The following is a 57671-nucleotide window of genomic DNA, read 5'->3' as shown; positions in this document are numbered from 1 at the left end:
ATACCGCGCAATCCGTATCTGTCTGACGAGAGAAGAAGTATTTAAAACACAGCTCAGAGCACTGTTGCGGGCGAGCGCATATGGAAATATTTCCATCATGTTCCCGATGATTATTTCTGTTGATGAAGTAAGGAAGATTAGACAGATTCTGGAAGAAGTAAAAGAAGAACTTCGAGAGTCCGGAATTCCATTCAAAGATGTTGAAATCGGTGTCATGATCGAGACACCTGCGGCTGTCATGATCAGTGAACAGCTTGCCCAGGAGGTTGATTTCTTCAGTATTGGAACAAACGACCTGACCCAGTATACACTGGCAATCGACCGTCAGAATCCAAAACTGGATGAGTTCTATGATGCACATCATCCGGCAGTGCTTCGCATGATTCAGATGACAATCGAGAATGGACACAAAGGAGGCGCGTGGGTCGGCATCTGCGGCGAGCTTGGAGCAGATCTGGAACTGACAGAGACATTCCTCAGAATGGGAGTGGACGAGCTTTCCGTTTCCCCGACATTTGTACTTCCGGTAAGAAACAGAGTAAGAGAGCTGGATCTTTCAGCAGAATAAAAAACGTATAAAAGGCAGCAGCCATCCGGAAATGGAAGGCTGCTGTCTTTATTTGCTCATATGGCGTTTCTCTTTCAGATAAATCAGGGCTGCTTTCATCTGCTCCTCGCTGAGGGAAAGTTTTCCTTTTACCGTACTGACAAGATGTTCCTCTTTCAATTTCTGGATGGTACGGTTAAGTGTTTTGACGGAGATACCGATCTCCTCATAGAGCTGCTGCCGTGTCTTTGGAATCATGCCGGAAGATTTATGTTCTTCAGCAAGATATTTGACAAGATAATCAAGGAGAAGATACTGTGGAGGATAAAAGAGTTTGCTGCCCCGGTTATAAGAGGAGCGGTACAGTTTGTAGGCGACTTTTCTGGAAACAAGACGGAGAAAATGAATGTCATTTTCGATCCAGTCTTCAAAATCTTTTCTGGAAAAATAAAGGACGGTACATTCGGTCAATGTTTCAATCGTCACGGAAGTGCGTTCTTTTTCAGCAAGGATGGTGACTTCCCCTACAAAATCGATGGGATCGTTCCGCTCGATCATGTAGACGTTGCCGTTTTCAAATTCGTTAATTACACGGTGGGAGCCTTCACAGACAATTCCGAAGTATTCCAGTGGTTCATCTTTCTGATGGATAATTGTTCCCGGCGGATAGGTATGTATCCAATAACGCTCGTTTAGTTTGTCAGGCATGTATTTCAGATAATCATTCAGTTCCGGTACACGGACACGCAGTTCTTCCAGCGTCATGTTTCTACCTCTTTCAACTTTTTTTTACAGTATACTACAAAAAAATCTCCAAAACATCCCATTTGTCCTTTTTTTAGAAAAAAAGTCTGTGCTAATATGTCCGGGTAGAAAAAAAGAGGAGGAATGAGAGAGATGAAAAAAGAAGCTTTTCAATATCCGTCACTAAAAGCGAGAATGAAAAACGAGTATCGTATCATTCTTGCGGCATTTGTATTTATTTTAATTGCTGATTCAATCGGGCAGATTGAAATCCCGCTTGGACCGGGAAAACTGATTTTATTTCCGATTTTTTATGCCCTGATTCTGGGAGTCCTGTCAGGACCGGAAGTTCTGAAGTTCTTCAGGAAAAAAGAGGTCAAGGCGGCATCTAAGCTTGTGATCGTGGCGATCTGCCCGTTTATTGCAAAGCTTGGAATTAATGCGGGGGCAAGTATTGAAGTGGTGCTTTCCGCTGGACCGGCCCTGCTCTTACAGGAGATCGGAAACCTGGGAACCATTTTCCTTGCCCTTCCGTTTGCGTTGCTGCTTGGCCTGAAAAGAGAAGCGATCGGAGCAACACATTCTATCAACAGGGAATCAAACCTCGCACTGATTACCGATATTTTCGGACCGGACTCACCGGAGGCGAGAGGAAGTCTTTCCATCTATGTGGTAGGAGGTATGGTAGGTACGATCTATTTTGGATTTCTCACTACTATGACAGCGGCAGCAGGAATTTTCCATCCATACGCCCTTGGAATGGCATCCGGAGTCGGAGCCGGAATTCTGATGGCAAGTGCGACGGCGAGTATCACGGCTATTTATCCGGATATGGCGGCAGAACTTTCTGCTCTTGCAAGTACAAGTGAGACACTGTCCGGCCTGACGGGAATCTATGTTGCTATTTTTATCGGAATCCCGCTCTGCCAGAAACTGTATACCTGGCTGGAGCCGAAATTTGCAAAACTCAGGCACGAGCCGAGTGAAGCGTTGACACGAAAAGTGGAAGAAAAAGTGGAGGAAGCATAAATGAGATATATCGAATGGATTGTCATGTTTGTAGTCGCAGGCCTTGGAATCGGCCTTGCAAATTTTGTGGGATTTGATGTGAACTTTATGGATTCGCTGCCGGGAATTCTGATTCTTCTTGGAATCTCTCTCGTGGCTGTTCTGGTAAGCAAAATTGTGCCGTTAAAGCTTCCAATTATTGCCTACTGCTCGATTATCGGACTTCTGGTTGCGTGTCCGATCTGCCCGGTGAGAGAGGGAGTCATTGAGGCGGTCAACAAAATCAATTTCACGGCACCGCTTACTATGGTTGGAGCTTTTGCAGGGATCTCGATCAGCGATCAGATCAAATCGTTTCTGAAACAGGGATGGAAAATGATTATTGTTGGAATCCTTGTTATGACGGGAACATTTTTTGGTTCTGCGCTGATTGCTCAGGTCGTTCTGTCACTTACGAATGCAATCTGACAGGAGGAGAAAAATTATGAAAAAGGAAAAGATCGATCTTCTTCTTACGAATGTGGATTTTCTGGATGAGAACTGGGAGATGGTCTATGGAAAGGAGATCGCCGTCAAGGACGGTGTGATCACAGATATCCGGGAGCAGGGAACGTCCGGGGAACACTATGAGTCAGAAGAAACAGTAGACTGCCGTGGAAAGGTGTTTCTGCCGGGGCTGATTGATGCACATATGCATACCGGACAGCAGCTTTTGAGAGGACGTGTACTGGATGAAATGCCGATGATCTGGAAACGGATCATGCTGCCGTTTGAAAGTACACTGAATGAGGAAAAGATGCGGCTGAGCGCATCGCTTGCCGCGCTGGATATGATTAGAAGTGGGACATGCGGATTTATCGACGCGGGAAGCTACTATATGGAAGCGGCAGCGGAGGTCTATGAGAAGAGCGGGCTTCGCGGAGCGCTGTCAATGTCGACGATGGATGAAGACGGACTTCCGGAATCGATTGCCATGACGGCGGAAGAAGCGGTTCAAAGAACGGATGACCTTTATGAGCGTTTTCATGGAAAGGGCAATCTGAAAGTTTTCTATTCTCTCCGTTCTCTCATTTCCTGTTCGGAAGAGCTGATTGAGATGGCGGCTGAGCGGGCAAAAGAAAAGAAGACAACGATTCAGGCACATATGAACGAATATCCGGGGGAAATCAATCCGTACCTTTCCAGGTATCAGAAACGGCCTTATGAATTCCTGGAAGAGAAAGGCGTGCTGGGACCGTGGTTCCTGGGGGCGCACAGTCTGCTTCTGTCGGAAGAGGAAAAGGAACTGATTCGGGAGAGAGGTGTCAGAATCTGTCACTGCCCGTTCAGTAATTGTGGAAAAGCGGTTCCGGATACTCCGTCACTTTTGAAAAAGGGTATCCCGGTAGGACTTGGAACCGACGGGGCGGCTCATGGAGGTCTGAGCATCTGGAATGAAATGAAAATCTTCCGGTCTGTGATGAATGTGACGCACGGGGCGCCTCTTGCAGAACCTGCAGTCATGCCTGCAAAGAAGATTCTGGATATAGCGGTAAAAGGAGGCGCAGCCTGCCTTGGAGAAGAACCGGCTACAATTGCTGTTGGAAAACGGGCGGATCTGATCGGAATTGATATGGATGCACCGCACCTCTGGATTCATGGGAAAATCTCCAATACACTGCTGGAAAGTGTTGGGGCAGGAGATGTGAAAGACATGATTGTTGGCGGAAGATTTCTGATGAGAAACCGTGAGATTCTTACTTTGGATGAAGAAAAAATACGCAGCGAGGCACTTGCTTTTGAAAAAGGAGAATCAAGATGGAGTATCTGATTATTGTCATTGCGAACATTCTGATCGGAGGCATGATCGGGTTGACAGGGATTGCGGGATTCCTGCTTCCGATGCTGTATTCCGGATTTCTGGGAATGTCGACCATGCAGGGACTTGCGCTTAGCTTTTTTGCCTTTCTGATTTCGGGAGTGCTGGGGGCGTACAATTACTACCGGGCGAAAAATCTGGATCTGAAACTGGCGGTCTGGATCAGTATTGGAAGCTTCATCGGCGCCATCGGGGGAGTAAGACTCAACCTTCTGATTGAAGAAGGGATGGTAAAGAAAATTCTGTATCTTGTGGTACTGCTATCCGGACTTTCCATTCTGCTCAGGAAAGAGCCGGGGGAGGAGAAAGAAAAAGACCAGACAGAACAGAAGATTCCTCCTGTGTTCTGGCTGATCTTTGGAGCGGTGACCGGCCTGATCTGTGCCCTTTCCGGGGCAGGGGGACCGATCCTTGTCATGCCGCTTCTTGTTGTGTTGAAAGTTCCGGTCAGAACAGCGGTCGGCATTGCGCTGTTTGACTCGATTTTTATTGCGATTCCGTCCAGCATCGGCTATGCGATGGGATGCCGTATGCAGGATTTGATCCTGCTGCTTCCATTGAGCCTGATCAGCCACGGAATCGGTGTATGGGCCGGCAGCAGAAATTCCGAGCTGATCCGGCCGGACATACTGAAAAAAGGGGTGGCAGTCTTTTCTGTACTGCTTGCTATTTTTAAACTGATCACCGGTTAGCGGGATTCACCCCGGTAACGGTTCAGGCAGGCATGGATTTCCTGAAGTCTTGGAATGGCATAGCCGCCTGGAATATAAGAATTTCTGAAGAACCCGGAATAGCCGTTCTGTTTTAATTCCTGATAAAGCAGATCTGCGATTTCCGGGATTGTCTTTTTCCCGTCTGAATAGTGATCTTTTGCATATCCAAGGAGCAGGGCAAGGGAAGCAGTCTGCTCGGAATCTTTGATCTGTTCTACATACCGTAGATCGACTTCCTCTTTCCCGATGGAAAATACATCTTTGGAACGCTGACGGATTTTTCCATCCCGCCGGTCTGCCTGCTTTTTGGAAGGCCGGGCGAAGATCCGCTTTGCCGAAGGCATCCGGAACGGAGCCGGTGAGGACGGAGAGAGCGGATAATCTTTGCAGAGTGTTTTGACTTTTTCGGTAATATCTACCGGGTGATAACAGTCCATCTGGATAACTGTATCGGCAATGTGGAAGAAGGCGCCGGAACTTCCGGCCACAAGGATGGTGGAGATACCGGCCTTTTCATAAAGATCCTGAGCACGTTCCAGAAATGGCGTGATCGGTTCTTTTTCCCGGCTGATCACCTGCTGCATAAACGTATCCCGTACCATGAAGTTGGTGGCGGATGTATCTTCATCAATCAGGAAAAGACGGCTTTCGGCCTCAATGCTTTCCACAGTCCCGGCCGCCTGGGAAGTACTGCCGCTTGCGTCCAAAGTAGAGAACGAAGTAGTGTCCCGGCCGTTTGGCAGGTCGTTGATAAACAGGGAAATATCTACGTTTTTGATGATCCGCCCGTCTTCGGAACGGAGTTTTACCGCACTTTCATCAGTGATGACATATTCCCGGCCATCCCCCGCGATATGCGGGTAGACTCCGGTTTCAAGCGCCTTTAAAAGCGTGGACTTTCCGTGATAGCCACCGCCCACAATGAGCGTGATCCCGCGTGGAATCCCCATGCCGGAGAGACTTCCCCTGTGAGGAAGATGTAAGGTAACCCGAAGGGATTCCGGGGAAGAAAAGGCAACCCCGTCTTTCATCGGAAGATCGGAAACGCCGCTCTGACGCGGCAGAATGGATCCATCTGCCACAAAAGCGGCAAGACCAAGACGATGAATTTCTTTTCGGATAAACGTCTGATCTTCCGCAAGCTCAAAGGTTTCGGTCAGCTTTTTCTTGTCGCAGGTCCGGTAAAGACATCCACGTTCTACACAGGACGGGAGAAAATCAAACAGGATCTTCTCAAGTTCGGTGGCATTGATGGTCCGGCCGTTTGCCGGAAAGCCGATATGGAAACGGAAAATCAGCGTACTGTCTTTGGAAGTGCAGATTTCACATGCGGTCCGGGAAATAATTTCCTGTCCACAGCTGCTCACGGAGAGCAGGCCGCTCTTTCCGGACCCTTTTGCCTGGAAACTGAACTTCCGGATCTGGGAAGCAAACCGTCTCAGGAGATGATCTTCAAAGGCGGCTTTGGTTTCCGGTGTCTTGTAAAGGTCCTTTGGAAACCGGTGGACGGAAAAAGGAATCCGGATGGTTACATGGGAAGGGGAAGCGAACGGATCCCCCTGCACATGATCGATGCTGAGAGTGTACTCGCCAAAATCGTAGACTCCTTTCAAGGATTTATAGGCCGGATAACTTTTCCGGTGTATGGATAAAAGCTGTTTTTTTAAATCAGATGCGTGGTTCATAAATTCAAACTCCTTTCCGTTTGATTATAGCAAAAAAAAGAGGAATGTGGCATAATAAATACAGGGTGCCTTTTGACAGAAAATGGAAGAGGCACCACCATGGAGAAAAAACAGGACAAAAGACGAGAAAGGAGTCTGTGGAATGTTGATCAGAAAGCATGTATATTTTTACGGTAGGGTACAGGGAGTTGGATTTCGCTGGCGGGCAATGCAGGCAGCAAAGGATCTGCATCTGACCGGCTGGGTGAGGAACATGTACAACGGCAATGTGGAAATGGAAGTGCAGGGAAACGGAGTCATGATTGAGCGTCTGTTTCAGGAACTGAATTCCGACAGATTTATCCGGATAGAAAAGACAGAGATTCTCCAGATCCCGACCGTGGAGGGAGAAAGTGAATTCTCTGTACGGGGATAAGATATGAGAAAGCGTTATACGACCAGCCGGATGATCATTCGGATGGCAGATCCCGCATTTGCCCGGATGACTGCGGAATTTTTTGCTGAGAACCGGGAGAGTTTCGAGAAATACGAGGAAAAACGGCCGGAGGAATTTTTTCTTCCGGAGTTTCAGGAGATCTGGCTGGACATTCAAAGGGAAAAAGCAAAAAAAGGAGAATGGTATTCCTTTTACCTTTTTGAAAAGGGAAAACCGCATAAGGTGATCGGGACATTGAGCCTCAGCCAGATTCAGTATGGAAGTCTCTGCTCCGGTGTAATCGGCTACCGGATTGACCGATTACGTCAGGGAGAAGGGCTTGGAACCGAGGCTGCCCGGGAAGGGACAAGAATCGGTTTTGAGGAGCTTCACCTCCACAGAATGGAGGCTGACGTGATGCCGGAAAACATTGCTTCCCTGCGTGTACTGGAAAAATGCGGCTATGAAAAAGAAGGGTATTTCCGGGAATATTTAAAGATTAATGGAAAGTGGGAAGACCATATTCACATGGCTGTCATACGTACGGAAGAAAGAACAAAAAAACAGGAAATTGCTGTTGTAAATCAAAGTAAGATTGCTATAATATAGAAGTAAATGTCAGAGCAGATAAGAGAGGAAAAACATATGGGGAAACAAGGAATTTTAAAAGAGGGGCTGCTGATTACAGTGGCAATGCTGATTGTTTCGGCTGCGGTATATTTTTTCATGGTGCCAAGCAAGATTGTTGTAGGAAGCGTATCCGGTCTGGCGATGGTACTCGCTGAGCTTCTGCATATGCAGATGTCTACAATTACCTTTATTTTGAATGTGGTACTGCTGATTGCAGGATTTATCTTTATCGGAAAAGAATTTGGAGCAAAGACGATCTATACCTCGCTTCTTCTTCCGGTATTTTTATGGGTATTTGAGCAGATTGTTCCGGTGACGGAATCCCTTACAGGCAACAGCGTATATGATCTGGTAGCATATATTCTGATTATCGCTCTCGGACAGGCAATTTTGTTCAATGCAAATGCCTCATCAGGCGGACTGGATGTCGTTGCCAAGATTATCAGCAAGTACACACATGCGGAGATTGGAAAGGCGGTGACGGTCAGCGGGCTGGTTACTGCATTTACATCCATTTTTGTGTATGATGTGGGAACACTGATTGTCAGCATACTGGGTACTTATGCCAACGGAATCGCGGTGGATTACTTTATTGATGGATTCAATAAGAGGAAGAAGATCTGTATTCTCTCTGATGAATATGAGGAAATACAAAGATACATCATGCAGGAATTGAAGCGCGGCGTAACCATTTATAAAGCGCGCGGCGGCTATGACGGGCAGGAGAAGACAGAACTTGTCACGATTATGACGCCAAATGAATATAAGCAGCTGTTAAATTATCTACACAAGTCGGAATTTCAGGCATTTATGACAGTATATAATGTCAGCCAGGTAATCGGCAAATGGAATATCAATGTGGATAAAAAGAAAAAAGCAGAATAAAGAGAAAGGAAGAGTGAAACATGCATTGTACTAGAAAAGTAACAGATGGAATTCATTGGGTAGGAGCAAATGACAGAAGGATTGCCAAGTTTGAAAATATGTTCCCGGTTCCAAGAGGAGTTTCCTACAATTCTTATGTGATTCTGGATGAGAAAACAGCACTGATGGATACGGCAGACAGCTCAGTTGCAGAGAGATTTATGGAAAATGTGGAAGCGGTTCTGGATGGACGGACACTCGATTATCTTGTTGTTCAGCACATGGAACCGGATCACTGTGCAAATATTGTGGCAATCATTGAGAAATATCCGGAAGTTACTGTTGTCGGAAATGCAAAAACCATGCAGATGATCGGACAGTTTTACTCCGGAACAAAGGCAGAAAACACCCTCCTCGTAAAAGAAGGAGACAAGCTGTCTTTAGGAGAGCATGAGCTGAATTTTGTGACTGCACCGATGGTACACTGGCCGGAAGTTATGGTTACATACGAATCAAAGGAGAAAATTCTGTTCTCTGCAGATGCGTTTGGAACATTCGGTGCATTAAATGGAACACTCTTTGATGATGAGATCTTCTTTGACGCCGTCTGGATGGAGGACGCAAGGAGATATTATACAAATATTGTCGGTAAATACGGCCCGCAGGTACAGGCACTCCTGAAAAAGGCAGCCGGACTTGATATCGCCATGATCTGTCCGCTTCACGGACCGGTATGGAGAAATGATCTGGAACTTCTCTTAGAGAAATACGACCAGTGGAGCAGATATGAAGCAGAAGAAGACGGCGTCCTCATTGTTTACGGATCCATGTATGGAAATACAGAAAACGCGGCAGAAGTTCTGGCAGCAGAGATTGCGGAGCAGGGAATGAAAAACATCAAGATGTACGATGCTTCCGTGACGGACTGCTCTTATCTGATCGCAGAAGCATTCCGGTACAACCGAATCGTTGTGGCAGCCCCGACTTACAATGCAGGTCTGTTCGCGCCGATAGAGCATTTTCTCAATGACATGAAAGCACTCAATGTACAGAATAAGAAAATTGCCCTTCTGGAAAACGGCACCTGGGCTCCAATGGCAGGCAAACACATGAGAGCTATCGTTGAGTCTATGAAAAACATGGAAATCGTAGAGCCTGTAATCAGCATCAAATCTGCACTTCAGCCGGTACAGATGGAGGAGGTCAGAACGTTCGTAGGAGAACTTCTGAAATAGAAACAGAGGCGAAGGTAAAATATAGATAAAAATAAGACTGAAATGTAAAAAAAGTGTTGACAAATACGAAAACATCGTGTAGAATTATTTTTGTTGCTGAGGACAACAGATAACCAAAGCAACAAAGACAATTCTACATTGTGTGGGTTTAGCTCAGCTGGATAGAGCGTTTGGCTACGGACCAAAAGGTCGGGGGTTCGAATCCTCTAACCCACGTATAAAAGAGTTCTGATTAATCAGAACTCTTTTTTTCATTGTAAAACATTGGGGACGTGTTCCGATGCACAGGTACACGACGTAAATGAGCAAAAAATGCTCGAAACCCGCGTAAAATAAGGCAAAAACGGGATTGTCAAATTTTTTTCATCGGGGACAGGTTCCGAAACGCCGGAACACGTCCCCAAAATATTATTTTTTGCACATTCGGATCATCTGCCAGCTGTGTTTTGGGAAGAGGGCGGTGAGTTTTCCGGAATCGAGTGCTGCGTTTTGGCCGGAGAATGGTGTAACTTCCAGAGGGTGATCTTCTGTGTTGACTGCTTTTAAATTTTCGTGTGTGAGAATCTTGTGGTCAACGATCCGGTATTCAGTAAACTGGCGCAGATCACAGGAAATTTCGAGATCTTCTTCCAGGCTTTTGTTCACTGCAAAGAGTGTAAGTTCGTCGTTTTCCTGATTCCATATGAGTACAGAATCCAGGTAAGAAGCATCGCCATATGTTCTGCTTTCATATACAGGGGCTTTCACAATGGTATTCATGACTGTACCACGGCCGTATCGGCTTGTGTAGAAAAATGGATAGAAAATGGTTTGTCTCCATGCACCGGTATCAGATGTCATGATTGGGGCGATGACATTAACCAACTGCGCCAGACAGGCAATTTTTACACGATCTGCGTGGCGGAGTAAAGTAATAAGCATGCTTCCAACGAGCAATGCGTCTTCAAAATTGTAAATATCCTCCAGCTGATGCGGGGCTTTGCTCCATTTTGGAAGTTTTGCGTCGGCGTCATTGGAGTGGTACCAGACATTCCACTCGTCAAAGGAAAGATTGATCTGTTTATTCGTTCGCTTTTTGGCTTTGACGCAGTCGCAAATTGAGATTACAGATGAAATAAATTGATCCATGCCTACGCTGCTGGCGAGGAAATCTGCAGTGTCACCATTTGCGTTCCCATAATATTGATGCAGGGACAGATAATCTACCTGATCATAGCACAGATCCAGCACGATTTCTTCCCAGGAGCCAAAGGTCGGCATTTCAAGATTGGAACTTCCGCAGGCAACGGTTTCAATAGAAGGATCTAGCATTTTCATCATTCGTCCGGTTTCTTCGGCGGTACGTCCATATTCCACAGCTGTCTTGTGACCGATCTGCCATGGCCCGTCCATTTCATTTCCCAGGCACCAGAGTTTGATATGATGAGGCTTTTCGTACCCATGCTTTTTTCGAAGATCGCTGTAATATGTGCCACTTTCAAAATTACAATATTCCAGAAGATTTTTGGCATCTTCAGGACCTCTTGTTCCCAGATTGACTGCCATCATAACTTCCGTATCCGCTTTCTGTGCCCAGGTCACGAATTCATTTAGTCCAAACGCATTTGTCTCGATGACCTGCCATGCCGGATCCGGCCGGGCTGGACGCAGATCCTTCGGACCTACACCGTCTTCCCAGTGATAACCGGATACAAAATTTCCGCCAGGATACCGCACGACAGGAACCTGAAGTTCACGAACCAGTTCCAACACATCGGTACGCATTCCGTCTGTATCTGCAAAAGGACTCCCGGGCTGATAGATTCCCTCATATACAGCACGTCCAAGATGCTCAATAAAAGATCCAAAGATCCGTTTGTCGACGTCCCCGATAAGAAAATGCCTGTCCACAATAATTTCTGCTTTTTTCATTTAAAATCCTCCTCGTCCTTTTTATGCAATAGTTACGATTTCTTTCAGTAATGTTTCTGTTGAATTTTTTAGAAAATTGGAAATATAGAGCATTATAAGAACAGTATAGCATAAAAACACATAGACTAATACGGATTTCAATTCAAAGGTACACGACGTAAAAGGCTAAAAAATCCCCAAAGCCCGCATAAAATAAGGGGAAAATTGAATTATCAGATTTTTTTCATCGGGGACGGGTTCCGGTGTATCGGAACACGTCCCCGATAATATATAATTATTCACTAAAACTTCCCACACCAATACGGTGTGTTGAACCTTGAAAATTCAATATTTCAGCCAATAAAAAAGGCATAAACCTGTTCCGTTTGGTATAATGGAATTGACTAGAAACCATTTTTACAAAGGAGATTTATGCCATGTCCAGTATACCACAAAACCATTGCGATGAGAACGAGTTAATTGATTGCGCTCAAAGATTTTTTTCCAGGCATCATGTCAGCAAGCTTCTTGCCAGATGTAATGGGATGAAAGAAAAAGGCGTTTCACCTGTTTCTCTCCTTCGTTACACAGAGACTGCTGTGACAATTTATAATGCCGTCCTTCCAAAGCAGAAGATCATACATACAGAATGGTTTTATGCGGACTGTCTTGCGGATTATTATCATGTGCCGGTCTTTTCGGAAGAACACTGGAAGATTATGGAAAACTATATCCGGGAGTATGTAAAACGCGGCGGCAATATGATTCTTACACCGCTTTTTACACCGGCGCTTGATACGGCTGTCGGGCATGAGCGGACGACAACACAGCTCCTCGATATTGAAATGAAATCAGGAGAGTATCACTTTGGGTTTGAAAAACTGAAACGCTGGGTCGATCTTTGCAGAAGCTGCGGCATTCAGTATTTTGAGATGAGCCATCTTTTCTCCCAGTGGGGAGCCGCATATGCGCCAAAAGTGGTTGCACTCAAAGATGGAAAAGAGGAGAAAATCTTTGGATGGCATACACCGGCATCAGGAAAGTATACAGACTTTCTGCATGTGCTGCTTCCGCAGCTTACGGGAAAGCTGAAAGAATGGGGGATCGCTGAGGTAACCTGGTTTCATCTGTCCGACGAACCACGAGAGGAAGATCTGGATAGTTACCGTGCGGCGAGAGAATCTATTGAAGACCTGCTGGACGGATTTCATACGATGGACGCACTTTCGGACTATAAATTTTATGAACACGGACTCGTTGAGCAGCCGGTTCCAGCAAATGATGCGATTCAAGAATTCCTGAACCACGGAGTAGAAAATCTGTGGACTTATTATTGTGTGTCGCAGTCTTATGAGGTGAGTAACCGATTTATGGCAATGCCGTCTCTCCGTAACCGGATTTACGGGTTGCAGCTTTATAAATACCGGATTGCCGGAATTCTGCACTGGGGTTATAATTTTTATAACAGTCAGTATTCTTTGGAAAAACTGAATCCGTATCAGGTGACAGACGCAGGGGGATGTTTTGCGGCGGGAGATCCGTTCCTTGTTTATCCGGGAACAGACGGGTATCCGGAGGAATCCATTCGCATGATGGTGCTGGAAGAGGCGCTTCAGGATCTGCGCGCATGTGAACTTCTTGAATCTCTGGCAGGACGTGAAACTGTCATGGAATGCATAGAGGAGAATCTGGCAGAGCCTCTGACATTTACATGTTTCCCGAAAACAGACTATTATCTGATTGCTCTGAGGAACCGGATTAACCGCGAAATCGCAAAACGGATTTAGTCCATAACTATAGATAAAGATGATAAACTGATAGACAAACCTTATTTTACACTCCGAAGTGTACCGACGTATAATAGACGTACTATGAAGTTTGTTTGGGAGGAGGCAGCGGAGCGTTTATGGAGAAAAAGCAGATTTTCTGTGGGATTTGTTCGACCGGGTGTCCGATGGATGTTTATGTGGAGGATGGAAAGGTTGTTTCCGTTGAGGGCCGTGTGGAGAATGGAAAGAGCCGGGGACTTTGTTCTAAGGGAGCGGCGTCAAAGCAGTACCTTTATAATGAGGAGCGGATCCTGTATCCGATGAAGCGCGTCGGGGAGAGGGGAAGCGGAGAGTTTGAGCGGATTTCCTGGGAAGAAGCGTATGATCTGATTGTGGAGAATCTGAACCGGGTGAAGGAGCAGTACGGGGCAAAATCTGTGGTATTTTATGCGGGTTACCCAAAGTGGTACAGGCCTGCGCTTCTGCGCTTCGCAAATGCGTTTGAAAGTCCGAATTTCTGTACGGAATCAAGTACCTGCTTTCAGGCTTCGGATCTGGCGTGGAAGTCGGTTTACGGAAACGGGATCTGTTTTCCGGATCTGGCCCATACGAAGACGCTTTTGCTTTGGACGAGCAATCTGTTCCATTCTAATACACCGATGGGAAAGATGTACCGGAGTTTAAAGGAGCGGGGTGTGAAGATCATTGCGGTGGATCCGCGTAATACAGTGACTGTGAAGGAGGCGGATATTCATCTGAAGATCACGCCGGGGACGGATGGAGCGCTTGCCCTTGCGATGGCCCATGTGATTATTGAGGAGAATCTTTACGACAAAGAGTTCGTGGAAAAGTATGTACATGGGTTTGAGGAATATAAGAATTATGTCCGGAAGTTTACGCCGGAAAAGGCGCAGGAGATTACCGGGGCGGACGCGGATCTGATCCGGGAGGCGGCAAGGATGTATGCTTGCAACAGGCCATCGTCTATCCGCTTTTCGGTTTCTACGATTGTCCATCATATCAATGGTTTTCAGAATTACCGTGCAGTATTCTGCCTGATTGCACTTACTGGTAATTATGATGTTGAGGGAGGCAACCGTTCCAGGCCGGGGCCTGCATCACCGTGCAACGAGTTTGGAAAAGTCATTCGTTATAACAAAGAAGAGGCCATCGGGGAGAAGGATTTTCCGGTGTGGTTCGATCTGCCTTGTCAGGAGGCCCAGTGCACAAGACTTGCGGACTATATCCTGGAGGAGGATCCGTATCCTTTGAAGGCAGTCTTTGCCATGGGACTGAATCACCGGATGTGGCCGCAGCCGGAGCATCTGCAGAAAGCACTTGGAACGCTGGATTTCTATGTCAACACAGAGCTGTTCTGGTCGGATTCTTCTAAAATGGCAGACCTGGTGCTGCCTGCCTGCACCACATTTGAGCGTGAGGAGGTCAAGTCGCTTCGGGGAGGAATGTTTGCGCTGAATCAGCGGGCAGTGGAGCCTGTCGGAGAGGCGAAAAATGATATTGAAATCATTATGGAACTGGCACGGAGAATGCAGTTGAAAGATAAAGTGCTGACCGGCGGATACGAATCCTACATGAATTATATTCTGGAACCGTCGGGGCTGACACTGGAGGATCTCCGAAGTCATCCGGACGGCATGAGAGGCAAAGTGATCTTTCCGCCGGGAGTACGTACTTATGAGGATGAGCCGTTTCATACACCGTCCGGAAAGGTGGAGTTTTCCTCACTCGTACTTGAAAAATATAAGGAAAGCAGAGGATATGATCCGCTGCCTGTCTACAAGGATTTTCGGGAACAGGATCAGGTGGACCGGAAGGAGTATCCGCTGATTTTAAATACCGGATCCAGAAAACCGCAGTTTTTCCATGCGAGAATGTACCGGCTTCCGTGGCTTTCCGGTCTGGAAACGAACCCGATGGTGGAGATTCATCCGGATGACGGAAAGACTTACGGAATCGCAGACGGAGATCCGGTGAAAGTGACGTCTCCGGCCGGGGAAATGCAGGGGACAGCCGTGTATTCCATCACTGGAAATCCTGGCGTGGTCTACATTTATCACGGAAATAAAAAAGGGGAAGCAAATAATCTGATTGACCGGAACTATCTGGATCCCTATACGGGTTTTCCGGGATATAAAAGCTATTTCTGTAAAATAGAAAAGCAGGCGGAGGTGACAGGAAATGCCGTATCGACTGAAATTTAATACCGCAGGATGCGTTGGATGTTATGCGTGCCATACGGCATGTCTGGATGCGCATCACGGTGCAGAAGAAATTCATGCAAGAAGTTTTCGGACGATCCGGAAGGTGACAGATGAGGAAAAGGGATTTTCCTATGAGATCTGTCCGGGCTGCACCCATTGTGGCGCATGTGCAGAGGTGTGTCCGTCCGGTGCGCTTTACCGGGATCAGGAATACGGATTGATTCTGGTTGACAAGGAGATGTGTATCGGCTGCGGAGCATGTGAAAAGGTCTGTCCGGATCATGTGATTTTTCTGGATGAAAATAAAAAAGCAGCGAAATGTGACGGCTGCATTGAGCGGCTGAAAGAAGGAAGGGAGCCGGCCTGTGTGTCCGTCTGCTGTCTGGATGTGATTACACTGGAGAAAGAATAGATGAGCAGACAGAGAACCGATCTGGCCGGATACATTCTGGCGGGAGGAAGAGGAAAAAGGATGGGCGGACGGCAGAAACTCTATCTGCAGTATCAAGGTAAGTATCTGTCCCTCTGGACAATGGAAATACTCCGGTCTCTGGAGAACTTTTATATTTCGGTGGCTGAGATTCCGGAAGATCCTGTGGGAAGTGCCGGATGGATTACGGATCTCTATAAGGAAGCAGGACCGCTTGGAGGGATCATGAGCGGTCTTTTGCTGTGCCCTCAGGATGCTCTGTTTGTTGTACCGTGCGATACCTTTGGCCTTGATGAGGAGATGGCAGAAACGCTGATCCGGGAATATGAGAGGAGTGGACGTCCGGTATTTTACCGGACAGAAAAAGGGCCGGAACCGTTCCCGGGTATCTATACAAAAGCAATGATTCCCGTTATGGAACGGCAGCGCACAGCGGGAAATTACAGAATGAAGAGCCTGTTTGAGACAGAAGAAGCGAAGGAATATACGTTTCTCGACGGGACAAAACAGCTGAAAAAGCTCGTCAATCTGAATACAGAGCAGGAATATCGAAGACTTCAAAGGAGGAACGATGGACGGGAAAACAGTGACAGTGAATGAAGCGCAGGAACTGATAAAAAAAGTGGCTGTAAGGGAAGAAAAAACAGAGGAAGTCAGCCTGATGGATGCGGGAGGGAGAATCCTTGCTGAAGAGATCCGGGCCTGGCAGGACAATCCTCCGTTTCCAAGATCTCCCTATGATGGGTATGCCCTCCGTGCGGAAGATATCCGGGATGCCGGAAAAGAGACGCCGGTCTGCCTGCGGGTTGTGGAAAAACTGTGGGCGGGAGAATATCCGAAGCGGGAAATCAGGCCGGGGGAAGCAGCGCGGATCATGACCGGGGCACCGATTCCAAATGGGGCGGATACTGTTGTCAAACAGGAAGAGACTGACGGTGGAGAACGGAAAGTACAAATAAGAAAAAGCCAGAATGCATACGACAATTACTGCCCGGCAGGAGAGGACTTCCGGGAGGGAGACCTTCTGCTTGAAAAAGGGATCAGGCTCGATGCCATCCGAATCGGAATCGCGTCTGCAGCGGGGTACCATACCGTCCGGGTGAGTAAGAAAGTGAAAATTGCGGTACTGACCACCGGGAATGAACTGTGCTTCCCGGGAAAAACGCTTCGTCCCGGACAGATTTACGACTCCAGTCTGTTTATGATTGCAGAGCGGATTCGGGAGCTTGGAGGAGAAGTTGTGCTGGCAGAAGAAATACCGGATGAGGAGGAAACTATTCGGACAAGCCTGAGAAAGGCGGCCGGATGCGCCGATCTGGTTGTGACGACGGGCGGGGTCTCTGTGGGAGAAAAAGATCTGGTAAAAGATGTTCTGCAGCAGGAAGGAGCAAAGTTTCTTTTTGAACATGTTCTCGCAAAACCGGGTTCTCCTACAGCGTGTTCTGTCTTACAGGGGACTTTGGTTGTAAGCCTTTCGGGGAATCCATTTGCAGCGGCCGTGCACATGGAGCTTCTTGTAAGATATGCGGCAGCATGTCTTTTGGGATGTGAGGACCTGCTTCCAAAAGAAGAACAGGGGATTTTGATGACGGCCTTTCATAAGACATGCAAAACAGACCGCTACATCAGAGGGAGAGAAGAGTCCGGCAGAATTACCATTCCTCAGGATAAAGAAAAATCAGGGATTTTAAGTTCTATGAATGGCTGCAACTGTCTGGTAAAAATCGAGAAAGGCAGAGAGCGGATTGAAAAGGGAGAACAGGTATGGTATATCAGAATATAGCAGGGCATCCGGTGCTCTTTGGAATAGCCGGGGAGAAAAATTCCGGGAAGACAACGCTGATGGAATCACTCATCCGGATTCTCACCGGAAGAGGCTTTCAGGTTGCGGCCATAAAGCATGACGGCCATGACTTTGAGGCGGACCGGGAAGGAACGGACAGCTGGAGGCACTATCAGGCAGGTGCCTATGCATCCGCAGTTTTTTCTTCCGGAAAATATCAGCTTGTGAAAAATCAAAGAGGTACGAAACTGGAAGAACTGACCGCATTTTTTCCTGAGGCGGATGTGATTTTGATTGAGGGAATGAAGGACGCGGATCATGAGAAATACTGGTGCTGTGATCCGAAGGAACTGCCGGATGCAGAAAAACTTGCGGATCGGATTGAAAAGAAGATACGAAAAGAGAGGAGTCAGATGATGGAGCTGGAAACATTGATGGAGAAGATTCAGCTTCCGGAGGAGGGAAGGAACTGTGCGGGATCCTTTCCGATGACGGAGACAGTTTATCAGAACTGGAAGAATTTATTTTACGAGGATACAAAGACATTTTTTGAGGAAGCAGATAAAAGGAAGGACAAAGAACAGTTCTATCTCTGTCTGTACCTGCGTCTGGCATGCGATCTGTACCCGGCATTTATAGAGAAAGGGATTTCCGACCGCGTTTATTTTGATACCTTTTATGATCTTACGATCTGGTACAGGCGGTGCATGAAAACGAAGGGAATTCCGGGTATTGTGGAAGAACGCTGGCTGTCGCTCCAGTTGCAGATGAAAATTTTCCGGCTTGGAAGACTTCAGTTTGAGCCGGATCCGGAGAATAAGGTTCTGCATGTGCACATTCCGGAGGGAGAGCCGCTTCTGGATGAGGAATGCGGAAAATCATTTGCGAAGGCAGACCGCTTTTTCGGACCGGAGTATACGATGTATGACTGTGAATCGTGGCTGCTCTCGCCGAAGCTTCAGAAACTCTTAAAACCGCAGAGCAACATTCTGAAATTCCAGAACCGGTTTGAGGTGGAAAAGATCATCTATCCTTTCCGCCAGGCGGAGGAAAGGGTATTTGGCGAAATCCGGGAAGATAAAGAAAACTATCCGGAACAGACAAGCCTGCAGAGAGCTGTGAAACAGCTTGTGATGACAGGGGAGGACGTCGGAATCGGTTATGGCGTGATTTATAGAAATAAACTATAAATGAACCAGTTTATTCGTAATTTCAATTTGCTACCATTATGGTGAAACAGTATAGTAATAGATGAAATATTACAGATACTAGGGAGGATTATTGATGAAACGAAAAATGGCAGCAGCGCTGGCTCTTCTGATGACAGCTTCGATGCTTGCAGGATGCGGATCAGACAGCAGCAGTGAGGGAGACAAAAACAGCGAAGGAAAAACAACTTTAACATTCTGGTGCCACCAGAATGAACCATGGGTAAAATCCTATGAGGAAATGGCGGAGAAGTTTGAAAAAGAAAATCCGGAATATACAGTAGATGTTCAGGATTATCCATATGATGTGTATAACGAAAAGATTCAGACCGCAATCACATCCAGCACAGCAGGTCCGGATATAATTGCAGTATGGGGAGGAATGGCACCGAACTTTATCGGTACAGACGCTCTCTCCGAAGTACCGGAAGATCTGGCAAAGGAGCTGGACGAGGACTACATGGAACCGACAGTAGGAAGCTACAAAAAGAACGGAAAATACTACGGTGTTCCGATGGAGTATAATCTGGAGTACGGCGGAATGGTTGTCAATAAAAAGCTGTTTGATGAGGCAGGACTTTCTTACCCGACAACATGGGAGGAACTTCGTAATGTTTCAGGAAGCGTTTCCGTACAGAACGGAGATCTTGTAGAGATGAAAGGATTTGAGATGTTCGATACAGACTCTCTGATCTGTAACTATCTTGCAATGATCCTTCAGCAGGGCGGACAGTATCTTGAAGAAGATGATTCTGTGAACTTTGCAACCACAGAAGGCGTGACAGCCATGAATGAAATTCTTGATATGATTAAAAACGGAGAGTGTGATCTGACACACCTGACAGACGGAGAGTACTGCTTCAACGATGTATATCAGGATAAAGGATACATGGCATCAGTAGGATCCTGGGCAATCGGAGAGGGAACCGATACATATGATCTGGAATACGGTACAGACTTTGAGTATGTGAGCGTACCGCAGTACGGAAGCCAGATGGCATTTGCATCCGAAACAGGATGGGGACTGATTGTTCCGGAAAACAGCAAGAACAAGGATGCAGCATGGGAATTCATTTCTTTCTTCAGCGAACCGGAAAATCTGGTAGAACATAACATCGCGTGCAGCCAGCTGCCGCCGAGAAAATCTCTGCTGACCAATGAGAAGTATATCGAAGAGATGCCTCAGGTAGAGTTCCTGCTTGACATTCTTCCAAACGGACAGTGGATGGGACCGTACAATACTTCTGACATGAGAGCAATCTTAAATCAGACATTTTTAAATCTCTGCCAGGAAGAAAATCCGGATGTGGAAAGCGCACTGAAAGAAGCTTCCGAACAGATTACAGCAGAATGTAAATACGATTACTCAGCAGAATAGAAAGCGGGACAGAGAATCCCTCACCTATGGGAGGGGTTCTCTGTCTTTCCTGCATCTGTCTGCTTTTCTGAGTAAAAAGAAAGGACTGGTTACAGGTGAAAAACAATAAATTTGTGGCAACGGTACTGGTTCCGGGTATGCTGTTTCTGGGAATATTTGCTGTCTTTCCGATCCTATATGGATTGGGAATCTCTTTGTACGATTACAATCCGGCAAATTCTCACAATCCATTTCTGGGGCTTGAGAATTACAGACGGCTGCTTCAGGATGAGGTGTTCTGGAAGGCAGTGGGCAATACAGTATTTTTCTGTGTTGTGGCAGTTAGTGCCAATATTGTGATCACATTGTTTCTTGCAAAAATTATTTCGGTTCTTCCGTCAAAGGGGATGAAAACCTTTTTCCGTACGATCTTTTTTATTCCTTGTATTGCACCGATGGTTGGAACAGCAATGATCTGGGAGTATGGAATTATCGGGACAGAGAACGGGATTGTCAATCAGATTGTCCAGTTTTTCGGAGGTTCGCCTAAAAACTGGTTTATGACAAGTATGCCGCTGATGCTGTTCATTATCGTTTACACACTTTGGGCAGATATCGGATACAATATCGTCTTATTTACGGCTGGTATCGAGGGTGTTCCAAAGGAATTTGATGAAGCAGCAGCGATTGATGGTGCGGGAGCGGTGAGAAGATTTCTGGCTATCAAACTTCCTCTTATGGGGAGGACATTTGCTTTTGTGGCAGTGATGACGATGGCAAACTATTTCCAGATGTTTGCACAGTTCCGGGTATTTGCACCGGACGGAGGAATGAACAATTCCGTAATGGTACTGACAAATTATATCTACAAGACGAGCTTCGTAAGTTTTGATATGGGTTATGCCTCGGCAGTGGCAGCAGCGCTCTTTGTCATTGTATTTGTGGTAGCAATGATCCAGAACAAAATGATGCGGGCAGACTGGAGTTATGAATAATGAAAAAGAGAAAGAGAATAACATACAAATCCTACCATTATGTGATCATTGCCTTTCTTGGAATTCTGTCTGTCATTATGATGTATCCGCTTGTCTGGATGTTGATGACTTCATTTAAGACCAATGCGGATATCCGGACAAACCGGACCAAATTTTTCCCGATGGAGTGGACACTGGAGGGATATAAGACTGCATTTCAGAAAGCGCCGATTGCAGAATGGTTTCTCAACAGTATTCTGATTACAGCAACGATTACTCTTGCGGTCATCGTGACAAGCACCCTGATGGGATATGTCTTTGCAAAATATGAGTTTCGGATGAAGAAGGTACTGTTTGTGGTTCTGCTGGCCACCATGATGGTGCCACCGCAGGTTACGATGATTCCAAGGTATCTGATGATTCAAAAGCTGAACCTGTTTGATACCAGAGGGGCATTGATTGTGCCTGCACTGGTCAGCGCGTTTTCCGTCTATCTGGCGAAACAGTTTATTACGGACATTCCGGACAGCCTGTGTGAAGCGGCCAAGATCGATGGAGCAGGTCCGTTTCAGATTTACTGGAAGGTTATCCTTCCGAATATCCGCCCGGCAATCGGGTCAATCGGAATTTTTACAGCAATGGCGAACTGGAATGATTATCTCAATCCATTGCTGATGCTCAATAATATCGATAAAATGACGCTGCCTTTGGGTCTCATTTACTTTAACAGTGATAGAACCTCCGACCTTTCGGCTACGATGGCAGCTGCAGCTATGATGATGATGCCGATGATCATTATTTTTATTCTGTTCCAGAAACAGTTTATTAAGGGAATGACCATGAGCGGAATCAAATAAAAATCAACCATGGAGGAAAAGTGATGACAAAGCAAGAGACAGTTTATGAGATGAGGCTTGTAAGCTCTCTGGAAAAAGTGTTCCCGGATGAGAGACCGGTTTACCGGTCGGAGTGCATGAAAATGACGGGGCTGAAAGGGGAAACAGTGTCCTTTCAGGCGGCCTGTACCTGCACCGGGTTTATGAAAAACCGTGTGAAAGTGCATATTGACTCAGAGCTGAAAGACCAGATTCATGTGCGTAAGGTGGAAACGGTTCCGGTGGGAAGAACCTGCGGACCGATCGTGGATGATAATTATCTGAGAACAGATTCCGGCGTATATCCGGATCTTCTGCGGGAACTGAAGGATGATGAGGTAGATATCTATCCGAGGAAATGGAGAAGTATCTGGATCGACATCGAGATCACAGAAGAGGTGAAAGCAGGAACGTATCCAATTACGGTAAGCCTGGAAAAAGATGGAGATACGCTTGTAAGCGCACAGACTGAAGTGACCATTTATGATGCCGTTCTTCCAAAACAGAAGATCATGCATACGGAATGGTTTTATCTGGACTGCCTTGCAGACTATTACCATGTGCCGGTATTTTCAGAAGAGCACTGGGAGATTATAGAGAATTACCTTCACGAGTATGTAAAACGGGGATGCAATATGATTCTTACCCCGCTCTTTACACCGGCCCTGGATACGGCGGTCAGAGCTGAGCGTACGACGACCCAGCTTCTGGATGTCAAGGTGGAAAACGGGGAATATGTCTTTGGCTTTGACCGGGTGAAACAGTGGGTTGACCTCTGTCAGTCCTGCGGGATCGAGTATTTTGAGATGTGCCACCTGTTCTCTCAGTGGGGAGCAAAATACGCGCCAAAAGTTGTGGCAATAGTGGATGGCGAGGAAAAACAGATTTTCGGATGGCATACGCCGGCAGTCGGAGAGTATACGAAATTCCTCCATGCACTGCTCCCTCAGCTGACACAGAAACTGAAAGAGTGGGGAATCGATCAGGTGACGTATTTCCACTTGTCCGATGAACCAAGAGAAGAGCATCTGGACAGTTACCGTGCGGCCAAAGAGTCCATTGACGGCCTTCTGGACGGATTCCATACGTTCGATGCACTTTCCAGCTATGAATTTTACAAACACGGTCTTGTAGACAAGCCGATTCCGGGAAATAATGAGATCGAAGAATTCCTGGAGCACGGACTGACCGACATGTGGACCTACTACTGTGTAGGACAGTTCTATGAAGTGAGCAACCGGTTTATGTCCATGCCGTCCCTCAGAAACCGGATCTACGGGCTGCAGCTCTATAAATACACAATCATCGGAATTCTTCACTGGGGATACAACTTCTACAACAGCCAGTTCTCACTTGAGAAGATCAATCCGTATCAGGTGACGGATGCAGGCGGAGCATTCCCGTCCGGGGATGCGTTCCTTGTATATCCGGGAGAGGACCGGCATCCGGAAGAATCCATCCGTATGATGGTGCACGAAGAGGCACTTCAGGACATGCGGGCATGTGAACTGCTGGAATCCCTGGCAGGACGTGATTTTGTCATGGAGTGTATCGAAGAAGATCTGGCGGAGCCTTTGACATTCAAGCGCTTCCCGAAATCGGATTATTACCTGCTCGCTCTCAGAAATCGGATCAACAGGGAAATCGCCAAAAGGGTACAGCAATAACTTAATTATATGAAAAAGCTATGCCGCTCTATTTTGAGCGGCATAAATTATCGTTTTAGGGAAGATGTAAGCGGGAATGGAGAATCCATGTATATTTTTCTTTGACGGAAAGATACTAATATAAATATGTATGAAATAAAAAATCGAAATATTAAATGCAAAAATGAAAGTTGAACACCGGGAAAGGTCATGATATACTGTATATATCAATGAATGCAGGGGTGGTGAATGCAGTGGAGAAACAGTTTATCAGAATTGAGAATATTACGATAGAAAACTTTAAAAATGTGAAGAAGGGAACGATTAGCTTAAAAAACAGAAGAAAGAATTATCGTGCAAGTATTCTTGGCTTATATGGACAAAATGGGTCAGGAAAAACGGCACTCATTGATGCAGTACAGTTATTGTGTTTTGCATTATGCAGTCAGCCAATTCCAGAAAAATATGCAGAATATATTAATGTAGAGGAGCGGACTTCTACATTAAAATTCCAGTTTATATTGCAGCAGGAGGACTATTGCTGTAATCTTTGGTATCAGTTTTCTATGGAAAAAGTTATAGACGAATCTCCTTATCATGATAACAAATTGGAAAATTCTAAAACGAAGTATAAAGTCAAGATTTTTGATGAAGTATTGAGTTATGGGTACACATCAAATGAGAAAAAAATTCGGAAAGGTCCGTTGATTGATACAAGCGCAGATGGAATTTTTCTCCCAAAATCAAAGTATCAGGAACTACTGGGAAACAGCACGGAAGACGTGACAGAGATGCTCGTGACAAAAAGGCTGGTTCAAGAGCAGTCCAGAACATTTATTTTTTCCAGAGAAATGATGAGGCGCTTCCGGGAAAACTGTCAGGTAAAGTTGTATTTGGATATTTTGGAAGGATTGCATCGATTTGGAAACAGAGAACTGTTTATAATTGATACGGAGCACGAGGGGCTAATCAATATGAATGCGCTTCCGCTGGCTTTTAAATATAAAGATGATACTTCAGAATCCTTTGGAAGTCTTTTGCTTCCATTGAATATCCCAGCATCAATTCCGGAAAAGGCAATGGAAATTGTTAGAAAAATTATTGCGAATATGAATATTGTGCTGCAGGAATTAGTTCCGGGGCTGACGATTGATATAATTGATTTGGGACCGGTTGTGGAAAAAGATGGAAGCCTGGGAAGAATGATTCAATTAATGTCTTTAAAAAACAACAAGGCGATTCCGTTTCGGTATGAATCAGAAGGAATAAAAAAAATCGTTTCGATTTTACAGTTGTTGATTGTAGTTTATAATAACCCATCAATTACTGTAGCAGTAGATGAACTGGATACAGGGATTTTTGAATATCTTCTCGGAGAACTGCTGCACATTATTTCTGAGAAAGGGAAGGGACAACTTATCTTTACTTCACACAATCTCAGACCATTGGAGACACTGGACAAAGGGTTTGTTGCGTTTACAACAACAAATCCGGAAAATCGGTATATTCGGTTTACAAATGTAAAAGGAACAAATAATTTACGGGACTTTTATTATCGAGATATTGTTCTTGGGGAACAAAATGAACAAGTATACTGTCCAACAAATAACTACGAGATTGCGTTAGCATTTCGAGAGGCGGGTGAGACATTTGTCCCATAGAAAAATTGTGCTTGTTATTGTGGAGGGACCCTCGGATGAGACGGCGCTTGGCGTGGCATTGAGTCAACTTTTCGACAGAGATAAAGTTTACATTCATATTATGCATGGGGATATTACATCCAGAAAGGGAGTTCAATCATCTAATATTATTTCTAAACTCGGAAATGAAATACGAAAGTATGCAAATTCCCAACATTATAAAGCAAAAGATTTTAAACAAATTATCCATATTGTAGATACAGATGCCGTGTTTATACCAGATGAAAAAATTATTGAAGATGAATCGGCTAAAGAGATATTATATCAATCGGATGGAATTCATACACAAAAGCCTGATGAAATTATAGAGCGGAATCTTCAAAAAAAGGAGAACTTATACCGGTTAAGAAAAACGGGGCAGATATGGAATATCCAAATGGGCTTATATTGAAGAGGGGATGAATTCGATTGAACGTCATACAAATTTATGTATCGGTATTGAAGAAGAAGTAAAGAACTAACCCAAAAGAGGGTGCAGAGGAGTCGCCGCAAAGATGCGGGGACTCCTCTGCCTACTGTAGGAAAAGATATTATCCCGGGGAACCAGCGCTGCCTATCGTAAAGAAAAGAGCAACTCGTCGTAAGTTGGATATGGCAGGTAACTCCCCGGAATGATGGCTTCAGCCTGATCCACGGAGGCACGGAGGGTATCCATGTCTTTCAGAATTGAATCATGATAATAGCGTGCGGTCTCAAGTGGTTCCTCCATCTGTTCTGCCTTTTTTGTGTCCTCGGTGAGAGCGGCCAGAGCAAGTACGATCTGTTCGGAAGATTCGGTCAGCGTCTGGACGATTTTTTCTTCGTAGGACGCGGACAGGGACGGAAGGAGTTTCCGTTTGTCAAGCGCTTCCTTTGTCACATCGGATACATAGGCAAAAAGTGCCGGTGTGAAGTCTTTTTTCACCATGTCCTGCATGGTCAGAGACTCGATATGGATCGTCTTGGAGTAGTTTTCCAGAATGATTTCGTACCGGGAGTAGATTTCTTCCTTTGTGAAAATCCGATGTTTTGTAAAGAGGTCGATATTCTTTTCGGCGATAAACTGCGGCAGAGCATCCGGCAGGGATTTCAGGTTGAAAAGTCCGCGCTTTTTCGCTTCTTCCACCCATTCATCGGTGTATCCGTTTCCGTTAAAGAGAATACGCTTATGCTGCGTAATCATGGATTTTAAAAGTTCCTGAATCTGTTCTTCCATCTGTTCTTCCGGGACGTCTTTGAGCACTTCGTAGATCCGGTTCAGAGATTCTGCGACAGCGGTATTTAAGATGACGTTTGGCTCTGCGACGGACAGGGCACTTCCCGGCATACGGAACTCAAATTTGTTTCCCGTAAAGGCAAACGGTGAGGTACGGTTCCGGTCAGTTGTGTCTTTGGCAAAATGCGGCAGCACTTTTGCACCGATCTCCATAAGAATCTGCTTCTGCTTGAGGAAGTCGGTTCCTTCTTCGATGGATTTCAGTACGGAGGTCAGTTCATCGCCGAGGAAGATGGAGACGATGGCCGGAGGCGCTTCGTTGGCTCCAAGCCGGTGGTCATTTCCTGCACTTGCAACGGAGACACGCATCAGATCTGCGTAATCGTCCACAGCCGCGATAACTGCCATCAAAAAGACAAGGAACTGTGTATTTTCCGCCGGAGTTTTCCCGGGATCGAGAAGGTTCTCGCCGGAATCCGTGACGAGGGACCAGTTGTTATGCTTTCCGCTTCCGTTGACACCTTCAAATGGTTTTTCATGGAGAAGGCAGGCAAGATGATGGGAGTCAGCGATTTTTTTCATCATTTCCATGGTCAGCTGGTTGTGGTCGACCGCCACGTTTGCTGTATCGAATACCGGTGCAAGTTCGTGCTGTGCCGGTGCGACTTCGTTGTGCTTCGTCTTGACCGGAACACCGAGTTTCCAGAGCTCTTCGTCCAGATCATGCATATAGGCAGCCACCTTCGGTTTTAAGACACCGAAGTAGTGATCTTCCATTTCCTGTCCTTTCGGGGCCGGAGCGCCGATCAGCGTCCGTCCGCAGAAAAGCAGGTCCTTCCGTTTTTTATAAAGATCCTTGTCTACCAGAAAGTATTCCTGCTCGGACCCGATGGTCGTATCGACTTTTTTCACTTTTGTATTGCCAAGAAGATGAAGAACTTTCAATGCCTCCTTGTTCAGAGCTTCCATGGAGCGAAGCAGAGGAGTTTTCTTATCCAGGGCTTCACCATTGTAGGAACAAAAGGCAGTCGGAATATAGAGAGAGCCGTCCTTGATAAAAGCAGGGGAAGTCGGGTCCCAGGCGGTATATCCTCTTGCCTCGAAGGTGGCACGCAGGCCGCCGGAAGGGAAGCTGGATGCATCCGGTTCTCCTTTGATCAGTTCTTTCCCGGAAAACTCCATGATGACCTGTCCGCCGCCCACCGGGGAAATAAAGCTGTCATGCTTTTCCGCTGTAAATCCGGTCATCGGCTGGAACCAGTGGGTAAAATGGGTTGCGCCGTGCTCGATGGCCCATTCTTTCATGGCAGCGGCAACGGTATTTGCCACATCAAGCTCCAGGTGTGTTCCGTTCTGTATGGTTTTGTGAAGTGCCTTGTAGGTGTCTTTTGGAAGACGTTCGCGCATGACTTTGTCATTGAATACAAGACTTCCGTAAAGTTCCGGTATGGTTTTTGATACTTCTTTCATCATATAGAGACTGCTCCTTTCATTTCCTGAAGAAATCATGCATGAATCCGCGGATCCATACAACAGAAAAAGGCACTTCGGACAATGTCCAAAGCGCCTTTGCTTTATGCTGTGTAGTATAAACACAAAACAAGAAATCTGTCAATCCTTTTTTTGAAAAATAATAAAAAAAGAAAAAAACCCTTGCAAAACCGAAAAAGACCATTAAAATGTCTTAATATGAACGCGGTAGGTAATAACCACTTTGTTTTTTCTATTACAAGATGATGAGATCAATGGACGGAGGAAGGAAAATGAAGACATGTTTACAATATGATCAGTATCAGGAAACCGGAGTCAGAGAAGAGTGCGGTGTGTTCGGCATTTACGATTTTGACGGGAATGATGTTGCGTCATCGGTTTATTACGGGCTCTGTTCTTTGCAGCACAGAGGACAGGAATCCTGCGGTATCGTTGTATCCGATACAAAAGGAGACAGGGGAAACATCGCATATCATAAGGATCTTGGACTTGTCAGCGAGGTATTTAAGCCGGATACGCTGTCATCTCTCCATGGAAATCTTGGAATCGGACATGTCCGGTATTCAACAACGGGAGGCTCTACAAGAGAGAATGCACAGCCTCTTGTTTTGAATTATATCAAGGGGACGCTGGCTCTTGCGCATAATGGAAATCTGGTCAATGCTGCAAGTCTGAAAGAAGAACTCGTATACGGAGGTGCCATTTTCCATACAACGACAGATTCCGAGATGATAGCATATTATATTGCGAGAGAGAGAGTCCACACCAGAAATGTGGAGGAGGCTGTTCTCCATACAGCAAGACGGATCCGGGGTGGATATGCTCTTGTCGTGATGAGCCCGAGAAAACTGATCGCCGTGAGAGATCCGTTCGGTCTGAAACCGCTCTGTATCGGAAAGAGGAACAATGCTTACATTGTCGCATCGGAGAGCTGTGCCCTTGCATCCGTAGGAGCAGAGTTTATCCGGGACATTGAGCCGGGAGAGATGGTTGCAATTACGGAAAAAGGCATCACGTCCAATAAGGAACTGCAGCAGAAGGAGCGGGCACACTGTATTTTTGAATACATCTATTTTGCGCGTCTGGACAGTGAGATGGACGGCATTAAAATCTATGATGCCAGAATCCGTTCCGGACGGGCCCTGGCAAAAGCGTGGCCTGTGGATGCGGATCTTGTGACCGGTGTTCCGGAATCCGGACTTACGGCAGCAAAAGGATATGCCATGGAGGCAGGACTTCCATTCGAAATCGCCTTTTACAAAAACAGCTATATCGGAAGAACCTTTATCAAACCGACACAGAAAGAAAGAGAATCCAGTGTCAAGCTGAAATTGAACGTTCTGGAATCTGTTGTAAAGGATAAACGGATTGTACTGGTGGATGATTCCATCGTTCGGGGGACCACGATGGCCAACCTGATTCAGATGCTGAAAAAGGCAGGGGCAAAAGAGGTTCATGTACGCATCAGCGCCCCTCCGTTTCTGTATCCATGTTATTACGGAACGGATGTACCGTCCAATGAGCAGCTCATTGCGGCGGACCATACAACAGAAGAAATCCGTGAAATTATCGGTGCAGATTCCCTCGGATACATGAAAATTGAGGACCTGCAGACAATGGTAGGAGATCTGGGGATTTGTAAAGCATGTTTTGACAACCACTATCCGGTTCCTGCGGAAAGAGAAAAAAAGGGATTTACAAACGAAGAAAATTAGAGTATAGTAATGGAATAATAAAAAAAGAAAAGAGCATATGGCAATAAAGGCGGCAAAGGTGTCGATAAAGAAACGCAGGACGAAAGCGGTTTCGGGCACTTTTGCCCCCTTTTTTATTTGAAATTCCATCCTGCCGGATGGAGGAAAGTCGTAAGGAGGTAACAGAAAGAATGGTAAAATATGTATTTGTAACAGGCGGAGTGGTATCCGGACTGGGGAAAGGGATTACGGCAGCGTCACTAGGAAGACTGTTAAAAGCAAGGGGATATCAGGTGACCATGCAGAAATTTGACCCGTATATCAATGTAGACCCGGGAACGATGAATCCGATCCAGCACGGGGAAGTGTTTGTGACGGATGACGGAACGGAGACGGATCTGGATCTGGGACATTATGAGCGGTTCATTGACGAGAGTCTGGATAAGAATTCCAATGTCACCTCCGGAAAGATTTACTGGTCTGTGCTAAATAAAGAGCGTCACGGAGATTACGGCGGAGGCACTGTTCAGGTGATTCCGCATATTACAAATGAGATCAAAGAACGGTTTTACCGGGCGAAAGATCCGGGAGAGGACCGGATCGCCATCATCGAGGTGGGAGGCACTGTAGGGGATATCGAAAGCCAGCCGTTCCTGGAGGCGATCCGCCAGTTCCAGCATGATGTGGGAAAGGAGAATGCGATCCTCATCCATGTAACGCTGATTCCGTATCTGAAAGCGTCCGGAGAAATGAAGACGAAACCGACCCAGGCAAGCGTAAAGGAACTGCAGCGGCTTGGAATCTGGCCGGACATTCTGGTCTGCCGTTCCGAGTATCCGGTACCGCAGGAGATGCGGGACAAAATCGCACTCTTCTGTAATGTGCCGTCAGAAAATGTTCTTCAGAACCTGGATGTGGACTATCTCTATGAAGCGCCGCTTGCCATGGAAAAAGAGCATCTGGCACAGGCGGTTTTAAAACGCCTGCATCTGGAAGACAGAGAGCCGGATCTTCAGGACTGGATCGAAATGACCGAAGCGCTCCGTCATCCAAAGCAGGAAGTCGAGATTGCCATCGTAGGAAAATATACCCAGCTTCACGATGCCTACCTCAGTGTGGTGGAAGCATTGAAGCACGGCGGAATCAGCTGCCATGCGGATATTCAGTTTAGATGGACGGACTCGGAGGAGATTACAGAGGAAAACCTGGAGGAGAAGCTTGGAGGCGTGGACGGAATTCTCGTACCGGGCGGATTCGGAAAGCGTGGTACGGAGGGAATGATTCTTGCGGCGGACTATGCGAGAAGAGAGAATATCCCGTATCTTGGTATCTGCCTGGGCATGCAGATGGCGATCGTTGCCTTTGCCCGGTATGTGGTCGGCTATCACGATGCGGACAGTATCGAGTTCCATCCGGAGACGCTGCATCCGCTGATTGCGCTGATGCCGGATCAGAAAGATGTGGAAAACATCGGCGGAACACTCCGTCTTGGTGCATATCCATGCGTACTGGATGAACATTCCAGAAGCTGTGCCCTCTATGGCAAAACAGAGATTTCTGAGCGGCACAGACATCGTTATGAAGTCAATAACGATTACAGGGAAGTGCTGGAAAAGGCAGGGCTTCATCTGGCAGGACTGTCACCGGACAAACGGATTGTGGAAATGATTGAGATCACAGATCATCCGTTTTATATCGGAACCCAGGCTCATCCGGAATTCAAATCCAGGCCGAATCGTCCGCATCCGCTGTTTGCGGGCTTTGTCAAAGCGGCGGCAGAGCATCAGAAATAGAAACGAAGCGAAAGGAAGAATCAGATGAAAGGAAAACAAGGATTGTACTGCCCGATGCTGGAGCACGATAACTGCGGAATCGGCGCAGTCGTAAATATAAAGGGAAAAAAGACACACCGGGTAGTCAGCCAGGCGCTTGAGATTGTGGAAAATCTTGAACACCGGGCGGGGAAAGACGCAGAAGGAAAGACCGGAGACGGAGTCGGAATTCTGCTTCAGATTTCCCATTCTTTTTTCCGCGAAGCATGTAAAAAAGCACAGATCGATATCGGGGAAGAACGGGAGTACGGAATCGGGATGTTTTTCTTCCCGCAGAATGAACTAAGGAGAAACCAGGCCCGGAAAATGTTTGAGACCATCGTGAAAAAAGAAGGACTTACCTTTCTTGGGTGGCGGGAAGTCCCGGTCTGCCCGGAAGTACTCGGAAAGAAAGCAAAAGACTGCATGCCGAAAATTATGCAGGGATTCGTGGCAAAGCCGGAGGATGTAGAAAAGGGGCTGGACTTTGACCGCAGGCTTTACGTTGTAAGGAGAGAGTTTGAGCAGAGCACAACAGAAACCTATGTGGTCTCTCTTTCCAGCAGGACGATCGTGTACAAAGGGATGTTTCTCGTAGGACAGCTTCGCACCTTTTTCACGGATCTGCAGGATGAGCGGTATCAGTCCTCGATTGCACTGGTACACTCCCGGTTCAGCACCAATACGGAGCCGAGCTGGCAGAGGGCCCATCCATATCGGTTTATTGTGCATAACGGAGAAATTAATACCATTCAGGGCAATGCGGATAAGATGCTGGCAAGAGAGGAAAACATGTCCTCCCCGTATTTTGAGGGCAAGCTTCACAAGATTCTGCCGGTAGTGGACCGGAGCGGTTCTGATTCCGCGATGCTGGATAATGCGCTGGAATTTCTTGTGATGAATGGTATGGATCTGCCTCTTGCGGTCATGTCTGTCATCCCGGAGCCATGGGCAAACAATGATACACTGACACAGGCGAAGAAAGATTTCTATCAGTATTATGCGACCATGATGGAACCGTGGGACGGTCCGGCATCGGTCATGTTCAGTGACGGAGACATTCTCGGCGCAGTACTGGACCGGAACGGTCTCCGCCCTTCGAGATACTATATTACAAAAGACCATCACCTTTATCTGGCCTCCGAGGTCGGTGTGTTAGAGGATATCCGGGAGGACCAGATCCTGGAGAAAGGAAGAATTCATCCGGGGAAAATGCTGGTGGTGGATACAATCGGACAAAGGATCATCAACGATGATGAGCTGAAAGAATACTATGCGAAGAGACAGCCGTACGGCGAATGGCTGGATCAGCATATGGTGGAGCTGAAGGATCTGAAGATTCCGAACAGGAAGGTGGAGCAGTATACAACGGAAGAATGTGCAAAGCTCAGAAAGGCCTTCGGATATTCTTATGAGGAATATCATGATTCCATCCGGACCATGGCATTAAACGGTGCGGAAGGCATCGCGGCGATGGGAGTGGATACCCCGCTTGCAGTGCTTTCAAAAGAGCATCAGCCGTTGTTCTATTATTTTAAACAGCGGTTTGCGCAGGTGACGAACCCTCCGATCGATGCGGTCCGGGAGGAGATTGTGACATCTACAAGCGTGTACATCGGAAAAGAAGGAAACATCTTAAAAGAGCAGCCGGAAAACTGTCAGGTTCTGAAAGTCAACAATCCGATTCTTTCCGACACGGATCTTCTGAAGATCAAGGATATGAAAAAACCGGGATTCTGCCCGGCGGAAGTTTCCATCATCTGTTTTAAGAACATGCCGATGGAAAAGGCGCTGGACCGTCTTTTTATTGAAGTGGACCGTGCCTATAAGGACGGGGCTACAATCCTGATTTTGACAGACCGGGGCGTGGACGAAAACCATGTGGCGATTCCGTCGCTTCTGGCGGTTTCCGCAGTGCACCATTATCTCGTGCGGACGAAAAAGAGTACGTCCATGCCGATCATTCTGGAGTCTGCAGAGCCAAGAGAAGTCCATCATTTTGCGACGCTTCTCGGATACGGCGCAAGCGCGGTGAACCCGTATCTGGCGCATGAGACCATACGGGAGATGATTGAAAACGGACTTCTGGAAAAAGATTATTATGCGGCAGTTTACGATTACGATCAGGCAATTTTGAATGGAATTGTCAAGATCGCTTCCAAGATGGGAATTTCCACAATCCAGTCTTATCAGGGATCCCAGATTTTTGAGGCTGTGGGAATCTCCAAAGAAGTGATCGACAAATATTTTACCCATACCGTCAGCCGGGTGGGAGGCATCACCATGAAGGAAATCGAAGAAGATGTGGAACGGCTCCACAGTCAGGCATTTGATCCGCTGGGGCTGGATACGGACCTGACACTGGAGAGCATCGGACGCCACAGTTTCCGAAGCCAGGGAGAACATCACCGGTACAATCCGGAGACGATCCACCTGCTTCAGCAGTCGGTATGGCAGAATGATTACCAGATGTTTAAGGAATATACCGGGAAGATTGACAAGGAGAAAACCGGGTATCTGCGAAGTCTGATGGAGTTCAACTATCCGGAAAACGGCGTCCCGATCGAGGAAGTGGAAAGCGTCGAATCCATTGTGAAACGGTTCAAGACCGGCGCTATGTCCTACGGTTCCATTTCCCAGGAGGCACATGAGGCACTGGCCCTTGCTATGAATGCGATCCATGGAAAGTCCAACAGCGGGGAAGGAGGAGAGTCGCCGGAACGTCTCCTGACCAAGGGAACAAAGGAGAACCGGTGCTCTGCCATCAAACAGGTGGCAAGCGGAAGATTCGGCGTGACGAGCCGGTATCTGGTGAGCGCCGACGAGATCCAGATCAAGATGGCACAGGGGGCAAAACCGGGAGAGGGCGGACATCTGCCGGGAAGGAAAGTGTATCCGTGGATTGCAAAAACACGGTACTCCACACCGGGCGTGAGCCTGATTTCCCCGCCGCCTCACCATGATATCTATTCTATCGAGGATCTGGCACAGCTGATCTACGATCTGAAAAATGCGAATAAGGATGCAAGAATTTCGGTGAAACTCGTATCCGAGGCAGGAGTTGGAACGATTGCGGCCGGCGTTGCAAAAGCGGGAGCGCAGGTCGTGCTGATCTCCGGATATGACGGTGGAACCGGAGCCGCTCCGGGAAGTTCCATCCACAATGCAGGGCTTCCATGGGAGCTGGGACTTGCGGAGGCACACCAGACTCTTCTGAAAAACGGTTTGAGGAACCGGGTACACATCGAGACGGACGGAAAGCTCATGAGCGGCCGGGACGTAGCGGTAGCAGCGCTTCTTGGAGCGGAAGAATTCGGATTTGCGACGGCTCCGCTTGTGACTCTCGGGTGTGTCATGATGCGTGTATGCAATCAGGATACCTGCCCGATGGGCGTGGCAACACAGAATCCGGAGCTGCGGAAATGTTTTAAAGGGAAACCGGAGTACGTTATTCATTTCATGGAATTTATCGCACAGGAACTTCGGGAATATATGGCAAAACTTGGTGTACGGACGATTGATGAAATGGTAGGCCGCACGGATCTGTTAAAAGCAAAGGAACAGCCGGAAAACGAGCGTGGCAGGACCATTGATCTGAGTGCGGTCCTGGATCATCCGTATACCGGAGAAAACAATATCAAAGGGGAGTATGATTTCGGGCTGGAAAAGACGCTGGATGAAACGGTGCTGATCAGGGAACTTGGAGAAAAGCTTGCCAAGGAAAAACCGGGCCGGGTGGAGGTCCGCGTAAAAAATACAGACAGGACATTCGGCACCATGTTCGGTTCCGAGATTACCAGACGGCATCCGGAAGGGGTGCAGGAAGATATGTATACAGTGGAATGCACGGGAACCGGAGGACAGAGTTTCGGAGCATTTATTCCGGCAGGGCTTACGATCCGCCTGTCCGGGGACAGTAATGATTACTTCGGAAAAGGACTCTCCGGCGGGAAGCTGGCCGTGTATCCGCCGAAAGAAAGTACTTATCGGGCAGATGAAAACATGATTGTCGGAAATGTGGCGCTTTACGGCGCAACTTCCGGAAAAGCATTCATCTGCGGAATGGCCGGAGAGCGGTTCTGTGTGCGCAACTCCGGAGCAACAGCAGTGGTGGAAGGCGTGGGAGACCACGGATGCGAGTACATGACAGGAGGAAGGGTTGCCGTTATCGGCAGGACCGGAAAGAACTTCGCGGCAGGTATGAGCGGCGGCATCGCCTACGTGCTGGATGAGGAGAATTCGCTGTACCGGAACATCAACAAGTCCATGATTTCCATGGAGGAGATTACGTGGAAATCCGAGGCGGAAGAATTAAGAGGGATGATCCGGGAACATGTGGAGGAGACCGGTTCTTTAAAAGGCCGGATGATTCTGGAACATTTTGATGAGTACCTTCCGAAGTTTAAAAAGATCATTCCAAATGACTATAAAAAGATGCTTGTCCTGAGCAAACACTATGAAGAGATGGGACTTGGAAGCGAGCAGGCCCAGATCGAAGCATTTTATGAGAGTACAGGACAGAAAAAGATGGGAGGGAACCAGTAGCGATGGGAAAACCGACAGGATTTTTAGAATATGAAAGGCAGACCGGGAAAGAACGGCTCCCGAAAGAGCGGATTGTTGATTTCCATGAATTTCACGAACCGCTCCCTCCTGCAAGGCAGAAAGAGCAGGGCGCGAGATGCATGGCCTGCGGCGTGCCGTTCTGCCAGTTCGGAGGAAATCTGAACGGGATGGCTTCCGGGTGCCCGTTAAATAATCTGGTTCCGGAATTCAATGATCTGGTATACCACGAGCAGTACGGGCAGGCCTACAAACGGCTTCAGAAGACGAACTGTTTCCCGGAGTTTACCTCCCGGGTATGTCCGGCACTGTGTGAGGCGGCCTGCACCTGCAATGTGAATACAGATCCGGTGGCGACAAAAGAAAATGAGCGTGCGATTATCGACAGAGCATTTGCCGAAGGCCTTGTTGTGCCGCACCCTCCGAAAATCCGGACCGGAAAAACGGTTGCGGTGATCGGAAGCGGGCCGGCAGGTCTCGCGGCGGCGCTTCTTCTGAACCGGAGAGGCCACAGCGTGACGGTATTTGAACGGCATGACCGGATCGGAGGGCTCCTGATGTACGGAATTCCCAATATGAAGCTCGAAAAATCAGCCATCGAGCGCAGGCGAAAGCTTATGGAGGAGGAAGGCGTTGTCTTCCGGACGAATACCGATGTGGGACGGGATCAGGACGCAAAAGAGATTCTGGCATCCTTTGACCGTGTCATCCTTGCCTGCGGAGCTTCCAGGCCAAGAGACATCGATGCGCCGGGAAGAGATGCCAAAGGCATCCGGTTTGCGGTAGATTTCCTCTCAGAAGTGACAAAGACCCTTCTGGATTCGGATTTCGCGAAGATACCGTATGAGCTTGCCAAAGATAAAAACGTTGTTATTATCGGGGGAGGGGATACCGGAAACGACTGTGCCGGAACGGCCGTGCGCCTGAGCGCAAAATCGGTGGTACAGCTTGAGATGATGCCAAAACCGCCTGAAAAGCGGAGCGAAAATAATCCTTGGCCGGAGTGGCCGAGGGTTTTGAAAACCGATTACGGACAGCAGGAAGTGATCGCTCTTTCCGGAAACGATCCGAGGATTTATCAGACAACGGTAAAAGAATATATCAAAAACGAGGCCGGGGAAGTATGCGCCATCCGGACAGTCCGGCTGGAACCGAAGAAAAACAAGAAGACCGGGCGGATAGATATGGTTCCGGTCAAGGGAAGCGAACAGACGATCCCGGCGGATCTGGTGCTGATCGCTGCCGGGTTTACCGGGGCGGAGGACTATGTGATGGACGCATTTCAGGTCAAAAAGACCGGCAGGAACACGGTAGAGGATACGGGATTTGCATCCAGTGTTCCGAATGTGTTTACGGCAGGCGATATGAGACGCGGACAGTCTCTCGTTGTCTGGGCAATCCGGGAAGGAAAGGAAGCAGCAAGGGAAGTAGATCTTTCCCTGATGGGCTATACCAATCTTTCCTGACAGGAGTGAAGATCATAAAAGAATAGCAGGATATGAAAGAACAAGGGCGTTCTTACCGGAATATGAGCGGTAAGTGCGCCTTTTTTCAGTGCTTTGACAGCAATAGAAAAGACAGGGGTGTGAATTGGATGGAAAAGATAACTGGTGTGACAAAGGATTCGGCCGGTGCGGCTGCGGCATTAAAGGCCATGGAAGAAGGAGCGCACGTAAAAGTAAAGGGTGCGGTCCATTCCGTCAGAAGGATGGGAGAGATTACCTTTCTCATTCTGCGGAGGCGGGACGGCCTGCTGCAGCTTGTCTGTGAAGAAGGAAAAACAAAGGAAGGGTACCGGGAGGTCCGGGAAGGAGATACCCTGAAAGCAGAAGGAACCATTCGGAAAGAAGAACGTTCGCCCGGCGGACTGGAAATTGTGACAGAAGAAGTCACAAAACTTTCCGAGTCGAAGAAGGCTTTCCCGCTTCCGGTATCCAGAAAAAAACTGAATACTTCACTGGAAGCGAAACTCTCCGTGCGGCCGTTATCTCTCAGAAATCTCAGAGAGCGGGCAAAATTTAAGATTCAGGAGGGGATCTGCCGGGCTTTCCGGGAGTATCTTTTTCAGAACGGATTCACGGAAATCCATACGCCAAAAATCGGAGCAAAAGGAGCAGAGGGAGGAGCCAACCTCTTCCGGCTTGACTATTTTCACAAAAAGGCGGTACTGGAGCAAAGTCCCCAGCTGTACAAACAGATGATGGTGGGGGTGTTTGACCGGGTATTTGAAACGGGACCTGTTTTCCGGGCAGAAAAACACAATACAAAACGACATCTCAATGAATATACCAGCCTGGATCTGGAGATGGGCTATATTGATGATTTCACCGATGTGATGGAAGTGGAAACCGGATTTTTGCAGTATATGACCCGCCTTCTGGAGCAGGAGTACCGGCCGTGGCTGGATCTTCTTGGCGCCCGGCTTCCGAAGACGGATGAGATCCCGTCTGTCCGGTTCGATGAGGCGAAACAGCTTGTTGCGGAAGTTTACCAAAGACCGATGCGGGCACCGTATGATCTGGAACCGGAGGAGGAAGAACTGATCGGCCGTTACTTTAAAGAGACATACGGTGCGGATTTTGTCTTTGTCACCCATTATCCTTCCAGAAAACGCCCGTTCTATGCGATGGATGATCCGGCGGACCCAAAGGTGACATTGAGCTTCGACCTTTTATTTCGAGGACTGGAAGTGACAACCGGAGGCCAGCGGATACATGATTATGATAAGCTGACCGCAAAAATCGGAGAAAAGAAGATGACGACAGAAGGACTGGAAGATTATCTTTCTGCCTTTTTATATGGAATGCCGCCTCACGGCGGGCTTGGAATCGGGCTGGAACGGCTGACCATGCAGCTTCTGGGGGAAGAGAATATCCGGGAGACCTGTCTGTTTCCGAGAGATTTGAAACGGCTGGAGCCGTAGAAAGGAGATGGCAATGAAAAAAATCAGCTGGGATGAAACTATGGAATATCTGGAAATCCTTTCCCAGATCAGTCTCACGGAAGAAGAAAAGCAGGAGACAGCCGGAGAGTTAAAAAAAATCCTTGCCTATATGGAAAAGCTGGAAGAGCTGGATACGGACGGGGTGGAACCCATGTCCCATGTCTTTCCGGTACAGAATGTATTTCGTGAGGATATTGTGGAACGGGAAGATCAGTGGGAAGCACTGCTTGAGAATGCTCCGCAGAAAAAAGAGGGGCAGTATCTGGTGCCGAAGACAGTATAGAGGAGGAATGGTATGGGAGAAGAATATCTGACATGGACGGCCGGGGAGCTTGCCCGAAAGATTCAAAAAGGGGAGATCCGCCCATCGGAGGCTGTGGAAGCTTCCCTGTTACAGATAGAAAGGATGGAACCGCAGATCGGAGCATTCCTGCAGATTGACCGGGAAGGAGCGCTTGCCCGGGCAGAGGAAGTGGAGCAGGGTATCCGATCCGGAAAATATCAGGGGCCATTTGCCGGAGTGCCGGCAGCGGTCAAGGATAATATCTGCACAAAAGGTATGGAAACAACGTGTGCATCCAGGATTTTAAGCGGTTTTTACCCACCCTATGATGCCTGTGCGGTAGAAAAACTCAAAGAGGCAGGCATCATTATTCTCGGGAAGACCAACATGGATGAGTTTGCCATGGGAAGCACGACGGAGACTTCTGCGCGGAAGGTGACAAAAAATCCGTGGAATACCGGACATGTGCCGGGCGGCTCTTCCGGGGGTTCCTGTGCGGCAGTGGCGGCGGATGAATGTTTTATTGCCCTGGGATCGGATACCGGAGGATCCATCCGCCAGCCAAGTTCCTTTTGTGGAGTGACGGGAATCAAACCGACCTACGGGACTGTTTCCCGGTACGGTCTGATCGCATATGCATCCTCGCTGGATCAGATCGGACCTATTGGAAAAGATGTGGCGGACTGTGCACGGATGCTTTCCCTTCTGGCCGGGCAGGACAGAAGAGACAGTACTTCTTTGAAGAGGGAGACTCTGGATTTTGAGGAGGATCTTGCGGGAGATATCCGCGGAATGAAGGTTGGGATTCCGAAAGAATATCTGGACGAAGGAATTGACCCGGAAGTGCGGGATGCTTTGAAGAAGACCATGGAGATCCTGAAAGAACGGGGAGCATCAGTGGAAGAGTTCTCCCTTGGCATGACAGAATATGTCATTCCTTCTTATTATATTATTGCCTCGGCAGAGGCAAGTTCCAATCTGGCCCGGTTCGACGGTGTCAAATATGGATACCGGAGTCCTCATGCGGACTCGCTCCATGAGATGTACAAAATGACCCGTTCGGAAGGATTCGGAACGGAAGTGAAACGGAGAATTTTTCTTGGCTCCTTTGTTTTAAGTTCGGGCTATTATGATGCATATTATCTGAAAGCACTGAAAGCCCGTGCCGTCATCAAGGAGGCATTTGACCGGGCATTTGCCGCTTACGATGTGCTGCTTGGCCCTGCAGCACCTCAGACTGCACCGAAAATCGGAGAAAGCCTTTCGGATCCGCTTCAGATGTATCTGGGAGATCTCTACACGGCGGCAGTCAATCTGGCAGGCCTCCCGGCCATATCCGTACCGTGTACGGTGTCAAAGGCGGGCCTTCCGATCGGAATTCAGCTGATTGGAGACTGCCTGCAGGAGAAGAAGATTATCCGTGCAGCAGCCGCTTTTGAAAAAGAGAGAGGCATATTTCCGAAGGCATATTCTGGAACAAAAAGGGGGAAAATCTGACGATGAGAAAACAGTATGAGACCATGATTGGTCTGGAAGTGCATATTGAACTTTCCACAAGGACAAAGATTTTCTGCGGCTGTCCGACCGCATTCGGCGGAGAGCCCAATACCCATACCTGTCCGGTGTGCACCGGAATGCCCGGTTCCCTTCCGGTTCTGAACAGGAAGGTCGTGGAGTACGCATTGAAGGCGGGACTTGCCATGAACTGTAAAATCCATACTTTCTGCAAATTTGACCGGAAAAACTATTTTTATCCGGACAATCCTGAGAATTACCAGATTTCCCAGCTGTATCTTCCAATCTGCTATGACGGATATGTGTCGGTTGATACGGCACAGGGAGAAAAAAGAATCCGGATTCATGAGATGCACATGGAAGAAGATGCCGGAAAACTGGTCCACGATCCATGGACGGACAGCTCCCTTGTAGACTATAACCGAAGCGGCGTGCCGCTGATTGAGATTGTATCGGAACCGGATATGCGAAATGCACGGGAGGTCATTGCCTATCTGGAACAGCTTCGGATCATGGCTCAGTATCTGGGAATTTCAGACTGCCGGCTGGAAGAAGGCTCCATGCGTGCGGATGTTAACCTGTCCGTTCGGGAAGCGGGGACAGAAAGCTACGGCACCAGGACAGAGATGAAGAACCTGAACTCCTTTAAGGCCATTGCGAGAGCAATTGAAGGGGAGACCATACGGCAGATTGAACTTCTGGAAGAAGGAAAAGAAGTGATTCAGGAGACAAGGCGGTGGGATGACAATAAGGAATGTTCCTTCCCGATGCGCTCCAAAGAGGACGCTAAAGATTACCGGTATTTCCCTGATCCGGATCTTCCTCCGGTCGTGATTGACGATGCATGGATCGGACGGCTTAAAAAGGAACAGCCGGAACTGCGGGAAGAAAAGAAAAAACGGTTTATCCGGGAGTTTTCTCTTTCGGAATACGATGCCCGGATTCTGACAGAGTCCAGAAATATGGCAGATCTGTTTGAAGAAACGGCAAAAATCTGTTCGCAGCCAAAGAAGGCTGCAAACTGGATGACTCAGGACGCCATGAGGCTTCTGAAAGAAGCAGGAAAAAGTCCAGAGGAGATGAAGTTTTCTCCAGGCCACCTGGCAGCGTTGATCCTGGTAGAAGAAGAGCAGAAGATCACTCATAAAGGGGCAAAGGAAGTTTTTGAACAGATTTTTGACCACGACGAAGAGCCGCTTGCCTACATTGAGGCACATCATCTGTCCACTGTGGCAGACACAAACGTGCTGGAGCAGATCATCGAGGAAGTGATCCGCGAGCATCCGGATTCTGTGGCACAGTACCGGGAAGGAAAAGAAAAGGTATTCGGATTTTTTGTCGGGCAGGTCATGAAAAAGATGAAGGGAAACGCGGATCCGGCAGTTACGCGGGAACTTCTGCGTGAGAAACTCAGATAGAGAATTCAGGGAAAATATCTGTCATAGTTCTTGCCCTGAAGTCCTGATGCGGAATATAATAAGAACATCAGGGAATTGAGGCAGTCGAAAGATGGAGGAAATCAATATGGCGAAATATGAAACTTGGGAAATTCTTCAGATGATCGAAGAAGAAGATGTAAAATTCATACGTCTGCAGTTTGTGGACATTTTCGGGACCATCCGGAATATTGCTGTGACGGCGGGCCAGATGGAGAAAGCGCTTGCGGGGAAATGTATGGTGGACGGATACAGCATTGCCGGGATGAAAGAGCTTGGATATGACAGAGTTTATCTGAAACCGGACATTGATACATTTACGATCCTGCCGTGGAGGCCGCAGCAGGGAAAGGTGGCAAGATTCCTCTGTGATCTGATGGATCAGGAAGGGAATGATATTGCGGAGAGTCCAAGATATATTCTCAGACGTGTACTGAAAAAGGCAAAGCAGCAGGGGTACAGTTTTGATCTGGACCCGGAGTGTGAATTTTTCCTTTTCGAGACGGATGAAGAAGGGAACCCTACAACACGGACGAGAGAGAAGGCGGGCTATCTGGATGTGGCGCCTCTTGATCAGGGAGAAAATGCGAGACGAGACATGATTCTGACGCTGGAAGAGATGGGGTTTGAGATCGAGTCATCCCATCACGAAGACGCTCCGGCGCAGCATGAGGTGGATTTTAAGCAGGCACAGGGCGTGAAGGTGGCGGATCAGATTGTGACGTTCCGCTCCACAGTACGTACAATTGCACAGAGACACGGCCTGCATGCGACCTTTATGCCAAAACCGCGGACAGATCTTCCGGGCTCCGCATTGTCATTAAATATTTCCGGATTCCGGGACGGAAAAAACATGTTTGCGGATCCTCAGGCGGAGAACGGATTGAGTCAGGAAGCCTACTCTTTTATTGCCGGACTTCTGTCACATATGAATGGAATGGCTGCAATCGCCAATCCGATTGTCAATTCATATAAGAGATTGAAACCGGGATTTCATGCCCCGACCGAGTTGTTCTGGTCCCTCAATGATTACCGTGCCCCGATCCGGGTAGTGAAAGGGAAAGAAGGAGACACGCACATTGAGTGGACGCTGCCGGACGGAGCGGCAAATCCGTATCTTCTGATTGCGATGGTTGTCGCGTCCGGCCTGAACGGGATTCAGGAAAAGATGATTCCACTGAAAGCGGATGAAAAGGCAGGGGCTCTTCCGGGTACCTTGAAGGAATCTTTGACCGCGCTGGAAAAAGATGAATTTTTAAGAAATGTCTGCGGAGAGAGCTACGTCAGAACCTATTTAAAGGAAAAGACAAAAGAATGGGAACTCTACACACAGGAAGTCACTGACTGGGAGCTGAAAGAGTATTTACACAGATTTTAACAGACAGCAGGGGGAAAGAAAATGGGAAGTATTATCATCGCACTTCCGCGGCAGGAAACCGCGAGAAAAATCAAAGAAATACTTCTGCGCCATGGTTTCGGAGATACCATTGTCGTATCAACGGCGGCAGCGGCGCTTCAGGAAATCGGGCGTCTTTCCCACGGAATTGTGATCAGCGGGACGAAGCTTCCGGATATGGATTATACCGATTTGCTGGACTGCCTGCCACGGTATTTTGATCTGCTTCTGCTGGATACGACACAGAATGTCAGTCACAGAAGGCAGCCGGGGCTGGTGGCCGTGACCATGCCGGTGAAAGCATATGAATTTATCGATACGGTCAACATGATGCTCCAGAATCTGGACCGCCAGGTAGTAAAGCGGAAAGATAAGAAGCCAAAACGGACGGAAAAGGAGGAAAACTATATCCGGAATGCCAAGTACGTCCTGATGGAACGGAACCATATGACGGAGGAGGAAGCATTCCGCTACATTCAGAAAAGCAGTATGGATACCGGAAGAAATATGGTAGAGACAGCGCAGATGATACTGACACTGATCTATAATGAGATTTAAAAATGACGAAAAAACGGAAAAAACATAGACAATTATATACAAATGTACTAAAATAAACGTATTGGCATTATGACAAATACGGAGGTAGTAATATGAAAGGAAATGTAATTGTTGGACAGTCAGGAGGCCCGACAGCGGCGATCAATTCAAGTCTGGCTGGTGTTTACCGTACGGCAAAGGACAGAGGGGCAAACAAAGTGTATGGAATGCTTCATGGAATTCAGGGGCTGATGGAGGAGAAATACATTGACCTGTCAGAACATATCACAAACGATCTTGATGCGGAGCTTTTAAAGAGAACTCCGGCTGCATATCTGGGATCCTGCCGGTACAAACTTCCGGAAATTCATGAAAACAGAGAAGTATATGAAAAGATCTTTGAAATTCTGGACAAGCTGGATATTGAAGCATTTATCTATATCGGAGGAAATGACTCCATGGATACGATCAAAAAGCTTTCCGACTACGCGATTGTGATGGGATATCCGACAAGATTTATCGGATGCCCGAAAACAATTGACAATGACCTTGCTCTGACGGATCACACACCGGGATACGGAAGCGCGGCAAAATATATTGGAACATCTGTAAAAGAGATTATCCGTGACAGCTTCTGTCTGGAGTACAGCAAGGGACTTGTCACGATCGTTGAGATCATGGGAAGAAATGCCGGATGGCTTACCGGAGCGGCGGCTCTTGCGAAAGGAGAGGACTGTTCGGGACCGGATCTGATTTATCTTCCGGAGCTGACATTTGATCTTGACAATTTCATGGAAAGAATCAAAGATCTGCTGAAAAAGAAAACTTCTGTTGTTGTAGCGGTTTCCGAAGGAATCCATCTGGAAGATGGAAGATATGTCTGTGAACTTGGAGCAAATGTAGATTTTGTAGATGCGTTTGGACATAAGCAGCTCACTGGAACAGCAGCTTATCTTGCACAGTATGTAGCAAATGAGATCGGATGCAAGACCCGCGCCATCGAATTGAGTACGCTGCAGAGATCCGCGTCTCACTGCGCGTCCAGAGTAGATATTCTGGAAGCGTCTCAGGTAGGCGGTGCTGCAGTAAAGGCGGCGGATGAGGGAGATAACGGAAAGATGGTTGTGCTCAAGAGAATTTCCGATGATCCGTATCAGTGCAGCACAGAAGTAAAAGATGTGCACAAGATTGCAAATGACGAAAAACTTGTGCCGAGAGAATGGGTCAATGAAGACGGTACTTATGTAACAGATGAGTTTGTTGCATATGTTAAACCGCTGATTCAGGGAGATGTATCTCCGGTTATGGTGGATGGTATTCCAAGACATCTGTACAAACCACATCATTAATATTTGAAGAAGGGATCAATGGTGAAGATCGGTGTAACAGGAGCGGACGGATTTCTCGGAAGCAGAATTCTCCGCTTCTATCAGGATAAATTTGATATGACGGGATACCGTCATACGGACATGGACTTTACGGATCCGGAAGAGGCAGAGGCGGTCCTGAAAAAGGACCGCCCTGATATTTTGATCCATACAGCAGCGGTCTCTGATGTGGGCGCATGTGAACAGGATCCGGAACGGTCGGAAAAAGTCAATGTGGACGGAGTCAGAATTCTGGCAAAGATCTGCCGGGAGATCGGGGCGCGGCTGATTTTCTGCAGCTCCGATCAGGTTTATGTGGGAAATGGAGAAAGAGAGCCCCACAGAGAAGAAGAGAGGATCGCTCCACCGACTGTGTACGGCAGGCAGAAGATCCGGGCGGAAGAGCTTGCGCTTAAAGCCCAGCCGGACACGGTGGCACTGCGCTTAAGCTGGATGTTTGCTGTCGACTTCCGGGAGGGACAAGAGCATGGGAATCTGATTTCGACGGTCTGCAAGGCCAGGGAATCAGGAGACCGGATCAGGTATCCGGTCTATGATCTCCGGAGTATCACGGATGTATGGGAAGTAGTTGAAAATCTGGAAATCATGTTTCAGGCACCGGCAGGAATCTACAACTTCGGAAGTGAAAACGACAGGAGTACGTATGAAGTGGTGAAAGAGTTTCTGGAAAGTGCCGGAGCGGGATCAGAAAATCTGGAAAAGAATGAGGAAGCCTTCCGGGATCATCCGAGAAATCTGCGGATGAATATCGAAAAAGTGAAAAAACTGGGAGTCCGGTTCCTAACGACAGAAGAAGCATTGAAAAAGGCAGGAACGCGGTGGAAACACGATCCTGCATAAAAAGAAAATCCCCCGTAAAAGGGAGGATGCCGGGTGATCATCGGCTGATCCCCGGCATTTATTATGAAAAAGTTTATTCAAAAAGTATTTACTTGACAGCGTCTTTATCAGTTCTGTTTTGTTTTCTTTTTGATGATTTTAGTATACCTGTTATTCGTGAAAAAAAAGTGTTCTACAAATCAACATTTAAAAAACAAAAAATGAACAAAATATGAACGTAAAGACGGATGTTGTGCAGATTGTACACTTTCTCTTATTTTCTATAGATGAAATGTGGCAGGCCGTCTTTCTGAGGCACTTCCACCTGCCCCTGAATCAGCGGACGGACATAGTTCAGGAACGATTCTGTAACATCGGATCCATCTGCAGTGATCCAGTCGGAAGGAACAACTTTCTCTTCATTGCAGATCTGATTGACATCAGCAGTCCCTGGAACCATCTCGTAGGAATCCCCGGCCTGTCTTTCAAAGGTGATCATAACGCCGGTTTTCCCATCCATGGCACAGTCAACTCCATAAGAACCTGCACAGACGGCTTCTTCCAGATCAGTGCCGGACAGGCAGGAAGAAGAGCAGCGCTGGGAGACATTGAGCTCCACAGAGCGTACTTTAATACCAAGTGTATCTTTTACAAGGTTTTCCAGATATTTTCCGGAACCTGTCAACATTTTGTGACCAAAGGTATCGGTGCCGACTTCGCTTGCGTATTCACAGATAAAGGTGCCTTCGGCATCGTGAATTCCTTCGGAAATACAAACGACAAGGTTCGTAGTCTTCTTCAGGGCATCCTGTACCTGGGAAAGGAAACGGTCTTTGTCAAATGCAGTTTCCGGCAGGTAAATCAGTACCGGATTGTCTCCTTCAAACTTTCTTGCAAGAGCAGAAGCGGCAGTCAGCCATCCCGCATGTCGTCCCATAATCTCTACGATCGTAACGGAAGGCTTGTTGTCATATACTGATGCATCGACAGCGATTTCACGGACTGTGGATGCCACATATTTTGCGGCGCTTCCAAAGCCTGGTGTATGGTCTGTCATGACGAGATCATTGTCGATGGTTTTCGGAATACCGATAAAGCGGATGCTGCTTTCATTTTTGGCTGCATAGCGGGAGAGCTTGCTGACCGTATCCATGGAATCATTTCCGCCGATATAGAAGACGGACTGAATCTCATATTCCGCAAATTTTGCAAACAGCTGCGGATAAACCGGATCGGAGAGATCTTCCGGAAGCTTGTAACGGCAGGAGCCAAGATAGGCACCCGGTGTTGTCTTCAAAAGAGGAAGCGTGCCGTTTTCTTCCAGAGTACGCATATCCATCATGTTTCCATTTAAAAATCCCTCAATTCCGTTGACCATTCCGTAAATATTGTCAATCTGCGGTGTCTCCAACCCTCTCTTAACGACGCCGTAGAGACTTCCGTTGATAACAGCGGTCGGCCCTCCGGACTGTCCTACCAGTATGTTATGTTTCATATTTCATATCCTCCAGTTTTTTCTCATTTTGTAATTTAGTATAACGAAAAAGGGAGGAATACTCAATAGATGAGGCGTCAAAAATCCAGACGAAAAACTTATTGACATTTTTCAGAACGGTGTATATAATAACACATAGATAAATATCTATATAAGGAGGGAGAAGATGGATGATAAGAAGATCGCACTAATCTTTAAAGCATTCTGCGACGAAAACCGCATTAAAATTATAAAAATGTTGCGTTCGGGCGAGAAATGTGCCTGCAAGCTGCTGGAAGAAATCAATGTTACGCAGCCAACACTTTCACATCATATGAAAATACTCTGCGATGCTGAAATTGTTGTTGGACGCAAAGAAGGAAAGTGGACCCACTACTCCATTTCAGAGAAAGGTGTGGAACAGGCGAAAGAATGTTTACAGCGTTTGACTACGCTTGAAAGCGAATGTGAAGAGAAGTCGTGTTGTGAAAAGTAAGAGAATCAATGCTTTTCCGCACGGCTTATATTTGAGAGGACAAATAGACATATTTCAATATGACTATATAAAAGGAGATTTCTATGGAGACATTAAAAGGAGCGTGGGACTTTTTTCAAAATGAAGTCCTCGGTATGAACTGGTTGAATCGACTTATTGAAACAATTTTGAACGCTTGTGGCTTAGATACCACAAGTAAAATCGGGGCCAGTGTTCAATTTTTTATTTACGATACTATAAAAATAATGGTACTGCTTGGCATGTTAATTTTGATTATTTCGTATATTCAAAGTTATTTTCCACCGGAAAGAACAAAAAAGATACTCGGCAGATTTCATGGGATATGGGCCAATATCATTGCTGCCCTGCTCGGAACAGTAACACCGTTCTGTTCCTGTTCCTCTATTCCTCTGTTTATCGGATTTACAAGCGCAGGTTTGCCACTTGGCGTTACATTTTCCTTTTTGATTTCTTCGCCTATGGTTGACCTTGGAAGCCTTGTTTTGTTGATGAGTATTTTCGGTTGGAAAGTCGCTGTTTTTTATGTTATTTTCGGATTGGTGATTGCTGTTGTCGGTGGTACGTTAATCGAAAAGCTCAATCTTGAAAATCAAGTAGAAGAATATATCCGAAACGGTCATTCTATTGATGTTCCGCAAGTAGAATTACATTTTAAAGACCGAATGAACTATGCTTGGGACCAGGTTGTTTCAACAGCGAAAAAGGTTGCTCCTTATGTTTTGATAGGTGTAGGTATTGGTGCTGTTATTCACAACTGGATTCCAGAAGAATTTATTGTCAAGGCACTTGGTGATAACAATCCGTTTGGTGTAATTCTTGCTACGATAGTCGGTATTCCGATGTATGCGGACATTTTCGGTACAATCCCGATTGCAGAGGCGTTGCTGGCAAAGGGAGCTTTGCTTGGCGTCGTCCTTTCCTTTATGATGGCCGTAACGACGCTTTCGCTTCCATCAATGATTATGCTTCGCAAAGCGGTTAAACCGAAACTGCTTGGTATTTTCATTGGAATATGTACGGTTGGCATTATTATCGTGGGTTACTTTTTCAATGCAATACAGTATTTAATTATATAATTTAGGAGGTTCGATCATGGCATTAGAGAATTTTGGCAAGAAAAAAATCGCTTTTATCTGTGTTCACAATTCCTGCCGCAGTCAGATTGCGGAAGCGCTCGGGAAACATTTGGCAGGAGACCGTTTTGAATTTTATTCAGCGGGAACGGAAACAAAACCGCAGATTAATCAGGATGCGGTAAGGATTATGAAGCAGCTATACGGAATCGATATGGAAGAAACACAGTACAGTAAGACGGTTGATAAAATTCCTGCACCTGATATTGCAATATCAATGGGGTGCGATGTCGGCTGCCCTTATATCGGGCGGGACTTCGATGAAGACTGGGGGCTTGCTGATCCAACAGGAAAGGACGATGCATGTTTCATACAGGTAATCGAAGAAATTGCAAGAAGAATAAAAGAGCTGTAAGTAATAAATCCTATTAAGCAGATCATGCCTGGCCGGAACTGCTTAATAGGATTTTTAGTTTTGGAAGAAAGTAATCTCCTTTATTTATATGATTTGATAAGAGTAATGATTTCAGATGTTTTAGCGACTCTGCCTGACACGACTAATTTTCCGTCGATCATAAGAGAAGGAGCTGACATAACGCCGAGTTTTACGATATCAATAAGATCCTCCACTTTTTCTACTTCAGCTTCACATCCGGTTTCCTGCACGGCTTTCTGTACATTCTCATAAAGCCGGCTGCATTTTTCACATCCCACGCCTATTACTTTGATATTCATGATAATCTCCAATCTAGTTTTTTAACGTCATTTCCGTTCCAACACATTCCTGCCATGATGAAAAGATTTTTTTGATGATTGCAGGTCCGATTTTTGAAATAAATACAAGCTGTGATTTTTCAAATTCCTCAGAAGGTTTATAATCAATCAGTGCTTCCACGACATCAATCTGTGTCCAGCCTTCTTTTTCAAGTCTGCAAAATCCTTTTACCCGGTATGCATCAGGGGTCAGACTTTGCAAAAAACGATCCAGCTTACTTTTTTCAACGGTACCATTATATTCCAGGAAGATTGACTTTGGCTTGTTTTCCACGGAGTTGGTTGTCTCTTCGGACTCCGCCCACTGATAAATCGTCAGATCTTTCCGGAGAAAGGAATAGTCCATTTGGCCATTCGCGCTGATCAGAATTTCGCATACAGGATTGATGTCTCTGATCTGTTGTGTGACCTTTTGAATCTGTTCTTCATCTGCAAGATCGGTTTTTGTAATAATTGCAAGGTGACAGTGCTTTAACTGCCGGTATGTAGTCTCTTCGTCTTTTACCTGTTCAAGAAAATTTACCGCATCCACGAAACATAACACACCTTTGAAATCATATTCTTTGTCAGAAACGACCCTGGCTGCTTCGAGAATTTCGTTTACATTGGAAGGATCACCCCAGCCGGAGCTTTCCACGAACAGATATTCAAAATCCTGTTTCGACATTTCGGCAAGAGCATTTACAAAGTTCAGCTTCAGACAGGAGCAGAAAATCGAGCCCCGGTTAATTTCGACCATCTGAATATCATCATTTCTGAGAATGGTTCCGTCAATTCCCAGCTTTCCAAATTCATTTTGAATCACACCTATTTTGTGCCCCTTTAACTGTTTCAGCAGTTCCAGAAGTACAGTTGTTTTGCCGGAACCTAAAAAACCGGTCAAAACATATAGTTTTGTGTTTACAGACATGTTAACAACTCCTTTGACAATTTTTATATTTTGGATCATGTATATTTATCTACCCGTTTTTTTTGATGAATATACATTGAAGAATATCTATATATCGTAGTATATAAAACACATAGAAAAATGTCAATATGTATTGCCGGATATTAAGAGAATGTTTTTTTATAGAGATTTTCCTTGGAAAATCGTTCAAAAACGATTATACTGTAAGCAGTAACTGCAAAAAAGCAGGAACGGGGGAAGAACATGAAGTATATAACATTTGCAATACCATGCTATAACTCACAGGACTACATGGAGCGCGCGATAGAGTCTGTCCTCAAGGGAGGAAAGGACATCGAGGTCATCATTGTCAATGACGGATCCAAAGACGGAACCGAGGAGATCGCGAGACGGTACGAGCGGGAATACCCGGATATCGTACGAGTGGTCAGTCAGGAGAACGGCGGACATGGAGAAGCGGTCAACAGCGGTCTTCTGCATGCCCAGGGAAAGTATTTTAAGGTAGTGGACAGCGATGACTGGCTGGATGAAGAAGCGCTTCTGAAGATCATGGAGACGTTGCGGAGATTCGAGGAGAACGGCGAAGAAGTGGACATGCTGATTTCCAATTATGTATATGAGAAAGTCGGAGCCTCCCACAAGAAAGTGATTCATTACAGGAACTGCCTTCCTCAGGATCAGGTGTTCGGATGGAGTGATCTCGGGCATTTCCGAATAGATCAGTATATTCTGATGCATTCGGTTATTTACAGGACAGAACTTTTGAAGCTTTGTCAGCTGCATCTTCCGAAGCATACGTTTTATGTGGACAATATTTATGTCTATTATCCGCTGCCGCATGTCAGAACGATTTACTATCTGGATGTGAATCTGTATCGCTATTATATCGGGCGGGATGATCAGTCTGTCAATGAGAAAAACATGATCAAGAGGATTGATCAGCAGTTGTATGTCAACCAGACCATGATTGATATGTACCAGATGAAGATGATCTCGAATAAAAAGCTTCGGAGCTATATGATCAAATATCTGGCGATCATGATGACTGTTTCGTCCATTATCTGTATCCGGTCCAAGAAAGAGGAAAATCTGAAAAAGAAAAAGGAACTGTGGACCTATCTGAAAAGGAAAGATTATAAAACCTATTTCAAAATTCGATATGGAATTTTAGGACAGACCATGAATCTTCCGGGAAGATCAGGAAGAAAGATCTCGTCCATGGGATACTCTGTGATGAGAAGAATCATCGGATTTAATTAAATACGAATAAAAAGACGGCCATGGTGCATACTACTCTTTAAAAGAATGGAAAGGAGCAGTAAGTAACATGGCTGTTGAATTTTCACAGAGCAGAACAAAAGAAAATCTGATGAAAGCATTTGCCGGAGAAAGCCAGGCGAGAAACCGGTATACAATTGCGGCAGAGGAAGCGTGCCGGAAAGGTTTTTTCGCGCTCAAGGAGATCTTTCTTTTTACGGCGGATCAGGAGAGAGCGCATGCGGCCCGGTTTTATGAGCTTCTGAAGACGGAAGCGGGAGAGAACATCCGGATCGAAGGAGGATATCCGGTGGATCAGTCGGAAAGTCTGGTTGAACTTTTGATGATGGCAGCGCATAATGAGCAGGAGGAACATCAGGAGGTGTATCCGGCCTTTGCAAAGACAGCGGAGGAGGAAGGCTTCCCGGAAGCAGCATATGCATTCTCACAGATTGCGGAAGTGGAAAAAATTCACGGGGAGCGTTTCGTCAAGATTGCAGAAATGTTAAAGCAGGAGACTTATTATGAGTCTTCGGGACAGGGAGAATGGATGTGTCTGAACTGCGGCCATATTTTTAAAGGAGAAAAAGTCCCTCCGGTCTGTCCGGTGTGCAGACATGAACGGGGATATTTTATTCCGGCATGCATGGCTCCGTATCTTGGATTTTCAGCATGCAGGTAATACGAGGAAAGGGGAAAGAATGACCAGCCAGAAAATAGAAAATCTTTTAAATCTTGCACTGGACGCGACCGGGACAGAACGGCTTCGATCTGTAAATCTTCAGGTGGGATATAATGAAATGACAAACACGTGGGACGTCATTATTCTGTATTCTGGTACGCTGGAACGTGTGTCGGAGACTGCGGAGTCGGTGACGCCGCTTTTGAAAAATTTTGCTATTGTGCGGATACGGGAGGAAAATATTGAGAAGCTTGCTTCGCTGGAAGAAGTAATCTATATTGAAAAACCAAAAAGACTTTTCTTTGAAGTGGCAGACGGAAGAAGGGTGTCCTGCATCGATGCGGTGCAGACACCCCGTTTTCGTCTGACAGGAAAAGGGGTTTTGATCGGAGTGATTGATTCCGGGATCGAATATGCAAATGCAGACTTCAGACAGGAAGATGGCGCGACGAGAATCCGTTTCCTCTGGGATCAGACCGTGGAAGGGACACCGCCGGAAGGGTACCGGATCGGTTCGGAATTCTCGGCAGAGCAGATCAATGAGGCTCTGCAGCAGCCGAACAGGACGATGCGTCTGCAGAAGGTGCCAAGTGTTGATAGCTCCGGTCACGGGACTGCCGTTGCCGGTGTGGCCGCAGGAAATGGAAGAAACAGCGGCGGACGTTACCGGGGAACGGCTCCCGACGCGGAATTAATCATTGTCAAACTGGGGAATCCGGGAGGTGTGGGATTTCCGCGGACAGCGGAGCTGATGCAGGCAGTAGACTATATTGTACAAAAGGCGGAAATGCTTCAAATGCCGGTATCGGTCAACATCAGCTTTGGGAATACATATGGCGCTCATAACGGAACATCACTGCCGGAGCGTTTTCTGGATGCGGCTGCGCAGATCGGCAGGACTTTAATCAGTGTGGGAACAGGAAATGAAGGGGCAGAGGCCGGACATACATCCGGATTTGTAAGAGAAGGAGAAGAAACAAGTGTACCGCTTGGAGTACAGGAACGTCAGGGAGCATTCAGTCTTCAGATCTGGACGGATTACACGGATGTGATCGGCGTGACGATTAAGACGCCGTCAGGAGAACGAGTCGGTCCGATTCGGGAAGTGATGGGTACCCAGCGTTTTCTGACCGGAAAAACGGAGATTCTGCTGTATTACGGGGAGCCGAGCCCCTACAGCGGTCTGAACGAGATTTTTCTGGAATTCCTGCCGGTGGATGATTATGTAAACAGTGGAGAATGGAATATTATTCTCGTGCCGGAGCAGATTGTCACAGGGCGGTTTGAAATGTGGCTTCCTGCCAGCTACACGCTGAATGAAGGGACGGCCTTTTTTTACCCGACCGAAGAGCTTACGCTCACGATCCCTTCGACAGCATCCAGAGTACTGACAGTGGCAGCATATGATGCGGACACCATGTCCTACGCTGATTTTTCAGGACGGGGCCGAAAAAATCAGAATAATCAGAAACCGGATCTTGCCGCGCCGGGAGTCAATGTTGTTTCTGTACAGGGAGAGGAAGGGTATGCATCTTTTACCGGAACATCCTTTGCGGCTCCGTTTGCATCAGGCGGAGCCGCGCTTTTGATGGAGTGGGGAATTACAGAAAAAAATGATCTGTTTTTATATGGGGAGAAGGCAAAGGCGTTTCTGAGAAGAGGAGCCAGAGAACTTCCGGGATATGATTCGTGGCCGAATAATCAGCTTGGATATGGAGCCTTATGTATCAGGGACAGCATCCCGGAAACAAGAGTTTCGTGATTATAGACAGTTTTTTAACAAATATTTTGTATATAGTAGACAAAAAACTCCTTGATAAGAAAAAAAATATTATCCATTTTGATACCTGCTGTAGGATTTTGAAACTTATAGGTTATATTTATGACAGATAAAAAAAGAGGAAAAACATCTATAAGACGGCATGTAAAGGAGGAAAACATTATGATGACAATCTTATCAGGAGTTGGGATGCTTTTGCTTACACTGGCAATCTTCTCTCTCTTCAGCATGAAAATGCCGAAAGGGTCTTTGGCCATGAGCGGTATGGCAAATGCAGCAGTAGCAACGTTCCTTGTGGAGGCCATTCATAAGTACATTTCAGGGGATCTCTTTGGTATCTCCTTTTTCAAATCAGTTGGGGAAAATGCAGGCGGATTCGGCGGTGTGGCAGCAGCGATTGCGGTACCGCTCAGCATGGGGAGCAATCCGGTACTGGCAATTGCAGCCGGTGTCGTTCTGGGACAGTTCGGTATCCTTCCGGGATTTATTGCGGGCTATGTAGTAGGGCTGCTTTCTCAGTTGATTGAAAAATATCTTCCGGAAGGTGTCGATGTCATAGCAGGAGCACTGATCGTAGCACCGATCTCCCTGCTCGTAGCTACAGCGGCAGACCCGCTTGTTAATATGACGCTTGCAAGAATCGGTGGTACTATTACGGCGGCGGCAGAGCAGTCTCCGCTTGTTATGGGATTCCTCCTTGGAGGAATCATGAAGATGATCTGTACATCACCGCTCAGTTCCATGGCACTGACAGCCATGATCGGACTGGACGGACTTGCGATGGGTATCGCGGCAATCGCATGTGTGGGCGGATCATTCACAAACGGTATTGTATTCAAACGTCTGAAGCTTGGTGATAAGAGTAATATCATTGCGGTTATGATGGAACCTCTGACGCAGGCACCGATCATTACGGCAAATCCGATTCCGATTTATTGTTCCAACTTCTTCGGAGGAGGACTTGCAGGTGTATCCGCAGCAGTATTCCATATTATCAATAACGCGCCGGGTACCGCATCCCCGATTCCGGGACTTCTGGCACCGTTCGCGTTTAATGATCCGGTCAAAGTCGTGCTGGCAGTAATCTTCGCAGCGGTTGGCGGATCTTTGGCAGGATATGTAGGAAGCCAGGTTTTCAAGAAGAGTTATGAGAAAAAAGCAGAAGCAAGGCAGAATCTGACTATCGAACCGGCAGCAGAATAAAGCAGATAAAAAGGATCCCTGGGGCATTTTGAGCCCGGGATCCTTTTTGATTGATCATCGATACACGGTTACACGTTCTCGCAGTAACAAAGCAGTGCATTGAGAAAGTTGCGGATTTTTACATTGCCGTGCCGGTCGGATTTTCCACGGATATAATCCATTTCACGTCTGACCTGTTCAAAATTATAAAGCGTGTTGGAAAACTCGTTAAACACATCGTTCGAATAATCTTCCAGACCCAGATGGGCAAGATTGACCAGTCCGGTTGAGGCGGCCCGGCGGATTCGCTGCTCTACAGATTTCGGATTTTCGCTGAAACGCGAGAGAAGACTGCCAAGAGTCTGCTGCTCGAGAGTCTCATCCTGATCGTGCAGAAAGGTGATCAATGAAATGATATCCTTGCTGCCCAGCTCGCCGATGATGCCCAGTTTCTGAAGAACACCGGTAAGTCTGCCCTGAAAACTTTCAGACTGTGAAGAGGAGTCTGACGTTTTTCCCCGGGTGGAAAATTCCGCCTCAAAGAGAGTCTGAACCTTTCCGATTTTGCGGTGCATGGAAAGGCTTTTGATGACATTACGGATTACAGCCTCGACCTCGATGGCGTTGATTGGTTTCTGGATGAAAAATTCCACGCCTGCCTCATAGGCTTTGGCTATGAGATCCTTGGAAGCGACCTGGGAAATCATGATGCAGACAGAATCAGGAGAGATATCTCTTACTTTTTCCACAAAACTGATTCCGTCCATATCCGGCATGAGAAGGTCGACAAGGATGATGTCAGGATGAAGGGCTTCCACATCTTCCAGAGCGTCGTAGCCGTTGCCGGATGAACCGCAGCATTTGCCGAGCTGTCTGTCAGTCACAAGAATTTTCAGTATGTTTCGTACATTCTTATCATCATCTACAAAATAAAAGTTCATTTTTAACCCTCCAGTGTTTCTTTTGGCAGACGGATGGAAAAACAGGTATTCCCCGGACAGGAGTCTGCATGGATGCGTCCGCCAAGATTTTCTTCCACAATCCCTTTTACGATATTGAGGCCCAGTCCGCGGCTGATTTCCCCGGTCTCATAGTTGATTTTTGTGGAAAACCCCGCGTCAAAGATCTGTGAGAGCGCATCCGGGGGGATTCCCTGTCCATGATCTGTGACCGTACAGAGAATTTCGTCTGTTGTTTCTTCTAGTGTAACCTGAATAAAAACCTGATCATTTTTCGAAGCTTCTACCGCATTTGTAAAAAGATTCCGAAAAACAGAAAGCAATTCGTACACATGTCCGGTGCGGAATGAGGAGCGCCCTTTCACTTCAAAAGAAAGCGTCTTGTGAGCGGCTGAGGCAATCTGCTCAACCGGGCTGCGCAGAAGGGAAAACAGTTCA

At 46.9% G+C, this 57671-nt stretch carries 49 protein-coding genes and 1 tRNA gene (2 of these 50 cut by a window edge); 41 read left to right on the top strand and 9 right to left on the bottom strand.

The features are described from left to right. Positions 1 to 568, top strand: partial view of a phosphoenolpyruvate--protein phosphotransferase gene (gene ptsP, locus B5E64_RS08885; RefSeq protein ID WP_087168163.1) — the 3' portion only. It extends 1058 nt beyond the left edge of the window; 568 of the gene's 1626 nt are visible here — the last part of the coding sequence; its start codon lies off the left edge, out of view; the stop codon is at positions 566 to 568. 48 nt (positions 569 to 616) lie between these two features. Here ptsP and B5E64_RS08880 read toward each other — a convergent pair whose 3' ends face one another. Continuing rightward, positions 617 to 1312, bottom strand: a complete 696-nt coding sequence (locus tag B5E64_RS08880; RefSeq protein ID WP_087168162.1) for a Crp/Fnr family transcriptional regulator — start codon at positions 1310 to 1312, stop codon at positions 617 to 619. Positions 1313 to 1444: 132 nt separating this feature from the next. Between B5E64_RS08880 and B5E64_RS08875 the strand changes: the two genes are divergently transcribed. Genes B5E64_RS08875 through B5E64_RS08860 form a run of 4 tightly spaced genes read left to right on the top strand, consistent with a single transcriptional unit; the run spans position 1445 to position 4849 of the window. Next, positions 1445 to 2320 (top strand): DUF3100 domain-containing protein, encoded by an 876-nt coding sequence (locus tag B5E64_RS08875; protein WP_087168161.1) that lies wholly within the window; start codon positions 1445 to 1447, stop codon positions 2318 to 2320. After that, complete coding sequence (locus B5E64_RS08870; protein WP_087168160.1) at positions 2321 to 2767, top strand: hypothetical protein; 447 nt, start codon at positions 2321 to 2323, stop codon at positions 2765 to 2767. 16 nt (positions 2768 to 2783) lie between these two features. After that, positions 2784 to 4109 carry an amidohydrolase family protein gene (locus tag B5E64_RS08865; RefSeq protein ID WP_087168159.1) on the top strand — a complete coding sequence of 442 codons (1326 nt, stop codon included), beginning with the start codon at positions 2784 to 2786 and terminating at the stop codon, positions 4107 to 4109. Next, entirely contained in the window at positions 4097 to 4849 is a 753-nt protein-coding gene (locus B5E64_RS08860; protein ID WP_087168158.1) for a sulfite exporter TauE/SafE family protein, read from the top strand. The genes B5E64_RS08865 and B5E64_RS08860 overlap by 13 nt, the downstream gene beginning before the upstream one ends. On the opposite strand, the gene B5E64_RS08855 is transcribed toward B5E64_RS08860, so the two are convergent. Continuing rightward, complete coding sequence (locus B5E64_RS08855; RefSeq protein WP_087168157.1) at positions 4846 to 6555, bottom strand: ABC-ATPase domain-containing protein; 1710 nt, start codon at positions 6553 to 6555, stop codon at positions 4846 to 4848. The two genes, B5E64_RS08860 and B5E64_RS08855, sit on opposite strands and share 4 nt — an antisense overlap. Before the next feature lie 142 nt (positions 6556 to 6697). On the opposite strand from B5E64_RS08855, the gene B5E64_RS08850 reads away from it, so the two are divergent. The 5 genes from B5E64_RS08850 (at position 6698) to B5E64_RS08830 (ending at position 9915) form a co-directional block, all read left to right on the top strand. Continuing rightward, positions 6698 to 6970, top strand: coding sequence for an acylphosphatase (locus tag B5E64_RS08850; protein WP_087168156.1), 273 nt, complete (start codon positions 6698 to 6700; stop codon positions 6968 to 6970). Positions 6971 to 6973: 3 nt separating this feature from the next. After that, positions 6974 to 7579, top strand: coding sequence for a GNAT family protein (locus B5E64_RS08845; protein WP_087168155.1), 606 nt, complete (start codon positions 6974 to 6976; stop codon positions 7577 to 7579). A 36-nt stretch (positions 7580 to 7615) separates the two neighbouring features. After that, positions 7616 to 8485 (top strand): YitT family protein, encoded by an 870-nt coding sequence (locus tag B5E64_RS08840; RefSeq protein WP_087168154.1) that lies wholly within the window; start codon positions 7616 to 7618, stop codon positions 8483 to 8485. A gap of 20 nt (positions 8486 to 8505) precedes the next feature. After that, complete coding sequence (locus tag B5E64_RS08835; protein ID WP_087168153.1) at positions 8506 to 9699, top strand: FprA family A-type flavoprotein; 1194 nt, start codon at positions 8506 to 8508, stop codon at positions 9697 to 9699. 142 nt (positions 9700 to 9841) lie between these two features. Beyond that, positions 9842 to 9915: transfer RNA gene (locus B5E64_RS08830), tRNA-Arg, on the top strand. Positions 9916 to 10107: 192 nt separating this feature from the next. On the opposite strand, the gene B5E64_RS08825 is transcribed toward B5E64_RS08830, so the two are convergent. After that, entirely contained in the window at positions 10108 to 11610 is a 1503-nt protein-coding gene (locus tag B5E64_RS08825; protein WP_087168152.1) for an alpha-N-arabinofuranosidase, read from the bottom strand. A gap of 416 nt (positions 11611 to 12026) precedes the next feature. On the opposite strand from B5E64_RS08825, the gene B5E64_RS08820 reads away from it, so the two are divergent. The 12 genes from B5E64_RS08820 to B5E64_RS08765 all read left to right on the top strand — a co-directional run bounded on the left by B5E64_RS08820 (position 12027) and on the right by B5E64_RS08765 (position 25944). After that, positions 12027 to 13376, top strand: a complete 1350-nt coding sequence (locus tag B5E64_RS08820; protein WP_087168151.1) for a DUF4091 domain-containing protein — start codon at positions 12027 to 12029, stop codon at positions 13374 to 13376. Positions 13377 to 13495: 119 nt separating this feature from the next. Beyond that, positions 13496 to 15580 carry a molybdopterin-dependent oxidoreductase gene (locus B5E64_RS08815; RefSeq protein WP_087168150.1) on the top strand — a complete coding sequence of 695 codons (2085 nt, stop codon included), beginning with the start codon at positions 13496 to 13498 and terminating at the stop codon, positions 15578 to 15580. Then, on the top strand, positions 15558 to 15992 hold the full coding sequence (locus B5E64_RS08810) for a 4Fe-4S dicluster domain-containing protein (RefSeq protein ID WP_087168149.1): 435 nt from the start codon (positions 15558 to 15560) through the stop codon (positions 15990 to 15992). Before B5E64_RS08815 ends, B5E64_RS08810 begins: the two co-directional genes overlap by 23 nt. Further along, on the top strand, positions 15993 to 16610 hold the full coding sequence (locus B5E64_RS08805) for a molybdenum cofactor guanylyltransferase (protein WP_087168148.1): 618 nt from the start codon (positions 15993 to 15995) through the stop codon (positions 16608 to 16610). It abuts the gene before it with no gap. Further along, positions 16582 to 17793 carry a gephyrin-like molybdotransferase Glp gene (gene glp, locus B5E64_RS08800; RefSeq protein WP_087168147.1) on the top strand — a complete coding sequence of 404 codons (1212 nt, stop codon included), beginning with the start codon at positions 16582 to 16584 and terminating at the stop codon, positions 17791 to 17793. The genes B5E64_RS08805 and glp overlap by 29 nt, the downstream gene beginning before the upstream one ends. Continuing rightward, positions 17775 to 18983 (top strand): molybdopterin-guanine dinucleotide biosynthesis protein B, encoded by a 1209-nt coding sequence (gene mobB, locus B5E64_RS08795; RefSeq protein WP_087168146.1) that lies wholly within the window; start codon positions 17775 to 17777, stop codon positions 18981 to 18983. The genes glp and mobB overlap by 19 nt, the downstream gene beginning before the upstream one ends. A gap of 94 nt (positions 18984 to 19077) precedes the next feature. Then, positions 19078 to 20379: an ABC transporter substrate-binding protein gene (locus B5E64_RS08790; RefSeq protein ID WP_087168145.1), complete on the top strand. Its 1302-nt coding sequence runs from the start codon at positions 19078 to 19080 to the stop codon at positions 20377 to 20379. A 95-nt stretch (positions 20380 to 20474) separates the two neighbouring features. After that, a complete protein-coding gene (locus B5E64_RS08785) occupies positions 20475 to 21353 on the top strand; it encodes a sugar ABC transporter permease (protein ID WP_204247054.1) in 879 nt (292 codons plus the stop codon). Continuing rightward, positions 21353 to 22189, top strand: a complete 837-nt coding sequence (locus B5E64_RS08780) for a carbohydrate ABC transporter permease (RefSeq protein ID WP_087168144.1) — start codon at positions 21353 to 21355, stop codon at positions 22187 to 22189. The genes B5E64_RS08785 and B5E64_RS08780 overlap by 1 nt, the downstream gene beginning before the upstream one ends. Positions 22190 to 22212: 23 nt before the next feature. Further along, a complete protein-coding gene (locus tag B5E64_RS08775; RefSeq protein WP_087168143.1) occupies positions 22213 to 23874 on the top strand; it encodes a DUF4091 domain-containing protein in 1662 nt (553 codons plus the stop codon). 209 nt (positions 23875 to 24083) lie between these two features. Next, complete coding sequence (locus B5E64_RS08770) at positions 24084 to 25514, top strand: AAA family ATPase (RefSeq protein ID WP_207753138.1); 1431 nt, start codon at positions 24084 to 24086, stop codon at positions 25512 to 25514. Then, positions 25504 to 25944 (top strand): hypothetical protein, encoded by a 441-nt coding sequence (locus tag B5E64_RS08765; RefSeq protein ID WP_087168142.1) that lies wholly within the window; start codon positions 25504 to 25506, stop codon positions 25942 to 25944. The genes B5E64_RS08770 and B5E64_RS08765 overlap by 11 nt, the downstream gene beginning before the upstream one ends. Before the next feature lie 162 nt (positions 25945 to 26106). Here B5E64_RS08765 and B5E64_RS08760 read toward each other — a convergent pair whose 3' ends face one another. Beyond that, positions 26107 to 28218: a glutamine synthetase III gene (locus B5E64_RS08760; RefSeq protein WP_087168178.1), complete on the bottom strand. Its 2112-nt coding sequence runs from the start codon at positions 28216 to 28218 to the stop codon at positions 26107 to 26109. 293 nt (positions 28219 to 28511) lie between these two features. On the opposite strand from B5E64_RS08760, the gene purF reads away from it, so the two are divergent. The 12 genes from purF (at position 28512) to B5E64_RS08695 (ending at position 46646) form a co-directional block, all read left to right on the top strand. Then, entirely contained in the window at positions 28512 to 29954 is a 1443-nt protein-coding gene (gene purF / locus B5E64_RS08750; protein ID WP_242960133.1) for an amidophosphoribosyltransferase, read from the top strand. A 170-nt stretch (positions 29955 to 30124) separates the two neighbouring features. Next, complete coding sequence (locus B5E64_RS08745; RefSeq protein WP_087168139.1) at positions 30125 to 31726, top strand: CTP synthase; 1602 nt, start codon at positions 30125 to 30127, stop codon at positions 31724 to 31726. A gap of 24 nt (positions 31727 to 31750) precedes the next feature. After that, on the top strand, positions 31751 to 36289 hold the full coding sequence (gltB, locus tag B5E64_RS08740) for a glutamate synthase large subunit (protein ID WP_087168138.1): 4539 nt from the start codon (positions 31751 to 31753) through the stop codon (positions 36287 to 36289). Positions 36290 to 36291: 2 nt separating this feature from the next. Further along, a complete protein-coding gene (locus B5E64_RS08735) occupies positions 36292 to 37773 on the top strand; it encodes a glutamate synthase subunit beta (RefSeq protein ID WP_087168137.1) in 1482 nt (493 codons plus the stop codon). A gap of 128 nt (positions 37774 to 37901) precedes the next feature. Then, the gene (gene aspS, locus B5E64_RS08730) at positions 37902 to 39230 is read left to right on the top strand and encodes an aspartate--tRNA(Asn) ligase (RefSeq protein WP_087168177.1); all 1329 of its coding nucleotides are present in this window, start codon (positions 37902 to 37904) and stop codon (positions 39228 to 39230) included. Between the two features lie 13 nt (positions 39231 to 39243). Further along, positions 39244 to 39534, top strand: a complete 291-nt coding sequence (gene gatC, locus B5E64_RS08725; protein ID WP_087168136.1) for an Asp-tRNA(Asn)/Glu-tRNA(Gln) amidotransferase subunit GatC — start codon at positions 39244 to 39246, stop codon at positions 39532 to 39534. 12 nt (positions 39535 to 39546) lie between these two features. Then, positions 39547 to 41031 carry an Asp-tRNA(Asn)/Glu-tRNA(Gln) amidotransferase subunit GatA gene (gene gatA / locus B5E64_RS08720; protein ID WP_087168135.1) on the top strand — a complete coding sequence of 495 codons (1485 nt, stop codon included), beginning with the start codon at positions 39547 to 39549 and terminating at the stop codon, positions 41029 to 41031. Between the two features lie 2 nt (positions 41032 to 41033). Beyond that, the gene (gene gatB, locus B5E64_RS08715) at positions 41034 to 42467 is read left to right on the top strand and encodes an Asp-tRNA(Asn)/Glu-tRNA(Gln) amidotransferase subunit GatB (protein ID WP_087168134.1); all 1434 of its coding nucleotides are present in this window, start codon (positions 41034 to 41036) and stop codon (positions 42465 to 42467) included. 106 nt (positions 42468 to 42573) lie between these two features. Further along, positions 42574 to 43863 carry a glutamine synthetase family protein gene (locus B5E64_RS08710; RefSeq protein WP_087168133.1) on the top strand — a complete coding sequence of 430 codons (1290 nt, stop codon included), beginning with the start codon at positions 42574 to 42576 and terminating at the stop codon, positions 43861 to 43863. A gap of 21 nt (positions 43864 to 43884) precedes the next feature. After that, positions 43885 to 44439: an ANTAR domain-containing protein gene (locus B5E64_RS08705; RefSeq protein ID WP_087168132.1), complete on the top strand. Its 555-nt coding sequence runs from the start codon at positions 43885 to 43887 to the stop codon at positions 44437 to 44439. Between the two features lie 92 nt (positions 44440 to 44531). Continuing rightward, complete coding sequence (locus B5E64_RS08700; protein ID WP_087168131.1) at positions 44532 to 45767, top strand: 6-phosphofructokinase; 1236 nt, start codon at positions 44532 to 44534, stop codon at positions 45765 to 45767. Positions 45768 to 45785: 18 nt separating this feature from the next. Continuing rightward, the gene (locus tag B5E64_RS08695; RefSeq protein ID WP_087168130.1) at positions 45786 to 46646 is read left to right on the top strand and encodes a sugar nucleotide-binding protein; all 861 of its coding nucleotides are present in this window, start codon (positions 45786 to 45788) and stop codon (positions 46644 to 46646) included. Between the two features lie 253 nt (positions 46647 to 46899). On the opposite strand, the gene B5E64_RS08690 is transcribed toward B5E64_RS08695, so the two are convergent. Continuing rightward, the gene (locus B5E64_RS08690) at positions 46900 to 48120 is read right to left on the bottom strand and encodes a 6-phosphofructokinase (protein ID WP_087168129.1); all 1221 of its coding nucleotides are present in this window, start codon (positions 48118 to 48120) and stop codon (positions 46900 to 46902) included. A gap of 166 nt (positions 48121 to 48286) precedes the next feature. Between B5E64_RS08690 and B5E64_RS08685 the strand changes: the two genes are divergently transcribed. The 3 genes from B5E64_RS08685 (at position 48287) to B5E64_RS08675 (ending at position 50104) form a co-directional block, all read left to right on the top strand. Continuing rightward, positions 48287 to 48595, top strand: coding sequence for a metalloregulator ArsR/SmtB family transcription factor (locus B5E64_RS08685; protein WP_087168128.1), 309 nt, complete (start codon positions 48287 to 48289; stop codon positions 48593 to 48595). 83 nt (positions 48596 to 48678) lie between these two features. Next, complete coding sequence (locus tag B5E64_RS08680) at positions 48679 to 49692, top strand: permease (RefSeq protein WP_087168127.1); 1014 nt, start codon at positions 48679 to 48681, stop codon at positions 49690 to 49692. A 16-nt stretch (positions 49693 to 49708) separates the two neighbouring features. Then, entirely contained in the window at positions 49709 to 50104 is a 396-nt protein-coding gene (locus B5E64_RS08675) for an arsenate reductase ArsC (RefSeq protein WP_087168126.1), read from the top strand. 80 nt (positions 50105 to 50184) lie between these two features. Here B5E64_RS08675 and B5E64_RS08670 read toward each other — a convergent pair whose 3' ends face one another. Next, positions 50185 to 50424, bottom strand: a complete 240-nt coding sequence (locus B5E64_RS08670) for a thioredoxin family protein (RefSeq protein ID WP_087168125.1) — start codon at positions 50422 to 50424, stop codon at positions 50185 to 50187. A 13-nt stretch (positions 50425 to 50437) separates the two neighbouring features. After that, a complete protein-coding gene (locus B5E64_RS08665; RefSeq protein ID WP_087168124.1) occupies positions 50438 to 51373 on the bottom strand; it encodes a GTP-binding protein in 936 nt (311 codons plus the stop codon). A gap of 243 nt (positions 51374 to 51616) precedes the next feature. Here B5E64_RS08665 and B5E64_RS08660 point away from each other — a divergent pair, with 243 nt between their 5' ends. The 4 genes from B5E64_RS08660 to B5E64_RS08645 all read left to right on the top strand — a co-directional run bounded on the left by B5E64_RS08660 (position 51617) and on the right by B5E64_RS08645 (position 56295). Beyond that, positions 51617 to 52633 (top strand): glycosyltransferase family 2 protein, encoded by a 1017-nt coding sequence (locus B5E64_RS08660; RefSeq protein ID WP_087168123.1) that lies wholly within the window; start codon positions 51617 to 51619, stop codon positions 52631 to 52633. Positions 52634 to 52700: 67 nt separating this feature from the next. Beyond that, on the top strand, positions 52701 to 53312 hold the full coding sequence (rbr, locus tag B5E64_RS08655) for a rubrerythrin (RefSeq protein WP_087168122.1): 612 nt from the start codon (positions 52701 to 52703) through the stop codon (positions 53310 to 53312). Positions 53313 to 53331: 19 nt separating this feature from the next. Beyond that, on the top strand, positions 53332 to 55074 hold the full coding sequence (locus B5E64_RS08650; protein ID WP_087168176.1) for a S8 family peptidase: 1743 nt from the start codon (positions 53332 to 53334) through the stop codon (positions 55072 to 55074). 183 nt (positions 55075 to 55257) lie between these two features. After that, positions 55258 to 56295 carry a PTS sugar transporter subunit IIC gene (locus B5E64_RS08645; protein WP_242960134.1) on the top strand — a complete coding sequence of 346 codons (1038 nt, stop codon included), beginning with the start codon at positions 55258 to 55260 and terminating at the stop codon, positions 56293 to 56295. 68 nt (positions 56296 to 56363) lie between these two features. Here B5E64_RS08645 and B5E64_RS08640 read toward each other — a convergent pair whose 3' ends face one another. Both B5E64_RS08640 and B5E64_RS08635 read right to left on the bottom strand, forming a co-directional pair. Continuing rightward, entirely contained in the window at positions 56364 to 57215 is an 852-nt protein-coding gene (locus B5E64_RS08640; protein ID WP_087168120.1) for a response regulator, read from the bottom strand. 2 nt (positions 57216 to 57217) lie between these two features. Next, positions 57218 to 57671, bottom strand: the final stretch of a protein-coding gene (locus B5E64_RS08635) for a sensor histidine kinase (RefSeq protein ID WP_087168119.1). It continues 818 nt past the right edge of the window; the window shows 454 of its 1272 coding nt (coding positions 819-1272); the start codon falls outside the window, past its right edge; its stop codon occupies positions 57218 to 57220.

Origin of the sequence: Drancourtella sp. An12 (assembly GCF_002160935.1) — a bacterium.
GTDB classification, from domain to species: Bacteria; Bacillota; Clostridia; order Lachnospirales; family Lachnospiraceae; genus Sellimonas; species Sellimonas catena.
The sequence above is the reverse complement of the archived record's forward strand: the minus strand, read 5'-3'. Positions and strand labels throughout refer to the sequence as shown.

Coding starts and splice junctions, on each gene's coding strand:
- B5E64_RS08695 (WP_087168130.1), top strand. CDS start 45,786: ATGGTGAAGATCGGTGTAACAGGAGCGGACGGATTTCTCGGAAGCAGA.
- B5E64_RS08775 (WP_087168143.1), top strand. CDS start 22,213: ATGACAAAGCAAGAGACAGTTTATGAGATGAGGCTTGTAAGCTCTCTG.
- B5E64_RS08745 (WP_087168139.1), top strand. CDS start 30,125: ATGGTAAAATATGTATTTGTAACAGGCGGAGTGGTATCCGGACTGGGG.
- B5E64_RS08840 (WP_087168154.1), top strand. CDS start 7,616: ATGGGGAAACAAGGAATTTTAAAAGAGGGGCTGCTGATTACAGTGGCA.
- B5E64_RS08670 (WP_087168125.1), bottom strand. CDS start 50,424: ATGAATATCAAAGTAATAGGCGTGGGATGTGAAAAATGCAGCCGGCTT.
- B5E64_RS08875 (WP_087168161.1), top strand. CDS start 1,445: ATGAAAAAAGAAGCTTTTCAATATCCGTCACTAAAAGCGAGAATGAAA.
- B5E64_RS08850 (WP_087168156.1), top strand. CDS start 6,698: ATGTTGATCAGAAAGCATGTATATTTTTACGGTAGGGTACAGGGAGTT.
- B5E64_RS08810 (WP_087168149.1), top strand. CDS start 15,558: ATGCCGTATCGACTGAAATTTAATACCGCAGGATGCGTTGGATGTTAT.
- B5E64_RS08855 (WP_087168157.1), bottom strand. CDS start 6,555: ATGAACCACGCATCTGATTTAAAAAAACAGCTTTTATCCATACACCGG.
- B5E64_RS08820 (WP_087168151.1), top strand. CDS start 12,027: ATGTCCAGTATACCACAAAACCATTGCGATGAGAACGAGTTAATTGAT.
- gltB (WP_087168138.1), top strand. CDS start 31,751: ATGAAAGGAAAACAAGGATTGTACTGCCCGATGCTGGAGCACGATAAC.
- B5E64_RS08825 (WP_087168152.1), bottom strand. CDS start 11,610: ATGAAAAAAGCAGAAATTATTGTGGACAGGCATTTTCTTATCGGGGAC.
- B5E64_RS08790 (WP_087168145.1), top strand. CDS start 19,078: ATGAAACGAAAAATGGCAGCAGCGCTGGCTCTTCTGATGACAGCTTCG.
- gatC (WP_087168136.1), top strand. CDS start 39,244: ATGAAAAAAATCAGCTGGGATGAAACTATGGAATATCTGGAAATCCTT.
- B5E64_RS08685 (WP_087168128.1), top strand. CDS start 48,287: ATGGATGATAAGAAGATCGCACTAATCTTTAAAGCATTCTGCGACGAA.
- B5E64_RS08705 (WP_087168132.1), top strand. CDS start 43,885: ATGGGAAGTATTATCATCGCACTTCCGCGGCAGGAAACCGCGAGAAAA.
- B5E64_RS08815 (WP_087168150.1), top strand. CDS start 13,496: ATGGAGAAAAAGCAGATTTTCTGTGGGATTTGTTCGACCGGGTGTCCG.
- B5E64_RS08700 (WP_087168131.1), top strand. CDS start 44,532: ATGAAAGGAAATGTAATTGTTGGACAGTCAGGAGGCCCGACAGCGGCG.
- B5E64_RS08735 (WP_087168137.1), top strand. CDS start 36,292: ATGGGAAAACCGACAGGATTTTTAGAATATGAAAGGCAGACCGGGAAA.
- rbr (WP_087168122.1), top strand. CDS start 52,701: ATGGCTGTTGAATTTTCACAGAGCAGAACAAAAGAAAATCTGATGAAA.
- B5E64_RS08675 (WP_087168126.1), top strand. CDS start 49,709: ATGGCATTAGAGAATTTTGGCAAGAAAAAAATCGCTTTTATCTGTGTT.
- B5E64_RS08870 (WP_087168160.1), top strand. CDS start 2,321: ATGAGATATATCGAATGGATTGTCATGTTTGTAGTCGCAGGCCTTGGA.
- B5E64_RS08770 (WP_207753138.1), top strand. CDS start 24,084: ATGAATGCAGGGGTGGTGAATGCAGTGGAGAAACAGTTTATCAGAATT.
- B5E64_RS08845 (WP_087168155.1), top strand. CDS start 6,974: ATGAGAAAGCGTTATACGACCAGCCGGATGATCATTCGGATGGCAGAT.
- B5E64_RS08640 (WP_087168120.1), bottom strand. CDS start 57,215: ATGAACTTTTATTTTGTAGATGATGATAAGAATGTACGAAACATACTG.
- B5E64_RS08835 (WP_087168153.1), top strand. CDS start 8,506: ATGCATTGTACTAGAAAAGTAACAGATGGAATTCATTGGGTAGGAGCA.
- B5E64_RS08660 (WP_087168123.1), top strand. CDS start 51,617: ATGAAGTATATAACATTTGCAATACCATGCTATAACTCACAGGACTAC.
- B5E64_RS08665 (WP_087168124.1), bottom strand. CDS start 51,373: ATGTCTGTAAACACAAAACTATATGTTTTGACCGGTTTTTTAGGTTCC.
- purF (WP_242960133.1), top strand. CDS start 28,512: ATGAAGACATGTTTACAATATGATCAGTATCAGGAAACCGGAGTCAGA.
- glp (WP_087168147.1), top strand. CDS start 16,582: ATGGACGGGAAAACAGTGACAGTGAATGAAGCGCAGGAACTGATAAAA.
- B5E64_RS08880 (WP_087168162.1), bottom strand. CDS start 1,312: ATGACGCTGGAAGAACTGCGTGTCCGTGTACCGGAACTGAATGATTAT.
- B5E64_RS08860 (WP_087168158.1), top strand. CDS start 4,097: ATGGAGTATCTGATTATTGTCATTGCGAACATTCTGATCGGAGGCATG.
- aspS (WP_087168177.1), top strand. CDS start 37,902: ATGGAAAAGATAACTGGTGTGACAAAGGATTCGGCCGGTGCGGCTGCG.
- B5E64_RS08865 (WP_087168159.1), top strand. CDS start 2,784: ATGAAAAAGGAAAAGATCGATCTTCTTCTTACGAATGTGGATTTTCTG.
- gatA (WP_087168135.1), top strand. CDS start 39,547: ATGGGAGAAGAATATCTGACATGGACGGCCGGGGAGCTTGCCCGAAAG.
- B5E64_RS08645 (WP_242960134.1), top strand. CDS start 55,258: ATGACAATCTTATCAGGAGTTGGGATGCTTTTGCTTACACTGGCAATC.
- mobB (WP_087168146.1), top strand. CDS start 17,775: ATGGTATATCAGAATATAGCAGGGCATCCGGTGCTCTTTGGAATAGCC.
- B5E64_RS08690 (WP_087168129.1), bottom strand. CDS start 48,120: ATGAAACATAACATACTGGTAGGACAGTCCGGAGGGCCGACCGCTGTT.
- B5E64_RS08760 (WP_087168178.1), bottom strand. CDS start 28,218: ATGAAAGAAGTATCAAAAACCATACCGGAACTTTACGGAAGTCTTGTA.
- B5E64_RS08805 (WP_087168148.1), top strand. CDS start 15,993: ATGAGCAGACAGAGAACCGATCTGGCCGGATACATTCTGGCGGGAGGA.
- B5E64_RS08710 (WP_087168133.1), top strand. CDS start 42,574: ATGGCGAAATATGAAACTTGGGAAATTCTTCAGATGATCGAAGAAGAA.
- B5E64_RS08680 (WP_087168127.1), top strand. CDS start 48,679: ATGGAGACATTAAAAGGAGCGTGGGACTTTTTTCAAAATGAAGTCCTC.
- B5E64_RS08780 (WP_087168144.1), top strand. CDS start 21,353: ATGAAAAAGAGAAAGAGAATAACATACAAATCCTACCATTATGTGATC.
- B5E64_RS08650 (WP_087168176.1), top strand. CDS start 53,332: ATGACCAGCCAGAAAATAGAAAATCTTTTAAATCTTGCACTGGACGCG.
- gatB (WP_087168134.1), top strand. CDS start 41,034: ATGAGAAAACAGTATGAGACCATGATTGGTCTGGAAGTGCATATTGAA.